General features: G+C 59.8%; 53 protein-coding genes and 1 pseudogene (1 of these 54 only partly in view). 21 read left to right on the top strand and 33 right to left on the bottom strand.

Annotated features, from left to right (window positions below):
* Positions 1-325: hypothetical protein (locus P0D73_RS31590; RefSeq protein ID WP_408434454.1), on the top strand; the 325-nt coding region annotated here is incomplete at its 5' end.
* Here the strand turns inward: P0D73_RS31590 and P0D73_RS31585 are convergent.
* The 3 genes from P0D73_RS31585 to P0D73_RS31575 all read right to left on the bottom strand — a co-directional run bounded on the left by P0D73_RS31585 (position 315) and on the right by P0D73_RS31575 (position 2,071).
* The gene (locus P0D73_RS31585; RefSeq protein ID WP_408256082.1) at positions 315-776 is read right to left on the bottom strand and encodes an outer membrane lipoprotein; all 462 of its coding nucleotides are present in this window, start codon (positions 774-776) and stop codon (positions 315-317) included. The genes P0D73_RS31590 and P0D73_RS31585 overlap by 11 nt on opposite strands.
* A gap of 512 nt (positions 777-1,288) precedes the next feature.
* Entirely contained in the window at positions 1,289-1,819 is a 531-nt protein-coding gene (locus tag P0D73_RS31580) for a hypothetical protein (RefSeq protein ID WP_408256083.1), read from the bottom strand.
* Between the two features lie 102 nt (positions 1,820-1,921).
* Positions 1,922-2,071, bottom strand: coding sequence for a hypothetical protein (locus P0D73_RS31575; RefSeq protein ID WP_165190355.1), 150 nt, complete (start codon positions 2,069-2,071; stop codon positions 1,922-1,924).
* Positions 2,072-2,591: 520 nt separating this feature from the next.
* Between P0D73_RS31575 and P0D73_RS31570 the strand changes: the two genes are divergently transcribed.
* Entirely contained in the window at positions 2,592-3,083 is a 492-nt protein-coding gene (locus P0D73_RS31570) for a hypothetical protein (RefSeq protein WP_408256084.1), read from the top strand.
* Here the strand turns inward: P0D73_RS31570 and P0D73_RS31565 are convergent.
* The 12 genes from P0D73_RS31565 to P0D73_RS31510 form a co-directional block, all read right to left on the bottom strand.
* Positions 3,030-4,118, bottom strand: a complete 1,089-nt coding sequence (locus tag P0D73_RS31565) for a hypothetical protein (RefSeq protein ID WP_408434451.1) — start codon at positions 4,116-4,118, stop codon at positions 3,030-3,032. The two genes, P0D73_RS31570 and P0D73_RS31565, sit on opposite strands and share 54 nt — an antisense overlap.
* Before the next feature lie 103 nt (positions 4,119-4,221).
* Positions 4,222-4,407: a hypothetical protein gene (locus P0D73_RS31560; protein ID WP_408256086.1), complete on the bottom strand. Its 186-nt coding sequence runs from the start codon at positions 4,405-4,407 to the stop codon at positions 4,222-4,224.
* A 62-nt stretch (positions 4,408-4,469) separates the two neighbouring features.
* On the bottom strand, positions 4,470-4,940 hold the full coding sequence (locus tag P0D73_RS31555) for a hypothetical protein (protein WP_408256088.1): 471 nt from the start codon (positions 4,938-4,940) through the stop codon (positions 4,470-4,472).
* A gap of 92 nt (positions 4,941-5,032) precedes the next feature.
* Positions 5,033-5,845: a PRTRC system ThiF family protein gene (locus P0D73_RS31550; RefSeq protein WP_408256089.1), complete on the bottom strand. Its 813-nt coding sequence runs from the start codon at positions 5,843-5,845 to the stop codon at positions 5,033-5,035.
* Complete coding sequence (locus P0D73_RS31545; protein WP_408256091.1) at positions 5,842-6,477, bottom strand: PRTRC system protein A; 636 nt, start codon at positions 6,475-6,477, stop codon at positions 5,842-5,844. The genes P0D73_RS31550 and P0D73_RS31545 overlap by 4 nt, the downstream gene beginning before the upstream one ends.
* Positions 6,474-7,202 (bottom strand): PRTRC system protein B, encoded by a 729-nt coding sequence (locus P0D73_RS31540; protein ID WP_408256092.1) that lies wholly within the window; start codon positions 7,200-7,202, stop codon positions 6,474-6,476. Before P0D73_RS31540 ends, P0D73_RS31545 begins: the two co-directional genes overlap by 4 nt.
* 10 nt (positions 7,203-7,212) lie before the next feature.
* Positions 7,213-8,358, bottom strand: coding sequence for a PRTRC system protein F (locus P0D73_RS31535; RefSeq protein WP_408256093.1), 1,146 nt, complete (start codon positions 8,356-8,358; stop codon positions 7,213-7,215).
* Positions 8,359-8,454: 96 nt separating this feature from the next.
* Positions 8,455-8,673, bottom strand: a complete 219-nt coding sequence (locus P0D73_RS31530) for a PRTRC system protein C (RefSeq protein ID WP_408256095.1) — start codon at positions 8,671-8,673, stop codon at positions 8,455-8,457.
* A gap of 12 nt (positions 8,674-8,685) precedes the next feature.
* Positions 8,686-9,162, bottom strand: a complete 477-nt coding sequence (locus P0D73_RS31525) for a PRTRC system protein E (RefSeq protein ID WP_408256097.1) — start codon at positions 9,160-9,162, stop codon at positions 8,686-8,688.
* Between the two features lie 99 nt (positions 9,163-9,261).
* The gene (locus P0D73_RS31520; protein WP_408256098.1) at positions 9,262-10,932 is read right to left on the bottom strand and encodes a PRTRC system ParB family protein; all 1,671 of its coding nucleotides are present in this window, start codon (positions 10,930-10,932) and stop codon (positions 9,262-9,264) included.
* 291 nt (positions 10,933-11,223) lie between these two features.
* Positions 11,224-11,469: a hypothetical protein gene (locus P0D73_RS31515; RefSeq protein WP_408256099.1), complete on the bottom strand. Its 246-nt coding sequence runs from the start codon at positions 11,467-11,469 to the stop codon at positions 11,224-11,226.
* Positions 11,466-13,643 (bottom strand): SNF2-related protein, encoded by a 2,178-nt coding sequence (locus P0D73_RS31510; protein ID WP_408256161.1) that lies wholly within the window; start codon positions 13,641-13,643, stop codon positions 11,466-11,468. Before P0D73_RS31510 ends, P0D73_RS31515 begins: the two co-directional genes overlap by 4 nt.
* A 420-nt stretch (positions 13,644-14,063) precedes the next feature.
* Between P0D73_RS31510 and P0D73_RS31505 the strand changes: the two genes are divergently transcribed.
* Positions 14,064-14,618: a hypothetical protein gene (locus P0D73_RS31505; protein ID WP_408434448.1), complete on the top strand. Its 555-nt coding sequence runs from the start codon at positions 14,064-14,066 to the stop codon at positions 14,616-14,618.
* 50 nt (positions 14,619-14,668) lie between these two features.
* Here P0D73_RS31505 and P0D73_RS31500 read toward each other — a convergent pair whose 3' ends face one another.
* Both P0D73_RS31500 and P0D73_RS31495 read right to left on the bottom strand, forming a co-directional pair.
* Positions 14,669-14,890, bottom strand: a complete 222-nt coding sequence (locus tag P0D73_RS31500) for a hypothetical protein (RefSeq protein ID WP_408256101.1) — start codon at positions 14,888-14,890, stop codon at positions 14,669-14,671.
* 13 nt (positions 14,891-14,903) lie between these two features.
* Positions 14,904-16,028 carry a hypothetical protein gene (locus P0D73_RS31495; RefSeq protein ID WP_408256102.1) on the bottom strand — a complete coding sequence of 375 codons (1,125 nt, stop codon included), beginning with the start codon at positions 16,026-16,028 and terminating at the stop codon, positions 14,904-14,906.
* A 159-nt stretch (positions 16,029-16,187) separates the two neighbouring features.
* Between P0D73_RS31495 and P0D73_RS31490 the strand changes: the two genes are divergently transcribed.
* The 8 genes and pseudogenes from P0D73_RS31490 to P0D73_RS31455 all read left to right on the top strand — a co-directional run bounded on the left by P0D73_RS31490 (position 16,188) and on the right by P0D73_RS31455 (position 20,817).
* The gene (locus P0D73_RS31490) at positions 16,188-16,961 is read left to right on the top strand and encodes a hypothetical protein (protein WP_408434445.1); all 774 of its coding nucleotides are present in this window, start codon (positions 16,188-16,190) and stop codon (positions 16,959-16,961) included.
* Positions 16,961-17,254: a hypothetical protein gene (locus P0D73_RS31485; RefSeq protein WP_408434442.1), complete on the top strand. Its 294-nt coding sequence runs from the start codon at positions 16,961-16,963 to the stop codon at positions 17,252-17,254. The genes P0D73_RS31490 and P0D73_RS31485 overlap by 1 nt, the downstream gene beginning before the upstream one ends.
* A 3-nt stretch (positions 17,255-17,257) precedes the next feature.
* Positions 17,258-18,472: pseudogene (locus P0D73_RS31480) on the top strand (DUF1173 family protein).
* 55 nt (positions 18,473-18,527) lie between these two features.
* Positions 18,528-19,040 (top strand): hypothetical protein, encoded by a 513-nt coding sequence (locus P0D73_RS31475; protein ID WP_408434439.1) that lies wholly within the window; start codon positions 18,528-18,530, stop codon positions 19,038-19,040.
* 27 nt (positions 19,041-19,067) lie between these two features.
* Positions 19,068-19,385, top strand: a complete 318-nt coding sequence (locus P0D73_RS31470; protein WP_408256106.1) for a hypothetical protein — start codon at positions 19,068-19,070, stop codon at positions 19,383-19,385.
* Positions 19,386-19,439: 54 nt separating this feature from the next.
* Positions 19,440-19,832 carry a DUF7682 family zinc-binding protein gene (locus P0D73_RS31465; protein WP_408256108.1) on the top strand — a complete coding sequence of 131 codons (393 nt, stop codon included), beginning with the start codon at positions 19,440-19,442 and terminating at the stop codon, positions 19,830-19,832.
* Between the two features lie 95 nt (positions 19,833-19,927).
* The gene (locus P0D73_RS31460; protein WP_408256110.1) at positions 19,928-20,596 is read left to right on the top strand and encodes a hypothetical protein; all 669 of its coding nucleotides are present in this window, start codon (positions 19,928-19,930) and stop codon (positions 20,594-20,596) included.
* 77 nt (positions 20,597-20,673) lie between these two features.
* Complete coding sequence (locus P0D73_RS31455; protein WP_408256111.1) at positions 20,674-20,817, top strand: hypothetical protein; 144 nt, start codon at positions 20,674-20,676, stop codon at positions 20,815-20,817.
* Positions 20,818-21,104: 287 nt separating this feature from the next.
* Here the strand turns inward: P0D73_RS31455 and P0D73_RS31450 are convergent, their stop codons facing one another.
* Entirely contained in the window at positions 21,105-22,232 is a 1,128-nt protein-coding gene (locus tag P0D73_RS31450) for an integrase domain-containing protein (protein ID WP_408256113.1), read from the bottom strand.
* 1,251 nt (positions 22,233-23,483) lie between these two features.
* Here P0D73_RS31450 and P0D73_RS31445 point away from each other — a divergent pair.
* The 3 genes from P0D73_RS31445 to P0D73_RS31435 all read left to right on the top strand — a co-directional run bounded on the left by P0D73_RS31445 (position 23,484) and on the right by P0D73_RS31435 (position 25,358).
* The gene (locus tag P0D73_RS31445; protein WP_408256115.1) at positions 23,484-24,503 is read left to right on the top strand and encodes a PRTRC system protein D; all 1,020 of its coding nucleotides are present in this window, start codon (positions 23,484-23,486) and stop codon (positions 24,501-24,503) included.
* Positions 24,500-24,886 (top strand): hypothetical protein, encoded by a 387-nt coding sequence (locus P0D73_RS31440; RefSeq protein WP_408256116.1) that lies wholly within the window; start codon positions 24,500-24,502, stop codon positions 24,884-24,886. The genes P0D73_RS31445 and P0D73_RS31440 overlap by 4 nt, the downstream gene beginning before the upstream one ends.
* Before the next feature lie 232 nt (positions 24,887-25,118).
* The gene (locus P0D73_RS31435) at positions 25,119-25,358 is read left to right on the top strand and encodes a hypothetical protein (RefSeq protein WP_408256117.1); all 240 of its coding nucleotides are present in this window, start codon (positions 25,119-25,121) and stop codon (positions 25,356-25,358) included.
* Between the two features lie 74 nt (positions 25,359-25,432).
* Here P0D73_RS31435 and P0D73_RS31430 read toward each other — a convergent pair whose 3' ends face one another.
* The 5 genes from P0D73_RS31430 to P0D73_RS31410 all read right to left on the bottom strand — a co-directional run bounded on the left by P0D73_RS31430 (position 25,433) and on the right by P0D73_RS31410 (position 28,743).
* Positions 25,433-25,654, bottom strand: coding sequence for a hypothetical protein (locus P0D73_RS31430; RefSeq protein WP_408256119.1), 222 nt, complete (start codon positions 25,652-25,654; stop codon positions 25,433-25,435).
* A gap of 103 nt (positions 25,655-25,757) precedes the next feature.
* The gene (locus P0D73_RS31425) at positions 25,758-26,837 is read right to left on the bottom strand and encodes a primase-helicase zinc-binding domain-containing protein (protein ID WP_408256120.1); all 1,080 of its coding nucleotides are present in this window, start codon (positions 26,835-26,837) and stop codon (positions 25,758-25,760) included.
* Positions 26,838-27,101: 264 nt separating this feature from the next.
* The gene (locus P0D73_RS31420; RefSeq protein WP_408256121.1) at positions 27,102-27,878 is read right to left on the bottom strand and encodes a hypothetical protein; all 777 of its coding nucleotides are present in this window, start codon (positions 27,876-27,878) and stop codon (positions 27,102-27,104) included.
* An 11-nt stretch (positions 27,879-27,889) separates the two neighbouring features.
* A complete protein-coding gene (locus P0D73_RS31415) occupies positions 27,890-28,324 on the bottom strand; it encodes a hypothetical protein (RefSeq protein ID WP_408256123.1) in 435 nt (144 codons plus the stop codon).
* 107 nt (positions 28,325-28,431) lie between these two features.
* A complete protein-coding gene (locus P0D73_RS31410) occupies positions 28,432-28,743 on the bottom strand; it encodes a hypothetical protein (protein WP_408256124.1) in 312 nt (103 codons plus the stop codon).
* Between the two features lie 387 nt (positions 28,744-29,130).
* Between P0D73_RS31410 and P0D73_RS31405 the strand changes: the two genes are divergently transcribed.
* The 7 genes from P0D73_RS31405 (at position 29,131) to P0D73_RS31375 (ending at position 34,984) form a co-directional block, all read left to right on the top strand.
* Positions 29,131-29,805: a nuclease-related domain-containing protein gene (locus P0D73_RS31405; protein ID WP_408256125.1), complete on the top strand. Its 675-nt coding sequence runs from the start codon at positions 29,131-29,133 to the stop codon at positions 29,803-29,805.
* Positions 29,806-30,029: 224 nt separating this feature from the next.
* Positions 30,030-30,563 (top strand): hypothetical protein, encoded by a 534-nt coding sequence (locus P0D73_RS31400; protein WP_408256126.1) that lies wholly within the window; start codon positions 30,030-30,032, stop codon positions 30,561-30,563.
* 94 nt (positions 30,564-30,657) lie between these two features.
* Entirely contained in the window at positions 30,658-31,989 is a 1,332-nt protein-coding gene (locus P0D73_RS31395) for a hypothetical protein (RefSeq protein WP_408256128.1), read from the top strand.
* Positions 31,990-32,056: 67 nt separating this feature from the next.
* A complete protein-coding gene (locus P0D73_RS31390; protein WP_408256129.1) occupies positions 32,057-33,241 on the top strand; it encodes a hypothetical protein in 1,185 nt (394 codons plus the stop codon).
* Between the two features lie 13 nt (positions 33,242-33,254).
* The gene (locus P0D73_RS31385; RefSeq protein WP_408256130.1) at positions 33,255-33,425 is read left to right on the top strand and encodes a hypothetical protein; all 171 of its coding nucleotides are present in this window, start codon (positions 33,255-33,257) and stop codon (positions 33,423-33,425) included.
* Between the two features lies 1 nt (position 33,426).
* Complete coding sequence (locus P0D73_RS31380) at positions 33,427-33,795, top strand: hypothetical protein (RefSeq protein WP_408256131.1); 369 nt, start codon at positions 33,427-33,429, stop codon at positions 33,793-33,795.
* A gap of 202 nt (positions 33,796-33,997) precedes the next feature.
* Positions 33,998-34,984: a CAP domain-containing protein gene (locus P0D73_RS31375; protein WP_408256133.1), complete on the top strand. Its 987-nt coding sequence runs from the start codon at positions 33,998-34,000 to the stop codon at positions 34,982-34,984.
* Positions 34,985-35,915: 931 nt separating this feature from the next.
* Here P0D73_RS31375 and P0D73_RS31370 read toward each other — a convergent pair.
* The 10 genes in view from P0D73_RS31370 to P0D73_RS31325 are tightly spaced (at most 58 nt apart) and all read right to left on the bottom strand, a layout consistent with a single transcriptional unit that may run on beyond the window.
* Complete coding sequence (locus tag P0D73_RS31370) at positions 35,916-37,127, bottom strand: hypothetical protein (RefSeq protein ID WP_408256134.1); 1,212 nt, start codon at positions 37,125-37,127, stop codon at positions 35,916-35,918.
* 15 nt (positions 37,128-37,142) lie between these two features.
* Complete coding sequence (locus P0D73_RS31365) at positions 37,143-37,736, bottom strand: hypothetical protein (protein ID WP_408434436.1); 594 nt, start codon at positions 37,734-37,736, stop codon at positions 37,143-37,145.
* 58 nt (positions 37,737-37,794) lie between these two features.
* Positions 37,795-38,913, bottom strand: a complete 1,119-nt coding sequence (locus P0D73_RS31360; protein WP_408256136.1) for a type II secretion system F family protein — start codon at positions 38,911-38,913, stop codon at positions 37,795-37,797.
* Positions 38,914-38,927: 14 nt separating this feature from the next.
* A complete protein-coding gene (locus P0D73_RS31355; protein WP_408256138.1) occupies positions 38,928-41,309 on the bottom strand; it encodes an ATPase, T2SS/T4P/T4SS family in 2,382 nt (793 codons plus the stop codon).
* A gap of 2 nt (positions 41,310-41,311) precedes the next feature.
* Positions 41,312-41,923 (bottom strand): hypothetical protein, encoded by a 612-nt coding sequence (locus P0D73_RS31350; protein WP_408256140.1) that lies wholly within the window; start codon positions 41,921-41,923, stop codon positions 41,312-41,314.
* Positions 41,877-43,157, bottom strand: a complete 1,281-nt coding sequence (locus tag P0D73_RS31345) for a hypothetical protein (RefSeq protein ID WP_408434433.1) — start codon at positions 43,155-43,157, stop codon at positions 41,877-41,879. Before P0D73_RS31345 ends, P0D73_RS31350 begins: the two co-directional genes overlap by 47 nt.
* A 7-nt stretch (positions 43,158-43,164) precedes the next feature.
* Positions 43,165-44,769 carry a type II secretory pathway protein gene (locus tag P0D73_RS31340; protein ID WP_408256143.1) on the bottom strand — a complete coding sequence of 535 codons (1,605 nt, stop codon included), beginning with the start codon at positions 44,767-44,769 and terminating at the stop codon, positions 43,165-43,167.
* A 3-nt stretch (positions 44,770-44,772) separates the two neighbouring features.
* Positions 44,773-45,396 (bottom strand): toxin co-regulated pilus biosynthesis Q family protein, encoded by a 624-nt coding sequence (locus P0D73_RS31335; protein WP_408434430.1) that lies wholly within the window; start codon positions 45,394-45,396, stop codon positions 44,773-44,775.
* Between the two features lie 5 nt (positions 45,397-45,401).
* Entirely contained in the window at positions 45,402-45,827 is a 426-nt protein-coding gene (locus P0D73_RS31330) for a lytic transglycosylase domain-containing protein (RefSeq protein ID WP_408256144.1), read from the bottom strand.
* Positions 45,824-45,836, bottom strand: the 3' end of a protein-coding gene (locus tag P0D73_RS31325; protein ID WP_408256145.1) for a TrbG/VirB9 family P-type conjugative transfer protein. The gene runs 1,238 nt beyond the window's last position; the window shows 13 of its 1,251 coding nt (coding positions 1,239-1,251); the start codon falls outside the window, past its right edge; it ends in the stop codon at positions 45,824-45,826. Before P0D73_RS31325 ends, P0D73_RS31330 begins: the two co-directional genes overlap by 4 nt.

The raw sequence follows: 45,836 nt of genomic DNA, 5'->3' as shown, positions 1-45,836 counted from the left end.
CAACCGGCTTTTGGCAAGGCCGGTCCAGCACGTCGACAAACAGTGTCTCGGTGCGCAGCGAAACACGCCCCGGAAGATTCCGACGCGACGGTTCGACAACGATTTCATGGGAGCGAAGACGCAGATCTTGCGCTACACGTCGCAGAACGCGCGTGGCCTGCTGCTGGAGAGCAGCGGTTGCGCCGGCGCCAGCGGATCGGCGATCCGCGTAGAACAGCTTGGGAAATTTCATGATGAACCTCGAATAGACGAGGCGACCCCCTTGCGGGGTGTTGCCCCGCAAGGGAAGCGCGCCGGTCAAAGCGCGCAGAAAATCAGTGGGTGATCCGGTAACCGGACCCGCTGGAAACCAAATAAACGTGTTCGCCTGGTGCGAACTGCTGGTCGTCAACCTGCGTCACCACAACGGTTTGCCCGTTGGCGCGACGCAGAAAGACTTCGACGCCGCTGTGACGCGACATCGCAGCGCTGACATGCTGCGAGATGAATCCTGCAGCAGCGCCTGAGAGCGCACCCGAGATGTAACGACCGCGCCCGTTCCCGATGATCTGGGAGCCGAGAAACGCGCTCGCCGCAGAGCTCACGATCGAAGTCAGGCCGGAGGAATCCGAACTCGACTTGATCGTGACCTGACGGACCCGGACGATAGTTGCCTGTTCCATCTGTCCGATGTGCTGGACGTCGTATCGCTGATACGTATTCGGCGAGCCGAAATCCGCACTGGCGCAAGCGGTGAGAAGCGAAAGCAGGGCGATGCTGATCAGAAGTTTGAACATGGTTGCCTCAACGAAAGAAATGGACAACCACCGGTCAGGGAGGTTGCCCTGACGGGGAAAGAAATCTAGGAGCGAGACAGGGCGTCCCATGGGGGGGCATCTGTCCCGAACAGGTTGTATGTGCCGCTTACGCAGCGCGTCGATCTGCAGGCTCGCTCGTGTGGACTGTTACCCACTTACCGTTCACCAGAACGTCGCGCATGAGCGTGCCGTTCAAAACATAGGTATGGGTGCTGCCCACTCGTGGCGAGCAGGGACGAACCGACAGCGTTACCGCTTCGGTGCGGACATGAAGATTTCGAACAGTGGACATGGCGTTCCTCGTTGAAAAGAATGACGAGAAACGCCCTGTAGGGACGTTCCCCACAGGGTTAAAAAAAAATGGTTGCGTTGTCTCAACGACAAAAAAGGGACAACCATCCGTCAGGGAGGTTGCCCTGACGGGAAGAAGAAATGTCTTGCTGGGAGAGAACGGCGCGCCACTGGTGCACGCCAAGGTAATGAAAAACGCTTTAATGGTGGGCGGGGACGGCCCTGACCACGTTCGTGTAACCCGTCGCACCGACCGACGCTTCCGGATTCCAGATCGCAACAATCTGGCTATCTGACATCCAGTAGACCTGTTCGTTAGTTCCGGCGATGCGTCCATTTGCGCGGACGGCATCGGGAAATTCATTGCGCAGATCAGTCAGAAACATGTCGTAGGTGTACGCCGTCTTCGCCTGGGTAAAGCCGTGGCTGTAGACGAGATCAAGCAGCTCGCGCGACTTGCTATACGCCTCAGCCTGCGAGACGCCCGCAACAACGCGAGTCAGGTAATGCAGATCGACACGCCCGCTTTGCACGAGGTGTTTGTCCGCTTCGATTGTGAAATCCTGGTCCCAGATGACGATGGCCGAACCGTCGCTCCAGACGGAGCTGATTCGCCCGCCATACAACTTCACAGGCAGGACTTCGACGTCTTGAGCGACAACCCGCTGGTTAGCGGAGAAGCCCCACTTCGAATCAACCATGACGACTTCGTTGGAAGAGACTGCAGCCATGAGAAAGCTCCTGAAATAAGGGAGCCTCTCCCAGTGGGAAGGAGGCTCCCCACGGGATGAAATATGAAGCCGACCGGCATCAGCCGGTACTGGCACTACGGATTACAACGAAAACGGAACGTTGCTAACCGATGCGATCGCGGTAGCAAGAGCTACGACGCCAACCAGAAACGTAAGCATCTTCCAGGCTTCCGCGTCCTGCCGGGTGTACCAGGCGAGGCTGCTGAAAGCATGTTTGAGCGTAGAGGACATGGACAACTCCTGAAAAAATTCGGGAGCTACCCTGATGGGAGGCTCCCATCGGGAAAAAAGGAAAAGGCTGACGCGAACGTCAGCCTTTCGATAATCCATTCAACGAGTGAATGGCTGGAGAGAAAAATTGGACGGACCTGGAAAGGAACGTCTGGAGGTCGATGCGCAGTAGCGCGGGGAATGAAGCCAGTCTAAAGGCCCGTGCGGTCTTGCTACACCCGCAATGCTTCGGTTTTCCGCCCGTCTCTCGCCGACGATGCCCGCGTGACGGACAAAAAAAGCCAGCCTTCGAAGGCTGGCTAAGAAAGTTCGTCCTTCCGAGGGTGGCCGTTCGAACTTGAGAGGACTTCATTGTATCGGCCGGTCCGAACGCCAATCTCCCGAAAAGATGCCTGTTTAAGGGCCGATTCGCCCTCACCGGGGGTCTTGACCGGCCGCGCCTTGACTTCGCGCTGCGACTGCGAAGATTAATACCGCTCATCCTTCTCCTCCGTTCTGAACCAACCAAAGAGGTATATCCATGCGCAATGATGCAACCACATCACTCATCGCCCTATGCATTCTGGCCGGTTCTAGGCTTTTTTCTCTGGCTCTCGCGCAGCCTCGGCGCAAGCTTTTCATCGGTATGCACCGCGGCCATGCCAATCGTTTTCTGCGCTGTCATAGCGCTTCTCGCGTGTCGAGCACCGGCCAGACAGCCAGCCAACTGATCACGAAAAACCCTGCAAGCAGTCGTCGTCACGGCCGCCGGCGGCAATGCTTTCTTTCATCCGATCAGCGACCCGTTCATCAACAGCGGCTGGGTGAAATGGGGCGTCGAAATCGTGTTTGTTGCGCTGCTTGCACTCGCGATCTACCTGCGTCGTCGCCGCCGTTATTGGTAAAGATCGGGGCGCCCATGCTGGGCGCACAAAAAAAACGCCGCCCCTTTTTGGGTGCGGCGCTTGTCGTCAGAAAATCAGCCCAGTTCGAGAATCAGCTGGGCGAGATCAGTGCACGGCGTTTCGTGTGATGCTACTTTCACCGGCGCGTTGTCCGGTATCGCCCACATCACCTGCTGGTCGCGCAGATTGCACAGCTTGTACATCGCCGAGCCGCGTGGTTCAGCCGGAACGTCACCGAACCGGAAGCTGAACTGCGCAGGCGCCTGCCCCTGAATATCCGACAGGCCGAGAAGGACAGCGAGCTCGTCAGCAATGCGCGCGCAATAGTCCTCAAGGCCATCAGGCAACCGGGTGACGCTGATGACCGTGTCGTCGGGCAACCGGCCGGCACCTGTCAGTAGCTCGCGATAGGCCGGAATCCCCATCTTCGCAAAACCGGGCGCTTCCATCTCCAGCTGATAGGCGGCTTCGGTGATGAAGCTACCGATCGCCGAATACTGCCAGCCAGCATTCACCCACGGTTTCCCGTCGAACGACACAAGCCGGTTTTCATCGTCGATCTTGTAGCATCGGACCGCCGGCATCCGCTCAAGCGCGGACGGATTGCGAGACGGCAGATGCAGGTCTGCGTCGACCAGCACGCTCCCGCAGTCATGCTCCTGGAGCACTCGCCACGCGCTCAGCGCGCCGCTTTCCCCGTAAATGGATTCGAGCAGTGCGGCATCCCGATGCAGCGAGACTTCTGCCTTTCCGCCGACCACTTCGTCCAACCGTTCTGCGAACCCCGCAGCTGTCAGGCTGCTGCGAACATCATCCAGCGATGCCTCGGGAATCGCCGCCCGGAACGACTGCGAAACGTCTAGCCGGATTACCTGGTCAGGAAGCCGGAAGGGCTTGGCCAGCAATGACCTCCAGGTGGTCACGTAGTTTTCTGGCTTAATGTACCCGGCGCGGCTTTGCAGCATCCCGCCTTCGCACGACGACGCGTGCCTGAACACCCTTCGCATGACGTCGGCATATCGCCCAAACGCTATCGCAGACCAGTTGTCGATGTGCGGATAGCAATTTTTCTCATATGTCCGCTCAAACAACGCGAACATCCATTCGCCATCCGCCGCCTGAAAAGCCCCGGCCTTCTTGCCAGTCAATACAGTTGCACCCATTTTGAAGCTCCGATAAGTAGATGCGGAGCAGCCCCCAACGGGCTGACCCGCTGAGGGAAAAAGGAAAAATGCCACCACGGAGGGCGGCAGCAAAAGAGCGTGATTACGACCGCGGAGAAGCGGCCTTGCGGCCCGCACTCAGCGGCGCTTCGGCACGCATACGCTCGCGCAGGAAAAAGAACACTTCCGTACGCCCTTCACTTTCTTCGTTCATGTTTTCGATGAACCACCACAGCGCATATTCAAGCGGTTGCGCGTCGAGATACGCGATGGTTTCAGCAGTCGTCATGGCGCTGGACTCTCATAGATAGAAATAGGCCACCTTACGGGTGGCCCTGAAACGGTCTGGATTTACGACCGTGTACGCGAAGGCATCTCGGCAAACGCGACCAAGCCATTCACACTCAGGAAAATCCCCGCGTACATCGCGAACATCAGCAGGCCAGCGAGCCAGCCTCGACCGCCGAAGCCCGCCAGCGCTCCGCAAAGGAAACAGACCTTCGCCGCAGCACCAGCCGTCAGCCAGCCTGCGAGGCGCCGGCCGCGCGAAGCAACGGCATCGAGAAACGCGCTGCGACGCCGTTCAGTCGCAATTGACGCCGCGAACAACAACGCAGCGACTGCGAGCACCAGCAGCAGCCGGGTCCCGACTTCAGGGCTGGCGAGCTCCTTGTGATGCAGGACGGCCTGCGCGAATGACTGAAAGACCGGCACCGCCGCGTAGTGGTTGGCCGCATAGGAAAGAGCGGCTCCAGCGACTGCGGACTGCGCACAGCGAATGAACATCTTGCCGACCGGGGTCGACGGTTTTCGTTGGGTCATTGAGACTCCATTAGTTAGAGAAGGGGAATTCGATGCCCCGCCGAAGCGGGGTCATCACAGACGTATAGCGTCGCGCCGCGAACGGGCGCGAGTCAGACGGAGACCTTGGCCTTTGGGGGCTTTCTGGTCTTTTTCACAGGCGGTTTTGGCGCATCGTAGCCAAAGCGCGACCATGCCGCCGGGTCGATGGGTATCGGATTCGTTCGTCCCGTTGCGAGGTTCACGAATACGCCCGAGAAGTTGAGACCACCGTTGCGAAACAGTGACCACAACAGGTTGAACGCCTGCACCGAGATCGCCTGGTTGATGACCAGCGACTGCTTGCGCAGTGCATCGGCCATCGAGCAGGACGGCGCATCGTCGCCCTTGTCATTCTTCGGATTCAGCAGGTCGGGGAACAGGTCGCCCACATGAGGCAACCTGTCATTCCGCGCCTTGCCGAACTCGCCGAGAATCACCTGGCCACGATCCGTCTCGTTGCCGCAGTCGAGGTAATAGCGCACCTTGCCACGCTTCGCAGCCTGCGCGATCGCATGACGTGCACGCCGTGAATCGACGCAGCCGATGACCATGTCCCCGTACAGATTCAGCTTCGAATCGACGCGGCGTGGCTCGGCTTTCCAGTTCGTTCCCATCAGCAGGTTCAGGCGGTTCACCAGCAACGTCGCCTTGTACTGGCCGACGTCGTTCGGATAGAAGCCCTGCCTGCCGACGTTGAACTCGCTGACCGTATCGTCGTCGTAGACCACGCATTCGATCCCGCCCGGATGACCGAGCTCGATCATTGCGTGATGCAGTCGGGCAAGTGAGGGAAGCAAGGCGCTGCCGGTACCGCCCGCCCCAACGACCACCACCTTCCACGGCCCGCTGAGCATGTGTGCCGGCGTCGTATGCAAAAGCGTCATACGACCTCCGCAGCCAACGCGGCCTGCCAGCGCTCCGGTACGTCGCGCTGAACCTCGAAGCGGCCCTTCGCGCACAACCGCAACGCGACGGACGGCACCTGATGGCAATGACCCAGCACCAGCGCCAGCTTCACATCGTGCTGATCGTCCCGATCATCGGTCGATGAGAAGTACGCCCTGCCACGACCGTGGGAATGGCAATCGACCACCAGCCATTCGTCGGCATGCAGCTGCGGACGCTCGTAATGGAGATGAGCCGGACTGTGCGACAACGAAGGAAGCGGCACCAGCCGGAAAGCGCCAGTCGACGCGTTCCACGTGATCCACGCTCCAACCTCGTTGGGCAACCCCGCACGCGCCATGCGCGCAAACCCGGCAATCAGATCCGCCGGCACCGCGCCGCAGAGGACTTCCGTCGCGTCAGCCGCCTCGCCATACGGCACGGGCGTCTGCCAGCTGAAGGAGCCGAGACGCCGCACCAGCCGTATCCACGGACGGTGGATTTCCAGAAACACGCCACTGGATGCAATCAGCAGCCGCTCGCCCGGTGCGGACATCGGGACAACCGGCTCGCGGGTTGGGACCATAACGGACGGGAACGAGCCCTGAAGCACCTGATCGACTGGATTCATTCCTGACCTCCAATCTTTCCAGCGACGAGCTTGCCCGCCGTTGCGCCTTTCATCGGAACCAGCGCATCGAGCGGAAACGCCTCGAAGCTGCCGTCCAGCATGTCTTTCCAGAACGCGTAGAAGCCGTTTTTGTACTCAACACGCTTGCCGCCGTGGTTCGGGTGCGTGAAGGCAGAGGTGAAAAAGCCCTCCTCCCACCCAGCGATGGCCGCGACCTCAATGCGACGCGGGACGTTAGCCGACCCAATGCAGATCTTGCCTTTGTCCCACGTATTGAAGTACGGAGGCTCGAAAAGCGGCGTGGCCGGATCGGGTCTGCTATCACCATTCAGCGCAAATACGCTGAAGCCATTGGTGCTGGCCTGGAAGACCAGTCCCGGATGAGGCACAACTGCACTGCGCTCACCCAGCTCCTCGCACTTGAAAAATACCCGTCGAGGAGCCGGCGGGCACCACCACGTCACCGCGGCCGACGTCACGCCGAGCACTGAGGCTGGGAGGAAATCGGCCTTGGGCGCGGCGTTGCAATCCAGCTGCAAAAGCGCCTCCATCAGGGCCTTGCGATCCAGCGGCCGGCCTGCACCGATGATCGGGCGACCGGTCTTGCGCTCTGCAGCGACAGGATGTGCCGTTGCATAGTGCGAGCCGTTAGGACCGGTATAGAGCAACAGGGCCGATGACAGCGTCACATCGTGACCCGTCTGGCCAATCGAAACATCATTCATTGGAAAACTCCTAGTTAGGGTCCACCACCAGCGCCATCAGGCGATCGAGGTGATGAAGCATGCGTAACCCGAGGCTCCATTGCGCGTACTGCTCGCGGATGCCCCGTCGTGTGTCGGAAAAGGAAATAAAACGGCTGTACTCGGACGCCTCACCTGCCGAGAACGCGTTGTTCATGTGGTCGTCGAGTAACTCGCCAGTCCGCTCGTTGTGGGAAAGGACAAACGTGCAACCTGAGTAGAGAGGCTGTGCGTCGTAGCCGTCAGCCAGACAGTCAGCCTTGCCCGCCTTACGCAACAGCTGCTTCAGTGCCAGAAGGTGGTCGCAGACCCGCGCGACCATTCCCGGTGAAGCCGTGCGCAGTTGCCGCAACTCGTTGTCTGATAGAACCGACGACCGGACCCGGCGCCCTTCAACCTTGTCCGGATCGCGAATCTCGTCGGGACAGAGCAGCGGTCGCAGTTCGGACGGGAGATATCGTTCGATTACGTCGTCATCCCCGCCGTAGAAGTCCTTCAGCCACTCGAGCACGTCTTCATCTGTCGCGGCCTCGTCACCCTCCCAGTGCAGGCAGGAGGCCTCGCACAGAAACCAGCCGGGGGTGCGAACCAGAACCGTCTTTCCCGAAACGCGATCGACGATATTGAAGATCGTGTGCAGCAGAAGCGGATGGGCGTGGCGCAGCGGTTCTGCGAAAGCGCCCACCTCGTGCACCCACTCGTCGCTACATCTCACACCTAAGTGCAACGGCGTGCGCGGCTTGAAGTCATCGTGGTCATACTGATGGTGAATAACGTCGTTGACGGCGTTGGTGTCGCAAAGCTCCAGTCGAAATGACAGGAAGCGAAGCGGCGCTGGCAACTGCCGGCGTACCCACGCAAAGAAAGCCTGCTGGAAGGCGTCGACCGGGCTGACCGGCGCCTCCACGTCGGCCGCGAGAAGCGGGCCGTGCCGGAACTGCTCGAGCACAATCGCATCGAGCGACGCGTCGTCGCGCCACTTGACCGATGCACGCGCAGGCACTTCTTCAGCAACGTCAGGCAATGTCAGAACACAATTGGCAGGTCGATGTTGGGCAACGGCAGCGACTGGCGGTTGCCAGGACGCACCGACGCCCCCATCGACCGCTCTATCAGCGAATGAAGGATCGAACAGCATTGGCGAACCTCGTCGTCATATAAAAAAACCGCCCTTCCGGGCGGTTCCTGGTTGAACCCGTTGGCCGGGTCGGCAAGAGCTTTCAGGAGAGTCTGCTTACGCATACGAACCTTTGGCGCCCGCCGCGCGGACAAACTTGTAGGTCGCGATATCGCCCGCGATCTCGGGCCCATCGACGGACGCAGTCGTCAGCTCGGGATACTGCGCCGAGTAGAGATCGCGAACGTCTTCGGGCGAGAAAGCCGGGCCGGGATCGGTGAATGCAACGCCGTTGTACGAGAACTGGCGAACGAGTGCGGTAATCGAAATCGACATGACCGGGCCTCCTTAAAAGAGCGAAGCGAGGTCGGTGCCGCTCGAAACCGGCTCAGCAGGCGTCGAAGCGGCTGCATTGCCTTCGTCTCCAGCAGCCGTGGCATCCGACTCCGACGACTCACTGTCGTCGTCATCGGCATCCCCGTCTGGTGACGCTTTCGCGGAGGCGGGCGAACTTCTGCCAGCCGTGCCCGACAGGGCCTTGGTCGCTTTCGTGACCTGGGCCTTCTGGGCCTCACCGAGGATCGCCGTTGTCGCCGCGACCTGTTCGGCCAGCGACGCATGAGCGCCGGTGTACGTCGCCAGATGCTCTGCAAAACCAGCATCCAGTTCTGCAGCCGTCGCGGTCATGACGAGCGGTTGACGCAACGCCGTGTCTTTCGCCTCGCCTTCCGGCATGACGACCACGACCATCGCATCGCCTTTCGTCTTCAGAGCCAGCTTCAGCCCACCGCACGACTTCAACAGCGCTTCAAGTTCAACGAACATAAAAACTCCACAAATAAAAATGGACCGCCCGTGGGCAGTCCAGAAGAGAGATGAAGCAGGCAGGAAATGCCCGCTTCGGTCGATGCGCCAGAGAGCGCGTTAAAACTTCAGAACCTTGGGAATCTTTCCGGTGTAGTCGAAGCCCTTGACGTTGAGCAGCGCCTCGATGACTTCCGCCTTCGATTTGCCGAACACCTTCCTGAACTCGTCGCCGAGCGCCGCACGAATGCCCAGCTCGTCGGCCACCACCATCATTTCCGACTTCGTGATCAGTTCCAGAAACTCTTTGCAGAGCTTCCAGTGCTGAATGAGGTCGAGTCGATGATGGCGACACAGACTCGTCACATGGTGAACGTCCAGACCCTGGATCGCAGCGACCGTGACACCGGTGACAGCAAGCGCGAGCTTGGCGTCATCAGCGGCCGCCACAGACGTCGCAGCTTTGGCCACGTCCGACACGGCGATCTTTTCTTCGGTCAGCTTTTCCCAGATGCCCTTCATGGTCGAATCATCGACGCAGCGGGCCTGTCCGGCGAGCGCGATCGAGACGAGGTATCGCTGGGCCAGCAAAGGATTCTGACCAACCTCGCGACGCAGGGCTTTACGCCACAGCGCCACGCGATACGTCTTGATGCGGTCGGATTCAGCAACCACCATCGCCGGCGGATTGCTCGTCGTCGACGGCGCCGTACCATTTGCTTTCGATGCAGCCTTTGCCGCGCCGGTGCCATCAGTCTTTGCTTCGGACTTCGGCTCGGCAGCAGCTTTCTCAACCTGCAGGCGTTTGGCGACCATCTTCATGTTGCAGACGGTGTCAAAACACTGGCCTTTGTAGACATTGCCGACAGAATCAGGCAAAGCGCTCACGGCTGCGCCATAGTTCTGGCACGCGTGGCACGCCTTCGCCTGCTCCTCACCGACGCCCTTGGGCCCTTCAACAGCAAGCTGGATCCGGGTGTGGTTGTCGCCCGCGCGGACGATGCGCACGACGGGAAAGTCATCGCGAAGATTCGCGGCGACCGCCTCAAGCTGTTTCTCCGTCTTTTCGTTGAAACAGGTTCGGTTGGTACAGTTGCCGGTGGCAATGGACTCGCCGAACATTTCGCCCTGGGTGGACGAATTGTGAGGACAGTTCGCGCAGTCGGTCTTGTCAAAGATTGCTGCCGACAACGAACAGGCGACCTGTTCAATCGTCTTCTTCACTTCGGCGACCGACTTGCTTTCCTTGATGATGACGGGTAGCAGCTTGTCCTGCGTTTCCTTGGGAAGCGCGGCCAGCAACTCGGCGTGGCCCAGGAGAATCTGCTGCGTGGTGAGCGCTTCGAGCACGTTGGCACTGCAGTTCATCAGTGCAAGCCGCTTGTCGAGCGTGGCACGCGACCATCCGAAGATGCGCGCGACCTCGTCCCGATCGCCCTTGCTCAGCCCCACCTGCTCGGCTGCAGCAATCGCTTCCTCGGCAGGCGACATATCCGCGCGCTGGATGTTCTCGATGATCGCCAGCTGTTTGGCCTCGACCTCATCGATATCCTTGACGACGACGGGTATTTCGTAATCTTCGCCATGCGCCGCCATCGCCGCCTTGTATCTGCGGCCACCAGCGACGAGAGCGAATCCACCGTCGGCAAGCGTTCGAACAACGACAGGTTGAATGACGCCCTTTTCCCGTACGGAGGCCGTCAACTCTTCCATCTTCGCCGCATCGAAATACTTGCGGGGATTGGTCGTGACGGTGATCTGCTTGAGGGAAAGAGTAGGTTGTTGTTGCATTGTGGGTCTCCAGAGAGGGAACCCAGCCCCGCCGGGAGTGAGTTCCCGATGGGTTGAACAACAATAGACCGGTCGAAGCCGGCGAGTCGATGCGTCAGGGACGCGGGTGATAACGCAAAGATACCGCCGTGCCCGCAGCTACCCGGCGCGCAAAGCTCGCGTAAACGCTGTGCCTTTCGCGGTGAGCGACAGCGCAGATCGCTTCCCACGGACGAAAAAAACCCGGCGTGAAGCCGGGTTTGTTCAACGGTTATCGAGCGCGACACCTGTCAAGGCGCCGCTCCCGTTTCATCAATGCGTCGCTGTTCCAGTGACCTTCAGCGGCCGGGACAGCAGCGTCGTTACCGCGCCTGCAAGTGTCCACTCGCCAAACTCATGCTCGTGGCTCGCATGCACGAGGCGGTCAAGACACAGCACCTCGACACCATCGGTTTCCACCTTGCCGAGAATGTTGGCCTGCAGCGCGCGATTGGATCCCTCGCGCTTGACCGTCACGACACCGTCGCCCACCAGCACCGACACCTTCGATTCCTTCATGCAGCCTCCTTCAACAGTTTGCGCATGTCGCCGCTCTTGCGATCGGCAACCAATGCAAGGTCTTCAACAAAGCGATCCAGCAGCGAATCCATGTGCAGGAACGTTTCGTCGTCAAGCTCGGGCGTCGCCCAGTCCAGTCCCGCCTGGGTTGCATCACGTTTGTGCGCAACCATCTGGTCCTGATACTCGTCGATGCTGCCCGGGAGATGGAAATACAGCACCTTCAAGGTTCCCTTGCGGTTCCAGCGCAGCGCGCGCCGCATCGCCTGATACTCGATGCGCCACGTCCACGACCGGTCGTAGAACAGGATGTAGTCGGCGTTCGGCAGGTTGTAGCCCGCACGCCCCGACGCCTTCGTTGCGAGAAGTCCAGTCGCCAGCCCCGTCAGGAACCGCTTGTCCTTGTCGGACACACGGCGCTTGATCGGAATCTCGCCATGAAACGGCACCGACTGCACACCATGCGATTCGAGCTCCCGCGCAAGAAGATCGAGCACGCCCGGGTTTTCCGCAAACACGATGGCCTGCTTTCCCTCGGCGGCAATCTCCCGCATGCGTGAGATCACCGCGCGCTGCTTGCTCGTCAGGCCGCCAATGCGATCGACGCCTTCCATCCCGTACTGCGGAAAGTTGGCGGCAAAATGCACCGCACGAATGCGCGCAAGGATCGTGATGAGGTTGCAGGCCTTCCGGTCATCGCGTGATGAGCGATACCAGTCCGCGAACTCATCGGCCGCTCTCAGGTACGTGGCCAGATGCCCACGGTCCCAGTCCACGGTCTCAACCTCAAATTCAGGCGGGTCGATCTGGATGTACTTCGCGACTTCTGGCTCTGCCACCAGCCTCCGCTTGATATGCGGCGCAAGCATCGCGCGGTAGCCGTGCAGGTTCCCGATCTTAGGCACCTCGCGTTTCGCCCCTTCCTGCAGGCTCTCCGCGAACTGCCATGTGACCCATTCGAGAACCACAAAGTCATCCTGGAACCGGTCGACACCGCGCATCGCATACTCGACGGTGTTGATCCAGTTTTCCTCCAGATAACCGAGCCGGTAACCGTAAGGCTGGGCCGCCGTACCGTCACCACCCGAAAACGCGATCAGCCCGAAAGCGTCACGCGGATAGTTAGGGATCGGCGAGCCGGTCAGCACATATCGGCGTCGCGCTGAAAGCTGCCAGAGCGCGCGGCTCTGGTCGCTCGTCGGATTGGCCAGCCGCTCCCCTTCGTCGGCAACCAGCAGACCAATGCGCCGCCGCAGGCGGTGTGCGTACGTCACGCGCTTCGACGCGCCCCTGTCTACGGGCATGCGCAGCCGCTCGTAGGAGATCAGGTTGAACCGTCGCAGGTCGCTCAGGTCCGCCGCACTACCGATGACTTTCACATCATCCGCATTGATCGGCAGCATCGCGATCTCCTTCATCATCTCGTCAATCAGCCGCGACTCGACAACGATGAGTCCATGTCTGACCTTCGACACAAGAATGAGCGCGAGCGCGAGGCGCGACTTGCCGCAACCCTGCTCCCACGCGATCACGCAGCCGGACGGCTTCATGAGCGTTTCGACAAGATCCTCCGTCTGGAACTCCCAGTTCAGCCAGCGCTCGACGCCTAACGCCCTGACTCTCGCGTGAAGCGCCGCGGCCTGCTGCGGAAATCTCGCGGCCAGCCCTTCATGCACCACTTCCCAGCCTTCGGCGACGTTATCGACCGCAAACCGCGCGTTCAACTCGTCGACCGAGAGATGGTAGGTTGCGCCCTTTATGACATACCGGTATCGGCCATCGTCCTCGCGCGCGAAGCTAACAGCCTCGCCCGCCAGCACGAGAGGGCTCGCCCAGCGCGTCAGGTCAACCTTGTGGGTTTCCCGTGCCTTGCCGGTGACATTGTCTGAAGATCCGGCGCCAGTGGTCCATGCGACATGCCTGAGCGGGGTCGCCTGACGCACACTGCGTCTTGCGCGGCGTTCCAGGTGATCGAGGAAACCGGGCGCGAAGCTCGGCTCGCCCCCAGCGCGACGGATACGGTCGAGCAGCTTGCCAAGCGCCGCGCGCGGATCGTCCTGCATCAGGTACGTCTCAAGATCGAGCAGTCCCTGGCCCGCGTAACGGAAGCCGCGTGGCAGCCGGTGGCCGTCGCGCGAGTAGATGCGATCAACGAAGACACTGTTGAGCACCATCGCCTCGTTAAAGCCGCAGGCGAAGCCCAGACGGATGCGCCTGCCGTCATGCGAGATGACGACCGACTTCTCGCCCGTCACAGCACGGGCGATGGCAGGCACGCTGTCATCAAGCTTCTGGAAGCGTAGCCGCGGTTCTCCAAAACTCCGGTCCTCGTAGTGCAAACCGAGGTCCGGCGCCGGCAATGCGAGGTTTTCGACTTTCGTTCTGACCAAGTCCGACGGCCTCGATCGGTAACGGTCAAAGACGACGACAGCCGTCCGCACGTTCGCGCCTTCCGACCTGAACGCGTCAGAAGGAAGCTCGAAGAGACCCGCCGCGCGACGCCGCGCCGAATCACCCAGTCCGCCCGCCACGACTGCTTCCGCTGTCGTGATCGGCAGCAACGCGATGACGATATTTGCCGCGTCGAGCGCCTGATGCACCGCGTATTCATGACTCAGCGCGCTGGTGTTGGCGCCGTATCTGCCCCACGTCGTGCATTCGAACGGCTTGAGGTGCGGCGACTCGAGATGCACCGAAAACGGTGGGTTGATGATGGCGATGTCGAAGTTCGTCGGCTGGATGTCTTCCATGCCGGCGTGCCTGAACTCACAGTCAAAACCCGCTTCTTCGAACACCTTCTGACACTGCGTGATTACGTCCGCATGCACGTCGACGCCATACGCCGCATACCGCTCGGGGTCAGCGTGCTGAAAAAGCCGTCCGGAGCCGACCGAGTTATCCAGCAGACGGATCCGTCGATTCAACTTCCAGCCACTGATGAAACTCCACATGAACGCGGCGATCGCATCGGGCGTGAAGAACTGCCCGAGGTGTTGACGTCGCGCGGCGGCAAGTTCGCCGTGATGAGCGACGGGTGCAGCCTGCGAGCCGAGGCTGATGAGCGAGCGCAATGGCTCATACCAGTCGGGCTCGAACGAAAACAGATCTCTCTGCATAATTGCTTCCATAAAAAGAAAAGGCCCGCGTGAAAGCGGGCCAAAAGAAAGAACGCCGGTCGTGCTCACCGGCGGGAGGAGAACTACACTTGATAAAACCGGCGTACGGCTCGCCGGCGGGCGGCAAACGGCTGACCGCCCGTTACATGCAGCGGAGCCTGCATCACGATGTGGCGCAAGGCAGCGGCACGCAGGGCGGGCGAATAACGGTCACTCGCCCGGACAATCGCCACAAGGGCGTCGTGCGAAAGCGCATAGGTCTGCGCGACGAGACGGGAAAAACGGAAGATGCGTCGACGGAACATGGCTGCTCCCACATCAGTACCGGTCGCGCGAAGCGAGATGTTCGGCACCGAACTCGCTGATGAACAACGACAGGGCGTCGCCCACCTGATGCGAGAACTTGAACTGCCACTTCTCGTTGTACATCACGACGTCCAGTCCGTTGAAAGAGACTTTCTCCCGCGTTTCGAAGTGGTAATCCAACAGTCGCCCATGATTGAGTTCGACTGACAGGACATCGAACCCGGCCTGCCCCGCAAAAGCGGAAAGCCCGCGCATGATCCCCGCAGCAGTCTCCTGGGACTGATAGGTCGCCTTGCGGGCACTCGACCGATAGACCGGCTCGCTCCAGATGCGCGCTTCCAGCACGATCGCACTGGATGTGCGCTTGATCTCGGAATCGAGGCGAATGTTGAACCCGTTGATGATGAGCTTCGCTGCCTGAATCAGGCCGATCCGCTTACCCGCGTCGCCGCTGTAGGTGCGTTCCAGGTGCGCCCAGAACGCGTCGAAGTCAGGACATTTCCCCGCCTGGAGCGCGCCACTAATATCGATTGATGCGTTAGCGAGTTCCTTGCCGTCTTCAATCTCAAGCCGCCCACCCGGTGGCGAAAAGCGTCGTACAGCCTCTCTGACCAGCACGTGCGAGAGTCGATTGCAGAAGTCGCTGAGTTCGCGGTCCGTCTTGTATCCGGACCTCGACTCCGCAGCGCGGTAGCAGTACTGGCCATCGCCCGGAAACAGCGCGGTCTCCGCTGCGCTTACTTCGAGATAAGCAGAAGCTGCTTTCGACTGCGCGTCCTTGAACTGTTGAACAAGTGCTGTGTACATGGTGTATCCCTCGATGGAATGACGGGACACCCACGCCAGAGCGGGATGGTTCCCGTCTGGGTTGAATGAGCGGCCGGAAAGACGGCCGTCAGATAAATTGCGCGGATGCGCAGGTAGGTCGATGCGCGTACGCGCGGGTGATGCGTAAACAATACCTGTGCGCAAAACGGGCGGCGAACGGTAATGGCGGCTTTTTGAACCCGTCTCTTCGGGCAGGCTTGCCCGACTTATTAACAATTTCTGTTGGTAACGCTGTGGATAAGCCGTCGCCGCACTCCGCAATACAGCACTGTCCGGCATGACAATGACATCCCGAAACCACAAGTACATTTACCTGCGAAACGATCGTTGAGGGTGCCAGTTGTAACGCGTTACGGATCTAAACCCGGAATGATCGCGGTTTTGCTATCTCTTTCCGGGCATCGCTTTACGCCATGCTTTCACTTCGCCGGAAATGGACAAGGCGAATGATCCGGTTTTCCGGCTCCTTTGTGCCGCCTTGAGGAAGGCATTTGCCGGAAAATTGGCGAGAGTGCTGCGCTCGCTGCACCCTCAACATCGGTGATCATGAAAATCAGTCAACGCGCCACGCTGTCCATCCTCGCCATCGCCGTGCTTACGTCGACGGCGATGATCGGCCTTGCTGGGGTCCAGTTGCAACCTCAACGCGCAGCGGTCAGCGTCGTCATCGACACCGCAATCGTGTCCGAACTGACCGGCGTATCAGATGCGGTGAGAGATATGCCGCCTGAGCTTCGCTCGGGCGTTCTGGCCCGTCACGAAGTTCGGTCAGCGGAAGCGCTCGACCAGTCGTTGGCAGCTCAGCGCGCCAATCTCGCAACAGCCGAACAGCAGCGCGCTGTCGAGATCGCGACGCATGACCGGCGCACAGCGTGGCTGATTGCGCTCGCCCTGTTCAACACATTCGCAACCGCGGTTGGTGCGATCTCCCTTCTCGACGCATACAGCGAAACGGAAGCCCGCGCGGCCCCGACCGTAATGCAGCAGGCGACGGAACAACTACTGCCCGCCACGGGCTATTGCATCGAGACCCGAGCGCTCGCGCTGTCTAATGGTTATTTTCCCGGCCTTGTGCTCGAACGCACGTTCATACGGAAGCATGTGGTTGAGGGCGTCACTTTCCTCGAATTCCAGAACGCGACCGGCGCACGCCAGATCATCGACGTCGCTACCATTGAGCGCATTGTTCCGCTTGGCCGGGTGGCAAGGCTCGGCGACGCTCTCCGTCCGGCTGCAGCCTAATGATGATCACCATCGTCTTCGAATTCCTCGATACCACGCGCGGTCAAGGAGCGGGCGGCGCTACCGCGCTGGGCCTCCCGGATCACTGGATGGACGCGCTGATCGGCGACGGATATGTCGAGCACCGCGAATACATCGCACCGGGAATACTGCGTCGGATCGTGGCACGCTTCCCGACCCAGCATCACCTCGACCAGTTCGCGAGCAGCGTCCGTCAGGTGAGCAAGCTGCTCGGGACACACGCTTTTCGCGGGAATGTTGGCAGCCCTCGGCCGGATTTCTTCGGGAACTGACAGATGACGAACGTCCGGTTCGATGGTCTGGTGACGTCTCTTGAAGAGGTGCAGGACAATCCTGCTCGCTTCGCCACGCGGCTTGAACGGGCAAAGCGCTCCCCCGGCTACGCCGAGTGCCTTTGTCAGAGCGCCGGCGACGGAAAACCCCTTCGACTGGTCGTTCGCCGTTACGGCGCGCTCTTCCACCTCGCGCGGTGGCCGGACGAAGGCATCCATCACCAGCGGGACGTCTGTTCGTTCTTCGCCGAACCCGCCGCATCGGGCAACGTTTCCGGCATCGAGCAGGAATCTATCCGCACGACGCCGACGGGGCTTAACGCGAGACTAGCCGTATCACTGACGGTACGAACGGTGGGAGCCGTGAAAAGCGATAGTCCGGCAGGCGACAGCAAGCTCACAGCATCGCGCCGCTCGGCGCCGCTCCTCGGGTTTCTGCAACGGGTATGGCAGGAGGCAGGCCTAAACCTCTGGTCAGGCGGAGCGCAGCGCAACTGGGGCACCTGCAGCGCGCAGATCCTCGCGGTGCTCGGCGAAGGGAAGATGAACGGCAAGCCGGTTCAGGACGTCGTTCACGTCATGCGGCGCTATGAGGAAAGTGGACTGGCGACCATCAAGGCAGAGTTCGAGGCTTTCCTGGGCCGGATCAGGACAACGCCTACAGAGTCGCACCGCGGCGTCGTGATCGCAGAAATCAAGGCCATCGATCCCTAAAAGTACAGTTTTATCCTTCGCCTGCGGCAGACATTTGAAACGTTCTATGCCTCGAAGCCGCTCGTTGAAAGCGCTGCCCGCTCTTACCGGCATGCGTGGTCAATGATCGGCAAACCGGAAGCGCGAGTCGTCGCTGTCCTCGTTGTTGAACGCACGAAGGACGGCAATCTGCGCGCTGTCGATCTCGCCCTTCAGCTTTGCAGCCGCGCGTTTATACCCTGCGACTCGAGCTACGAGGTGGATATGGCGAACCGTCTTGTGGAAGAGCGCCGGCGTTTCGACAAACCGCTACGCCGGGACGACGGCGACGACATGCTGCCCGACTTCCGCCTCACGGACACAGCGCGGCCTATCGCGATTGAGGTCTACGGCATGGAATCAAACGAGGCCTACCGCGCCCGGAAGCTGGCGAAGCAGGCGCTCTACGCTTCGCGCAATCAGCCATGCGTCGAATGGGTTCCTCCGTCGCCGCTCGGCTCGGTCGCGTTGCCGCCGCCAACTTGACTTGGCGCCGATGCATATAGGGTGACGCTGATAAAGCCCGAACAGGACCGACAACATGGAATCCAACTCATTCTTCCTTCAGCGCGCAGTGGCGCGCGGTGCTGACTGGCATGTCAGCTATCCGGCACTCTGCATGGCCAGCTCGACCGACCCCGTCGACGAGCGGCGCAAACAGATTGTCGTCGCGGCCGCAGACGACAACTCCGTGCGGATGGCCTTCTTCAGCTCTCTCGGCGCGATTCTTGACTTCCAGGCGTCTTGGTCAGAAATGGACGTGGCCACGCGCGGCTGGTTGAACTTCACCACGCGCTGGAACCGGTGGTGGCTGCCGGACGTGGCTGCGCTTGCCAGCATCGAGCGGCACGCCAACGCGCCAACCGACGTGCGATTTGCCGCCGGCCGCAGCAGCGCACGCATCGCGCCCGGTGTCGCGCCATCTGACACGGACGCCTTCCGTCGTTACCTTGACACGATTGAGCAGCACTACCGGCGCGACGAGAGCATTTCCCGCACGCTGTTCTTACCCGACGCTGCGTTCCATATACAGTCGCGGTCCCCTGCCCCATAAATCACAAACTTTACCGGCCGGAAGCGCATGAGCAGTGTCATCCCTTTCGCGCGCATGCGCGTCTCTACAGATGATCGTACGCACCGCCCCAGCGAGTGCGACCATCACAATATCCGGCTCGACCCGCGTGGCGGAATCGTTACGTGCCGGGATTGCTCTGTCGCGCTTACGCCCTTCTGGGCGCTCACGATGCTTGCCGACCAATACAGCGTTGCACTGGCTCACATAGAGCGGCTTGAAGAAAGGCTCGCGCGGGCGGACTCGCGCATCCTTGATCTGTCATCCGAACTGGATGGCAGAAAGAATGTGAAAGAGCCGCCGAAACCCTCTCCTACCTTCCCTTGACTGCCAGGCCCTTCATGGTTGAATGGGTGCATCAGCTATCTCAAGGTCATCACCATGAAACGCAACTTCCCCTGCGGACACTCGGGCAAAGGCAAGTTCTGCCATACCTGCGCCGCCATCACAAAAGTCAAAGAGGCCGAGATGCTCGCGCGCCAGAAAAAGCGACTCGCACAGGCAGAACTGGCCGCAGCCGACCAGATCGACCTTTCGTGCGTGGCCCACTTACCGTCCCTTCAAAGGGAGGCTCGACTGATTCTTTCAAAGGTGCGGGACGGCACTCATCCATGCGCGCTCAAGGGCAAACCAATCCGGTCCTCGAATGGGCAGCTTCTCTCAGTGCCGGTTGGATACGCCTACCGGCTAATGTTCGACTGTGAGACGTTGCGCCCTGTCCGCCTGCTTTCTCACGAGGCGTACAACCACGCCGCTGACGGCCTGAACGCCTGACTTGCCGCAATTGGTGTTTTTTCGTGTCGTTTTGGGCAGTAAGGCTGGTCAGTCAACATTACAATAAACACATACACTGACCACTGAGAAGTGCCATGACTGATGAACTTTTCCCCTGCGCTCACTGTGGCGGCAACTGGGCGTTCGGCTGGTCCCAACGAGTGATCGGGGGCCGCATCAGGCCTTCGACGGACTTCCTGCAGATCAACTCCAGCACTGCCCCCGTGATGAACGATATGGAGGCGCGCTCCCTCTCGGAACCTCCAACTGAGAGGCTGTGTTGCATCCTGTGCGACGACTGCGGCATGCAGACGCCGTGGATTCCCATCGGCAACGACAAACATGCTGCGCTCAATGAAGCCGGGAAAATCTGGAACAAGCGCATCAACCGCCCCGATGCGACCGAGGGTGACCTGCTTGACCTGATACGCAAAGAGATCTCGCCGATCGACGCGCCGTACGTTCTCGATTTGCTTGCGCGCACAACGGAAGACTGGGAGAAACGCGGCCCTATCTTCTCGATGCTCGCTCAGAAGATCGTCGACGGGAAAATAACGACCCGCGACTTCTGGCCAATAGACCCGGTGCTCGAGGACGCGGCTCGATACCGCACCTTGCAGCAGATGGCTCGCTTCGTCTACATCGATGGTATTGCGTCGGTTCAGTTTCCGCGCATTCCGGCGACAGGAGGTGACGAGGAGTGTTCGTTCGAGACGCGTGTCTCCGCCGCCGTTGACGATCTGCCTGATCGCAGTCGCTGGTGACTTGACTTGGCGCCAGCCGCGTCATACTGGACTCAACTCGCGACACATCGGTGAGCGAACAACCCTCCGGAGAAACCATGTCCCCCATTGAATATATTCGCGCGGCGTACCGCCATCGCGAAAAGCTAATGCCTCAACTGCTCACGCTTCTCGCGCTCGGCGTGATCCTCACCTACCACGCGTTGACCAGCCCAATGCTTCGCTGGCTGTTGCAATCATAAGGGTCTTCTAGTCCAGTTGACCGTGGACACGTATAACAGCGTTAAAGAATGCGGGCCCGTCGATTTTCTTTAACGCGATGATTTTGCAAATGTTTTCTCTGGCCCGGAAACACATCGTTTATAGACCAGCGCAATAAACGACGTGTTACGTGTCCAACCTCGGCAAGAATGGCGACCTTGTGCCGTCCCTGCTTGTGCTCAACTCTGCGCCGCGGCCTGCTGTTTCGTAGGCTGCGCGCCCCTACGGGTCGGTGTCCCGCAGAGTCTCGGACCGACCGCCGCGCCCTTCATTTCTCCAACAGCCTGTACAACGCTTGACGCGAGATACCCATCGCTGCTGCGGCGCGTGATTTCACTCCGCCCGCAGTTGTGATGGCCTCCAGTGCCATTTCCCTTGTCAGCGAACGCGTCTTCTTCGCAGCCAACGCAGCATGCGTTGAGAGATAGGCGTTTGCTTTAGTCGCGCGACTATGACCTGCCGCCTCGACAACGCGCTGCATCGCCGCCTTGTGTGCCGCACGATCCACGCGCTCTGATGGCATCTTGATGGGCGCTGCAACGCCAGTAATCCGTTCGTACATTTCCTGCAGGTACTGGTGACGCAGACCGTGGCTGGTCACTCCAATTCCCGATTCGGTGACGCCGTGTTTGGCCAGCACCTTGTAATAGCGCCACTTCCACTGCTGTTTGGTCATGCCATGCGGGATGGTCGAGCCGGTAAAAGGATTGGCCAACGCGGCAGCTTCTTCCAGTACCGAAAATTTGAAGTCGATCGGCACCGCCCGGTCACGACCGCCTTTTGTCCCGCGGGTTACGCTCAAAAGGCCATCGTTGCGCACGGCCTCGGCGGGGCGCAGAAGGAAGCTCTCTTCCACGCGCAGCCCAAACGCCGCCTGAAGCTTAAGCTGCACTGCGACGCGCGGATCTGTTTTTGCAATCTCCTCGATCTTCGCTGAGGCGTCGACGTCGTTTCCTACCCAGGACTTATCTTCGAGCGCCACATATGAGCGCACGAGATTATTCGCTTCTCTGTCCGCATAATCAGACAGGGTTCCGATGAGGTTCTTCTTTCCCATCCAGTCAGCGAGCGCTCGTAGATAAGTCAACTTGTTCTCAATCGTGCCACCGCTGAGGCCGGACTTGATCCACAGGTCTACAAGGAACTTCACGTGCTTCTGCTTCAGCGCATACGGCGATTGGAGCGCATAGCCGTTTTTCCGAAGCTCTTCAAAAGATCGACAGATCTGCTGCGTCCGATACATCTGCGTTTTGATGGACAGAGGCTTGGCGCTAATTCGCGTGCGACTGTGCACCTTCTCGACATTCTCCAGAAAGAGGTTTTCGAGTACCCCTTTAAAGTCGGGCGGCAACCGATAATCGCGCAGCACTGCGCGCACATTCAAAATAGCTGACATCCTTACAACCCCATGAATAGCACGGTCAAAGCGCTATCAGCGCCTTGCCTAAACGCCGCGACCGAACATTTTCCTGATCTTTTTCGGTGCGCTGCGCGCGAGACGCTGGGAGCCTATCCCCGCATCAACCTGTCGCGCTGCGCGTTGCGTTCCCCCGCCGGGTACAACCTTCCTGTCCTTTAGCGATTCCATCGGTTCAGCCCCGCACGTGGAAGAGACGTGCATCGACTGTCCATCTGCTGCCTGCTGCGAGGCACCACGCTCGCGCGCAATGCCTGCCTGCGATATCTGCTTTCCCTGCCATCACCGAACCGGACCTGCCTTTGCAGGGTCCATCGTCGTTGATCGGGTCGGCTGTCTCGCAGGTCGGGCCACAGCGCTTTTCGCTCCGCGATCCCGACTCCGCCGACTGCTCTAGCTGCCGAACCGGCCTGTGACACGTTTTCACGCGCCCGTGTGCGCCGTCTCTCGACTCGCACGACTGTGGCCAACCGTCCGGCAAACCGTTTGCGCTGTTTTTTCTCCGGCCGCGCCCGCCGTTCGTCTTCCGTACAGGGAAGTGTTCGCTGTAATAGCGATCACATGCCCCCACCCCCAAGTCCGTGCAGTCCGCCGCTGTGTGTCGGGCTTCATGCAACGGTCCCAGCTTCGTGTGCTGAAAGGGTGCGTCCAATGCTGACTCAAGCGTGAGTTACGTCCGGTTTCGGAAGTGTCCGGTGTCCGGCAACTCAGCTCAAATCGCAAAATCGGGCAAAACCGCCCGCAAACCCAATGGATATCGCTCGTCCGGTTGCCTCAAATCGCCCCGGATTGCTTTTGATTTACTTCAGAAAAAGGCCGCATCAGATTGCGGCCGTGGACAGGAAGGGTTTTCGCCAGGCAAAGCGATCCCTTCAATGATGAAACGTGGAGGTCGATGCGCTGATCGCGCGGTGGGTAAAGTCGAGAATAACCGGTCGAGCGGCGCGCTCAATTCCTAAAGCTCCCTAAATCATGCGAGCTTTGGCTTCCTTGACTTTGCTTCCCAGCCGATACAGTTAGACCGTCACTCGTGGCCTTGGGCCAAGTTCGGGCCAAGTTTGGCCCAAGGCAGCAAGCAACCCATCAGGGCAACAGGCATTGGCCCAAGTTCGGGCCAAGCTTGGGCCAAGACAGGAAAAAGTTGTTAGGACAATCAACGTTTGGCCCCTGTTTGGCCCTATTTGGCCCAAGCGCACAGTGAGCAACGGTAAATAACTCTGGAGAGAGCCAATGAAAGTTTCAGTATTCGCAGTGGACGTCGGTTACGGCAATACCAAAAGCGCATTCCGTATGGGTTCAGACATCGCCACGCAAATGTTCCCGTCGCTGGCGCCCATCGCGATCAGCGACGCAGTGTCGGGCTTCGGACAAGGCGTGCTGAACGCGCGCAAGGTTGCGCCCATCGAAGTGGATGGCGCAACGTATGAGATTGGTCCTGGCGTGGAACTGTCGTCGGCTTACGGCAACGCGGGCCGGACGTTGTCGGAAGATTTTTGTCTCACCGCCAACTATGCGGCGCTGCTTGGCGGATCCCTCCATTTTGCCGGCGTGACCGAGGTCGAACGCATGGTGCTTGGGTTACCTGTTCACAGCATCACCAAGTACTCCGCGCATCTTCGCGACGCGTTCACAGGAACTCTCAACTTCGGTCATGGTGAGATCAAGGTCGGTTCGGTCAAGGTCGTGCCGCAACCGCTTGGATCGCTTGTCTCCTTCTCTGAATATGGGGGTAGCCGCTTTGATCGCGAGAATGCCCACCTGGTCATTGATGTCGGTTACTTCACGACGGACTGGGTGGTCGCTCACGGCTTTACGATGAACGACCGCCGCAGCGGCGGTGCTCCGGGCGGGGCGTCACATGTCTATAAAAGCATTGCGTCTCTGATCGCAAAAAAGCAAGGCGAACCGGTCGACGACATTGAGCGGATCGACAAGTGTCTGCGCGAAAGGAAACCGCTGCTGTTCTACGGCCACGACATTGACCTTGCCCCGTATCTTGAACAGTCCCAGGCTGTCATTATTTCAACGGTCAAGGACATGCAGAATCGCGTTGGTCGGACCGCTGATCTGCGCTCGATCGTGCTGACGGGAGGCGGAGCCGCTCTCTACGAACCGGCAATACGAGACGCTTTCCCGCGGGTACAGCTCGACGTGCTGGAAGCCCCGTGCTATGCCAACGCCAAGGGGTTCCTGATCGTCGGCGAGGCAACGCTTGCCCGCGAACGCAAGGCGCTCGGAGCCGCTGCATGACTGGCAAGGCGCTGGTCAAAGTCACGCTCAACGAAGCGACAGACCCAGATCTCTTCGCCTACATCAAACAGTTCGACAACGAGCGCATGCGCGCCGGCGCCCTCAGGGCGTTGGCACGAGCGGCGCTCAACGGAGGAGGACCAAGACGCGTCGAACCCACCCTGCTTGATTCGCCGTCCGCGCAGATGACCGACGCGCCGACGCCCCGGCGCTTCCCCGACGCAACAGATATGGTAGAAAGCGATCCCGCACCTACACTTTCTACCGGAGCCCCGCCGGCGGCCGCAGTGCAGCCAGCACAGCGGCCCGCTGCCGATGCGTCGGTCGCCGGCGTCCGGCGATTCGACACGGACGCTATCGCCGACCAGTTTGCGGGGTTCTAGTTGCGGCCGGTGGCCTTGACTTCGCGCCGCATTTGCGAAGATAGGTCATCGGCCTGCATGACGGGTCTTACCAGTGGGGTGGAAACAATGGATCTCTTGCACGTACTGACTAACGCGGACTGGACCCGGGCCGCGCGCTTCTGGCTCCTGGTGGCAGTTGCTGTTGCTCTGTGGGAATCGGCATATCACCTGCGCCGTGCGGTACTTTCGTGGCTTCGCAAGGACCGGGACCATGCTTGAGAAATTCTGGGCGCTCAATCCGCTCGCGAGGCGCGCAGTCATCGCAGCCGCGCTGTTCGGAGTGATGTTCATCGACCTTCTTTTTCCGACATGCGATTTCACGGTCTGGGTGTTCTTTACCGTTGGCAGCGCATTCCTTTGGACGGTCGGTATCCTTCGCCCATTCCTGATCATGATGTATTACCTTCTGCGCACGGTCATCCGCGTCAAGACCCGTCCGTGGTGGTGGTAGCCAACGGGAGTCCACTTCGAGCAGGCGAAAAAAAACCCGGCCACAATGGCCGGGTTTGTCGTTATGGGGCTGAGTTAATGCAATAAAGCAATACCGCGAGCTCGACCTTGAAGGCGGACGCAGTAAAACCACGCGTCGTCCAACTCGACACCTCTCTTCGCTGTCGTTGTCAGGCCAGTACTCCTGCGGTCGATCACGTCGTAAGCCTGCGCTTCCGACTTGCCAACTGGTGCGGAACCGTTCTCGACGCCCGACGTAGCGACAATCTCAAACCGGCCAACAATCATCCTGAACATGCTTCTCTCCATGGGGAAGGCCCGGACGGATTGCGGCCCCGGCGGGGACGAATCCCCACCGGGCGGTTAAGAAAAACTACTGAGCGGGCCAGGCCGCCGTTAATCAGACATACATTGCCTCGCGCGTCCCGCCGCTCCGGACAGCCGCAGTAAGAACGCGGGGCTTGTTACATAACGTCAACCATTCGTCCGCAAAGTCCGTCCCGCGGACTTTCGGGCGATGAACAATTGCGGTGTAGCCGTCGGCGCGGAGACGTCTGGCAAGCGCCAGCGCATCAGCCATCCCGGGCGACTTTCGCGTTTTCGGATCGACCGCATCGAAATCAGCAAAGATATGCACGACACGAATTCCAAGGCCATCAGGAACAACGAAGTCGGAAAGCAGCACGCGGTTAAGGCAGTACCAGACCGGCACACCGAAAAGCATGTGCGCGCCAAGCACCGATTCGAGGCCTTCCCCCACGCCGATCTCGCCGTTGACCGGCTCCATCAGCCGGACTGCGCCGCCATTCAGTTTGTGCAACGTCACGTCGTTCATCTTTGAAGGGAGTACTTCCCCGTCGTTAGTGATGATCGTCGCCTTTGCGGGCTTCGAACGATCAAGGAACGTCCGGTGAAGTGTGCCCAGGCGTCCGTCCGGTAGCGTGAATCTTGCGAGAACACCCGGCCACTTGCCGATCACCTTTTTTTCATGCCGGCACTCAAGCATTGCCAACCGGAGTGCCGGTGACGGAGAAAGGTCAAGGCCGGGCACGCGCGCGCGCAGATATCTCGAAATGAGATCGCCGCGCCCGTGCGCCACCGCCCTGTCCCACATCGACTCGAGTCTCTTTCGCGCCCACGCCGGATCGGCCTTGCGACCTGGCGAAGGCGCCGAGGAGCCCGGCGTGTCACGCGCCGGCAACGGGACGCCGCCGGCGAGTTCGAGCATCAGCTCGCGAAAGGTGATACCGACTGCTTTGCAGATAAGCTCGAAGCCGTCTCCGGCCTTCATGCTTCCTTCATTGCACTTGCGGCACACCCAGTCGCCGCGGCCGCGCTTGTTGTCATAAGTAAAGCGGTCGTTACCGCCGCAGATGGGACAAGGCGACCCTTTGCCGGTCAATGAGGCTGCGGGTACTCCGTACTTCTGGAGCAACGCTACCCACTGTTCGGGGGACAGCTTCAGGTCCTTAACATTCATATGTCACTCCATTAGTGGTGTGGTTGAGGTCGATGCCTTTACAGGCGGTGAAACCGTTGCTCAGAAAAGCCGTGCGTTACGCGCAAGGCGCGTGGAACGGCTTTTCTCAGCAAGGACGGCGCTGCCGGTTGGGATTACGGGAAGGTGCGAGATGGGAACTCACCCTTCGCGCCCGGCCCCCATCAGGAGGGCCAAGGCGGCGAAAGGTGAGCCGTTACGGGAACAAAGGTGAGGAGGTTCGGGATGAGAGGTGCTGAATGCCCATCACTTCTTCTTGATAGACCACAGCCACTTGTCCCACAGGACTTGAGCGCCTGATGCATCAAGAATCGGCTCCCCGCGCGAATTGACTGCGGGAACCTTCGTCTTGCCAAGACGCCGAACTTCGACGCGATCGCCAATGCGGCAATGCGTCTCCGCGATTGCGTCGCGCAGGCCTTCGCCCTGCAGCACGCGGGTCTGTCCATGGTGCTCCAGCGTCAGGCAGAACGACTCATAGGTTTTGCCGGGACGCTTGCCATCCGGGAACTCGCGCTCACCCCACTCCGTCACGACGCCGTAGTGCGAACGTTCCGTGCGATGTGCGACCGGCGCTTTCGTGGGTGATGCCAACGCTGGCGCAGCATTCTCGATCACGACCGGTGAGGTAGCTGGCTTGACTTGCCCGCCGCTGCGAGGGCGTTCTGCCCGTTCAACGTGACGGTCCGCGGTAACTGGCGAACCCGCTGCCATGATCGCAGCAGCGATCGCGTCCTTTAGCGGACCCGGATGTTCACCGACGACGGACCAGTGAGGCTCGAGTGACGGTACGAGCTTCATGCCGACCGGCGTATCGCGCAGCTGATGATCGAAGGCCGGGCGAAACTGGACGACAACATCGCCCTCATCGCGAAACAGGCGAGCCTCGCCAGCGATCACGACCTGACGCTCGTTGGCGCCCCCTTGCCCCACGACTACGGGTGCGGGAGTTGCTGGCGGCGAAACGGTCTCGCCAGTGCCGAAGATGCTACTCAGGACTTTGCCGAATGTCGTTGTTGTCATCTTCGGCTCTCCTACAGCAACGAGCCGAAGCAGCAGCGACGAACGTCTTCCATGTCGCGCTTCAGCAGCGGGTTGCTGACGATGACGTCCTGAAGGATCTCGGGGTCGACGCCGTTCACGAGACAGACGTACCGGTACGGCAGAGCGCCGTCCCAGAACTCCATCACCCAGCCGAGCGTTGCCCGGTAATCGTCGAGTTCAAGCTTTTTGCGGTTGCGAAGCCTGTCGCTCAGGAGCGTGCAGCAATCCATCAGCGACTCAGGCATGTTGTCGCCACGACGACTGTCAGTGGCGAGGTCGACGAGAGCGTCGACCATTTTCTCGCGCACCGCTTCGCTCCAGAACTGCGGATCGGGAAGCGGGTCAGGCTTGAGAGGTTGACTGGCAAGAATTGGCAATTCCTTGCCGAACATATCCAGTTGCCATGCCGCGATTTCGGTTTCCATGGGTTATCTCCGGTAAACGGAACCCATGCCCGCAACGGGTTGGGTCCCGTTGGGGTGAAGTTGCAAAGACGCCCCGGAGGGCATCTTTGCGATCAGTGGCGGGCCGACTATTCGCCGGTGCCGGTTTTTAGCGGAACAACGACAGGCGACTTTGCGTACTGTCGTTTGATAGGTGTCACAGCTGCCGTCGGGACTGCTTCGGCTTTAGGCTGGGCGGTCGTGGGCGTTGCTGCTGCGGTATCGCTCGTCTCTTTCTCGTCTTTCAAGGCATCGCGAATCGCAGATCTAATCCACTTGATAGCGAGCAAGCCGACAAAAAGTGCAGCGAAAAATGAATGTGCTGCTAACCAAAGCGCAAAGCACACGGCAAGAAACGACATGGGCGAACGGGTCGCTTTCATCAGGAACTGCTTCGGCATTTTTCTCTCCAGAAAAATTAACGCACTAGGGGATGTCCAGGCCGGACGCTCTGGACCGTTTCGATGCTCAGGTGAGCAGGGAAATCAGGCGCGCGGAGAGACGCTTTCCTCACGGCTCGGTTAAGACGTGACAAAAGCAGCTATCGGCGGAGGCAAACAGGGGAACGGAGATTGACCGCAGGCGCAGCAGGGCCAACAACTCGGGTCGATGCGTCAAAGACGCGGGGATAGGAGTGACTTTACGGATCGCTACGCGACACGGCGACGTTAAAGCTTAAGAAAACAGGTGTGCTTTCGCCTTTGCAATACGAATTCGACGTCTTTCGCTTCCTTGACTTTGAAACAGCCGTGTCAAGCTGACCTCATCAACAACGCGTGAGGCAGCAAATGTTCTTCGAAATTTTTCTGGGCGTCGCCGCATGGCAAATCCTTAGCCGCAAGAAACGCTCATCTATTGGCAACCTGTTCCGGCAGAAGCCAAAAGACCGCAGCGTAGCGCTCGGCGAGGCAGGCGAAGCGAAAGCGCAGGTCACGCTGCGCGACCACCTGATCGCACTCTGCGGCGCTGACTATCACCTCTTCAACGGGCCAATCATCGTCGAGCACGCGCCCGGAACTGACTTCCCGACCGCCGAGATCGATCACCTCGCCATCACCCCCTTCGGTGTTTTCGTGTTTGAGACGAAAAACTGGTCGGGATATATCAGTCCTGCTGCGACCCCCGGCTTCCTGACGAGGACAGATCGCGACGGCAACGCACAGGACCGTCGTTCGCCACTGGAGCAGAACCGCACAAAAGTCGCGTTCTTCCGCAGTCGCCTTCCCGCGCTGTGGCCAGTTGCGGGCGCCGGACTTCTCGTGTCCGACGATGCGCAGTTGAGCCCCGCGCTGCACTCCGACCTTCTTTCTCTCGCCGACCTCCCCCACTGGCTGCGCGCGCGACGTGACAGCTACGGCGCGATGCCGCCGGTCGACGTGCCGCGAGCAACCGCCGGAGTCGCTTTACTTATCGACACAACGCGCGCCGCGATGGAGGAGCACGTGGCCCGCGTCGCAAAGTAATTTTTACTCATGTCGTCAAAGCAATGGTGTAAATCCTCGAACATGTGACTAAATGTTTCAGGAATGTGACCGATATCCAATCTTAAGCTTTTTTAAGAGCACGCAATGAAGGCGGTCCCTCCCGGGGAAAGGCAGTGTGAATTCGGTGCCTTTCTCCAGTTAAGGGTTACTTTGCGGCGTTACTCTCTCTTACAAGTTAGGCACTATTCAAACGGGTTCACGGCATGAGTCTGGAAAATGACGACGAGTACAAGCATCTTTATCAACTGCTCAACGCGTGCGAGGCTGACCGCCTATCACGGCCCACGCGTGCAGAAGAAGTAGTTCGTCTTGGCAAATCTCTTCACGAAATGACCAAGATCGGCACTGAGCACTACCTGAGCACCTGTGGCGATACGGGTGCCAATAGAAAAAAGGCGGCGTCCCTTTGTTACCGCTTTTTCCAGGTCGAGCTGGGCATTTCACAGGCCAGTGCGCGGGCTTACATCCGTTGCTTCCAAAAATTCGGCGAAAACGCAGAAGCAATGCGGGCTTTCTCGTATCGCGCACTCAATGCTCTTGCCGGGAAAGACGTCTCTGACGAGATCATCTCCGCGATGGTGCGCGCCAAGCTAGAGAACCCCGAGATGACACGCGAAGAGCTTGTGGCGCTCTTGAAGTCGATGCAGAGCGACTGCAACCAAGGCGGTAAATCACAGGCGCCTCGTCAGTCGTCCGCAGGCATTCGGCCCGATGACCGTCCCAACGCAAGCCATTGAGTAACAGCGCGATTTCCGCGCTGTCCGAGATTGAGCAGCTGCTCACACATCACGACGACTAGGGTGGTCGTTTCATTAACCTCTGGAGAGAAGAATGCAAAATGGCAAGACGTCCAGTACCGAATTGAGGCTGTCCAAGCGAGCGCCGGTCCCCGGACTGCTTTCGGGAAGCACATCACGCGTGGGCAACACGGATCCCGACGCGGCTGCGGCCTCGTTTGATCCGATAAACGAGTTCCTGTTCAGTGTTGAAGACCCGACCGCAGTAACGCGAGAAAACATCGCTGCTGCAGCCCGTGAGATCTTTGGCTCCTGGAAGGAAGACGCCGACTTCATCGCCAAGCTCGTAGAGCACATGGTGTCGGTTTCTGAGTCGCGGTCGAAGGTTGTGCAGGAACTCATCATCCTTGGCGGCCATCTTCAGCAGATGATGAAGTTGTGCATCACGCGCCAGACCGCGAAGGTCGGTGATACGCTCCCCGCGCGTCGAAAAGCGGCGCAACTCTGCTTTGTATTTTTCCAAAAGTCGATGGGTATCACACAGCCTAGCGCCCGCGGCTACATCCGTTGCCATCAGAAGTTCGCCGACAATGCGGAGGCGATCCGAGTGTTCAGCTACGGAGAGCTTAATCTACTGGCAGCGCAAGACGTCACGGAAGAGCAGATCAACACGATCATGCTGAAGAAGCAGGAAGCCGAAGCGCTTCCAAACAGCAAGAAGTGGACGAGGGAAGACGTTGACGCGTTGTTGCGAGAGCTTCAGATCAAGGATGAGAAGGTTGAAGACGCCGAGCGAGAACTCGAAAAGATCCACGAAATCCTTGAGGATCACAAGACGCAACTGGATGTCACTGAGCGCGAAAGCCAGCACCTCAGGGAACAGCTCGCGACCTATGAGCGTCACCTCGCCGAGAAGGAAAATAGCATCTCCAACCTTCGTACCGCACTGACCGAACGGACATCCGGGTACCCGGCGATGGAACAGGAATTGGCGGCCAAAAATAAGAAGGTAGCCGAGCTTTCTGCGCAAGTCGATGCAGCCCTGAACGCTCCTGCGAAGGTGGAAAAGGTCGAAGTTCCTGTCGAGGTGCTGCCTGCGGGTTACAAAACTGCCAAGCAAGCGGTAATGGACGCGTACGAAGAGTTTGAAGACGTAAAAGGCAAAACCCAGGCCCTGCTAAACCAACAAGCAGACATAGAGGCGGAAATCAATCGCCAGCAAGCCGAACTCAACGCCGGTAAGGCTGTGCACAGTTCTCTTGAAGAGCTAACCGCCGCCTGGGAGGACGTCAGCGGCAAGATGAGCTCGTTCCAACTGGCCGTGCTGGCGTCCACGGATCCGAAGCAGTACAACGGCGCGCTTGAGGCGCTTGCCGCCCAACTGCGCAAATATGTAGCTGAGATTGAAGCGGCGTTGCAGCGGTAACGGGCAAACGCGATGCAGATGGCGCCTTAGACCGTGCGCCGCGATCAACACAAAAATCAGAATCGGAATGTCTAATAATAAATCACTCAGCACAGAAGCACGCAACGTACTGCTCACGCCGTGGTTGGCAGAAAAAATCCAACGCACGAACTTTTCGCTCACAGACTTCATGTTCCTGGCACTCGCAGGACATAGTGAGCTGGAAGGCATCTTTGGCGTTTCACACGCCAATATGGACACCTTCCGACAGAATGCCGCCCAGAAAGCAACGCTCATGAACCTACCGTTCGTCGCGCTTTCTCCGGTCCTAGAAGATCCGCGCGACTGGGAAACGTTTGTCGACGGCGCGATGGACTCTCAGAACGTCGAGAGGCTAGCCAGAGAGATGCCGCGAGTCGATCAGATCACCAGCCGCGACATCTATCACTACAATCAGGCGTACGTCCAGCTACTGAAGGACGTCTTGCACATGAACGTCGCAGCGATACCGCTACTGGGCATCTCCAAAGAGCTTGCGACCTACCTGAAAGCGCTGCCGATGGCGCGACTCGACAACGCGATCGGCGCAATCAAGTTTCCGCTGTTCCGGTGGCGTTTCAATGACGCCAACTTCTGGATGGAATTCGGCGCTGGCTGGCTCACGGAAGAGACCGTCGCCCACTATCTGATGAGCACGTCGCCGGTTAGCACGGCGTCCCTGCCGTACCAACACGCATGGACGGACCTGCGGCTTGAGCGGAGCGACAAGGAGGTTTTCGCCCACATGATGATGGCCCAGGGCTGCCGCGCGTCGACCGCTACAAACCTGTTCACTCTTCGTCAGGGCCAAGGGCGCGCGATCTACCGGCAAATCCACGGCGTCAGTTCGCCTTGCGGGTGCAACCCGACTTCCCTCACCTGGTACGTCGAGCAGTCGGTTCATCGGCTCCAGGCAACGACATACGTGTGGCTGTACCGGAGCGCTTTGGACAACGGCGGGAACATTCCAGAAGCGCTTATCGCAGCGAACGACATCATGGCCAAGACGTTCGGCAAAAGCCTCGTGATGACGGCCGATCGCGGCAACCACCTGACAAGGGCGATGGCGCTCGACTCGCGCCTGACGATGGCTGCGTGCCGGGGTTGCGGTACCGACTACATCCTGTCCAACGGCGAGGGGAAGATCGAGCTGGCGAAGGACTTTAGCTGCCCCGGCTGCAACTATCTTCTCTCGCCAAAGAGTCAGGTTAGCAAACGCAAGCAATCACACTAAGGGAAGTCGCGCCATGCATGAGGATTTTTCGGTTCAGATCGGGTTCGTAGTCTTTTCTCACGATGGCCGGGTCCAGTTCGGCTGGCGTGACATTGAGACTGGCGAGTTCCACTCAGAAGCCGACGGCCAATCCATCTCCGGTGTTATTGGCGCGGTGGAGTTCTCCTCGGACGTGATGCACTGACATGCAGGACTTCGCTTATCTCTTTGGTGACAGCGTAGCGGCTTGGCTCCGAGGCCGAGGCGACGCACGGTTCCAGCACTATGAGCGCCATTACAGGACGGAGCGTCAGGCGACGCCTGAGACGTTCGACCTCGAAAAATCCAACGAACAGTATGCGAAGCGATGCGCGCGTTCTGGCGGCCGGATTTTGCGTGTGCTCGACAGTAAGGCGTTCAAGCATCTGGTGCTCTTCCTCGCGCTTGTCTGGGGAGGGTCGCTGATGCTCTCGACAGTCGGCAAACAGCAGCCAGCGATCGCCGGCACTCTGCTCGCCGCGCTTTTTATTGCAATACGCATAAACCGTCGAAAGAACCGCTCCGGACGGCGGTAGCAAACGGTTGCGCCCACACAACGGCACTCTCGCCGTAATCGCTTACCGCTCTTTACAATGCCTGCGCACGCGAAAATTGCGGTAAGCATTCAAGCTTTCCGAAAGTTGCGGCCGACGCTGCCTTGACTTTGGATTGCGCTCGATAAGATGAAAGTAAGCAGATCGCGGGGGCGACTGCACTAACGACTAAGGGCCACAAAACATGATGACCAAAAGCACGTTCACACTGACTTCGGCTGCGGTAGCGGCTGCCATTCTTCTCGCTGCGTGCGGCGGCGGCGGTGGCGGGAGCGCAGCGAGCCCGGCCAGCGCTCCCAGTTCGGCCAGTTCCCCGGTAACGGGTACACAAGCCACTCCGCAGTACGCGGCCAATAGCGCGCAACTCGCAATGTTCAATCAGGTGAACACCTACCGCCAGGAATGCGGTTTCCCAGCAGTTCAGCAGAACACCATTCTTGACCAGGCTGCTACTGCGCATGCGACGTGGGAAGGGCTGAACAATCAGGTTGCGGACAATGAAACGGCTGGTCAACAAGGTTTTACTGGCGTGAGCTATGTTGATCGTGCCGTTCATTTCGGATTTCCGTCTGGCGCAATTGGTGGTGGCGTGAGCGCGGCTTACTACACCACATCGGCGCTCTCTGAAACGCAGTATGGTCAAACCTTGGTCAACGAGTGGATTTCGACCGTGTACCACTCTCAGATTTTGTTGACCCCGGTTGCTACGATGGGTGTTGGCGAATATGAAACTGCGCTCAATGGTTTTCCGGTGGCATGGGGCTCGTTGAGCCTTCTGAATACGTCGATGCAACAGCTAACCACAAGCGGGCCACTGACCTTCCCGTGCCAAGGCACGACCGGCGTTCCGTACAAGGCTGTTTCGGAATCACCGACGCCGCCTAACACTTCGGGACCGTGGGGCACGCCTGTCGTTGTAATGGGCAACGCTACCGATACAATCGTGCTGCAATCCGGCACGATGACGGACCCGTCTGGCAACGTCATCACCCTGCAACTGCTTGATTCGGCCAACGACCCGAACAAGCTGACGCAACCGTATGCAGCAGTAGCTTATCCGGCGACGCCTTTGGCTCCCAACACCACGTACACCGTATCCGTGACCGGCACGGTGAACGGCGCTACTTTCACCAAGCCGTTCACGTTCACGACAGGTAATATCGTCGGCTAACGCTACCGTGCAAAAAAAGGCTCCCTGCGAGCCTTGATCGAACCCGCCAGTTCCCGCTGGCGGTTTTTTTGAAAATCGTTTCTGACACGCTCCAATAGAAAAGGGGTGCAGCCTGTGCGGGCTGCACCCCTTTTTCTGCGGCCAACCTGTCAGCGAGGTCGGCCTTCAACCGCTGCTAAAAAAGCGCCCTCGTCCGCTCTTTTCAGTTTAATTTCCCCCCCCGGCGCACCCCGGCGCACTAGCATTTCCCGTGAGTTGCCCCATAACGCTCCCGTCCGTTGGACTGACCGGGCAGTACATGATGTATGTGTTGTAGGTATCGCCGCAGGTGGTAGTCTGCGTAGGCCCGATGGCACCATACTCGTAGTTGTAGTAAGTGCCAGAACCGTACGATCCGTCGAATTTTGTATAGTACCCGTTGAAGGGGCCCTGTTTGCCATAACCGGCAGTCAATGTGTAGCCCTGTGACTGTGCCTGGCTGGCGCACGTTACCGCAGGTGCGGCATTGCAACTATATGTCCACCCGCTTCCGCTCCATGTGGGGCCGCTTGCAAAGCCGTACTGACAGGTAGACGGAACCGGTGGAGGCGGCGGCTGGCATGACAGACCGACCCACGATGAGCCATTCCATGACGGGCCAGACACTTCCTGCCATCCGGTCGGACACTGCGGGGGCGCTTGATAATTACACTGCGGCGACGAGAAATGCGAGCCCTGCCATTGCGCGGACGCCAAAGTGGTCCACCCTGGGCCCGTCGAACAGCTTGGTGGCGTCTGGTATCCTGCAGCGATTTTTCCGTTGCACGTCGCATCGTAGTAACCCGGCGAGCAGACAACGGGGTTTGCCATCGCGATATGCGCGACAAGCACTGCGCAGACTGCCGCCCCACGCGGTGACGGCAGAAACACTTTCCTGTTCATATTCTTTTCTCTAGTAAGAGCAGTAAGTACCCGCGGCCCCACTGCCCGGTATGCTGCCGCCGCCGCCATCGGTGATCCTGATATTCCAGTAGCTGCCATAGTCGTAGGCGTTGAAGTTCACCGTTGCGCTTGTGTTCACGTACCAGCCCTGCGGCGATAGCTCAACGATCGGAGTGCCTCCTGACGGACAAGTCGGCTTGCCCACGTTCGATCCGTCGCCGACCAGGTAGTAGCCCATCCGTAACAGGCGGCCGCCAGTCGGAAGCCAAAGACCATACTGACAGGTAAGTTGCTGTCCCGATCCATCGCTATTGCTGGCGGTCAGGCCGTTCGGTGCGCAGGCCGCACGGGGCACAGCTATGTTTCCCGCCTGCAAGGTTGTCGTGGACGTGACCGAGTTACCTTTTATGGCCCCTGTAGCCGTCATGGTGGCGGCCGTGACAGCGCCTGTGGCTGTCATGGTGGCGGCCGTCACCGCCCCCGTCGCCGCTACACTCGCTGCGGCCACCGCCCCACTCGCCTCTAGCGTCTGCGTTTTGATGTCGTTGACGTTCTTCAGACTGACGTTGTTGACATCCTGATCGCCCGTCCACGTCAGGCTACCGTCTCGGCGGATATAGACGGAGCTGCCGTCCGTCTGCGGACCGTTTGTCGCCATGATCGACGCGGCTTTGGAACCTAGCGGGTTTGCCGCGGTGAACGCCCCATTGATGCCCACGATCTGGGCCGGACTTTGCGCACTGGAGTAGCCGAACTGACTCGTGCCCGCGAGTTTCGAACCCGCCTGAGCAATCTGCGCAGCACCGGCAACGTCAGCCTTTCCGCCCTTGAGCAGTTGCGTCGTCGGGTACATCGTGAAGGATACGCGGCAATTTCCAGCGCTCTGCGTGCAACCAGTCGGCACCATCGTCATCGTGGTTGCGTAAGCACCACCCCAATACGGACCGCTCTTGTGGGTCTGTTTAAGGTTGCCTGCCGTCACCAGCTGCGCAATCGTCGGGGGCGTGATCGAAGGATTGTTGCCTGATGCGGTGTACTGCGTCAGGATCGTGCCAAAGTTGTCCGAGATCCAGCCCTGGAAGGCCGTGACGAGCGTTGCCTCGTTCTGCCCTTCCAGTGCCAGCATAGTCGCGCGGTCATGTTCGATGTCCAGCTTGATGCCCTGCACCGTGAGGATTGCCGATCCCAGCAGGACGAACATCATTTCGAGCAAGCTGCCCATTGTCCGGCCGTCCCGTTACGTGCGCGACGTATAAAGCTGGAGAGTCGCGTAAGCGCCAGCGGACGAACAGGCTGTACCAGCGGTGGCGCTGTTAAAGGTCGTCGTTGGCCCGGCAAGAGTCGAACCGTTGGCGCCGACCTGTGAAAAGGTGTTGGCCAACGCAGCGACGCTCATCGAACAGACCGCGACAGGCACCTGGTAACTGAGGATCAACGAGTCGTTCGCGGTGCTGAGCGTGCCCACGCTTACCGTCACCGGCTGATTGAAGATTCCCTTGAGCGAGGACTTGTCGCTGGCCAGGCGCGTACCAGCCGAATCAAACGCGCGGTTCGTGGCAAGCGTGGTCAGCGTCTCAGTGGAAAAGTCTGCATCGTTTTGCGTGGCGTTGAGGATGCCCGTATGGAACATCTGCGCTTCGCTGGTAAATTCCTGCGACTTGATAAGCGTGTAGACGTATGCACCCCCTTTGATCACAGCGATAGCCAGGAGCGCGGCGCCGGCCATGTATGCGCCAGCCTCGATCAGCGACAGTTCGCCGGACTGCTTTTTGCGTCGTCCCATCCGCAGAAGGTTCAGACGACGGACAGACGAAATTTTGCTTTGTTGCATGATGTTCTCCCGAAGGTCACGCCCTGTCAGGGCGGCTAGATAAAGATGCGTTGAGCGACTACTGGGCGCCGGCGACCGGGATGCCACCCGTCATGTTCACTGCACCCGTCACGACGTATGAGCCGACGCCGATCGTCAGGAAAAGCACAACGGCGAAAGCGAGCAGCACGTAATGCGTCAGTTTCGCGTTGCGCTTGACGGCCTCCACGACGCGCTCCAGGGACTCCCGCCCCAGCGACTTGATCGCCGCCTCAAACTGGTCGCGGCCCGACGCATCGGTGATCGTGTCAACGATCATTTCCGAGAAAATGCCCGTGTCAAGGGCGCGCATCGGCTGGTCGGGACGCTGCGTCAGGCGTTTGCTCATCGTCATGAGGTGCCACCGCAGCCACGGGTCGGCGGTGTGCGCCACGCGGTTGATTGCTGCGCGCAATGTGAGGTTCGAATCGAACAAGCCGGCAAGCGAAACGATCAGCAGGGCAGCGCGCATGTCCCGCCGGTTGCGCCACATCAGCGGGAAGCTGTCAAACTTCGCTCGCACACGTCCCACCCAGCGCTTGAGGCTATAGAAATACGTGACGATTGCCCCGAGGATCAGCGACGTCGAGACCCACCAGTATTCGTACGCAAACGTGTCGATGTGATATAGCAGCCGACCGGCGTCCGGCCACTGTTCGAGCGGCCGGATCTCGATGACCTGCGGATAGATCATCCCCCCGAACATCATGCAGAAGCCGTACAGATAGACGAGCAGGAAGGTTGGATACGCAACCTGCATCGCCGTCTGCGATGAAAGGGTGCGCTTGGCGAATGCGGCCATCTCCGCCAGTTCAAAGCCGCGCACCACCGCATCTTTCTGCGTCGATTCATCGGCAATATCGAAGAGCGTGTATTCGTCGCCCGGGATGAACGGCCTGATTGCGGCGGAAAATGAGTCGCCCTTCACCAGCCGCTCACGCACCTTTGCAAACACTCTCCATTCGATACGATTGCGCTTGCGGTTGCGGTTCTCGTACGTCTCGAGCCGTTCACGCAGCGTTTCAACGTCACGCAGCCCCTTCTTTTCAATGTCGAGGCGCGTTTCCTTATAAAACGTCTCGCGCACGCTCTGGAAGCGCCAGCGTGCGAACCGCATCTGCGTCGCTTCGGGAAGCAGAGCAACCAACGAACTGAACATGACTCATCAACCTCTTAGAGTTTTCCGTCCGCGCCGGGAAGGACCCGGTACTGCGCGAACGACTGCATGGAACGGTTGATAAATTGTGGGTCTATTTCGCCGCGTGAAGCCTTGAAAAGAGCGTGTTCATACACCGTCTTTCCAGTCATGTCCTCGTTGTCGAATCCTGTTTGCCTCTCCCCGCGCCAAACCTTCCGGGCGCCCGCCCAGTCGCGAGCCGCAATACGTTCGCGGAACTCCTCGGTCGGCCGGTACAACTCCGCAACGAGAGTCGGCCGCTTCGTGCCGCCCGCGACCTTGCCGTCACGTGAAAACAGCCCATCGAGGCGACAGTGCTGGCAACCCGCCTGATTGCGGCATGCCATGCGCGATGTGTCGAGGCCAAACTTCCCGCGCAGAACAGCGAGGTCAGACTGGTGCATCACGTCATCAGCAGGCAGCTTGCAGTGCGGACAGAGTGTCGGGATCAGCTTCTGGTTGCCGACGGCGTTCACGAAGCCTTCCGCAGCCAGTTCATCAATCGGCAGCATCAGACGGCCGCCTGCCATGCGCATAAATGCAGAAATAATGTCGCCAGCGTGCAGCGAGAAGCGCACCGGGTGCCCGGTCAGCGCCAGTTCAGACACAAGCCCCATCACCACGCGATCTCGCACTTCCGAGATCGTCACATCGTCCGGATCCATCCGCATGAGCGTGCGGATCACTTCCGCGTACTTCCGGTTTGCTTCGTCGTCGGACTCATCCGGACGCCGGATGATTGAGATCTCGGACAGCCACGGAAGCGGATATTCGGACGGCTCACTGACGGCAAACTGCTTCTTCAGTTCGCGATCGGGCAGCATGTACGACAGCGCGCGCAGCAGCGTTGTCTTGCCAGAGCCGGTTTCGCCGGTCAGAACCGTGATGCCCCCGCTCACATAGTTGAGCGTGTCGATCAGCGCCAGCTGGCTCGGTGCGAGGCCCATCTGGTGCGGCATGAGCACGGAATAATTCTTAAAGTTTCCGTCGAGAAGACGGAGAGCGACATCATAGCCGCCGACCGTCGGAGCAGATTGCCAGCGCAGGTTGATGGTGTCGCGTCCTACAACGAGCGGGATCATCGCGGACTGCGGCGCGCTCGGCTGGAAAGAGTTACCCGAGTTGGTGTTTTTCTGCACCAGGTCAGAGTACGCGGCAGACAGCGCACGGCGAACGATGTTCTTGGGCAGCCGGCGATAGGTGTATTTGTCGCCGTTGACGCGGAATCGTACTTCCACCTCACCGCGAAAGTCTCTCGGCTCGATAGCGATATCGCTCGCCCCATATGCATGCGCGGCTTCAATGATGTCGCGGAAGTTGCCGATAGCACGCGACGCCTCGCGCTCGACGTTTCCCGATACCTCGCGCTGCTTCGCTTCGTAGATGGCCGCGATCACTTCCTCGGTCGCGATCATCTCTTCCTGCACCAGCAGATCGCGTGCGGCAAGGTCCTTCACGAACGTAGTAAATTGCGCCCGCTCGCTGAACCGCGCGGTTGCGGCGACGATCGCAATCCCAGGCTGGATTTCGACGGCCACAAATTCTTTACGTGCTGCAGCCGATAACCTGAGCGTCGCATCGCTATCTGTGCCCGTGACGATCCGCTTGAAATCCGGGAGCGCATCAGCAGAGACCAGGACCGGTCTGCCGTTCGTCTCGCCGGTCGGCTCCTGATCCGCATCGTCTTCGACGTCAGGAATCGGCCGCGCCGGCGCCGTCGCGCGCGCACTCTCTTTCACCGGCTTCGGCGGATCGGCCGGTACGGTGGGTGATGGGACAGCCTGATGCCGCGCCGCGCCTTCACTTTCCGGCTGATGTTGCGGTTGCGCCGCAGTGTGAGGCATCGATGCAAAACTCTCTTCCGCGGGTGGGGAAGCGGACTCTTCGGTCCCGCGCTGCGCAGCGAGCAGTGCATCGAGTTCGCGCAGCGCCTTTTCCCCTTCCGCATAGGCGTCGCCGAGTGTGTCGGCGATGCCAGCGCCGGTAGTGACAGTAGACAGTTGTTGCTCACCGAGTGCGGAGCGAGCGCTCTCTGCAGACGTTTGGGACTGGCTCGCGGCGGCCTCGGCAGCCGCGGGAGCTGGGGCTTCAGCTACCGCATGCAACTTAGCCGGGGCCGCTTTGCCCGCATCGAACTCTGTGAAGGACTCGACGTCCTCGACATCGTCGCCCGAAAGTTTGCGCCCTAGAAACGACACGGTCGGATTGATTGCGCGCGTCGGCTCTCTGAAAGTCGGCTCCTGACCGGGATCACTTACCGTACGGGATGCGGCCTGCCCTGCTTCGACAAACGCCGTTGGCCTGACGCCACGGAACCGTTTCAGAAATCCGCCACTCGACGGAGCGTCGTCTGTCTCAACACCTGAAAAGATGCCCATGCTTAATGCGCTCCCGGGAGAGTGCTGACATTTGTAACGGCCGGTAGCGGACCGCCGAGATCGGTAATGGCCTGGATAACAGGGCTATCACCCAACGGCACGGCGCCCGCTGGCGCAGAGATCACGTCGGACCAGGTTCGCTTGCCTTCTGCCACCGTGACGCGGTAGCCGTCGACGTGGGTAACTGTCCATCCGTTCAGCAGCTTCTCGCCGCGACCGGCTGTATAGACGCCCCCCTGATACTCGTAGAGCACATGCGCACCCGATGCGTCGCTATAAGCGCCAACAAACGACACCGGTATCGCCCGCTTCGCCGGCGTGTCCGAGCGCTTCGGCTTCGCCACGACGGTTGCGGTCGCCGCAGGAGCGGCAGGCGCACCCATGATCGGCGCGCTCAGTACAACGCCTCCTGCGGGCGGCTGCACGCCCTCGGTCTTGCGCATTGAGTTGACGAGGTTCTGTCGCGCCAGACCGTCGATGTCATCGAGCGTCAGGTGCTTCTCATCGGCGTGTGCAAGGCCAACGGCAAAGAGCACAAAAAGCGATGCCGCCGCGACGCGGCCGGACTTATTGGAGAACATAATATTTACCCTTCGCGGTGAAGTGAACGCCACTGCCATCGTCCTTAAGCTCAAGCTCCAGTGAATCAAGCGCCATGTTTTCCGGGAGCTTCTCGAGCAAACGGCTCTGCCACATATAGCCTTCGATGGTCCAGTCGCCTGCCTGCAGAATCGGCCCACTGATCTCTCCGGCGTTCGGCTGACGCGCCAGCAGTCGCTGTAGCGGACGCAGTGTGACGACATAGCCGTGACTCATGAGCTGGTCGGGCTTCGTCGAAAGGCGTTGAGGGTCGGTCTGAAGCTGTTTGATCAGTGCCTGTGCAGTCGGCCACCGCTTCTCTCCGGCAAGCGCGAGCTTCTCCACATGCGGCACCGCAGGCCCTTTAACCTGCAATTGCAAGCCGTTCGGATCGAACACGACCGGCCGCATTTCCGCAGGAGCGCGCGCGTCGAACTCTTTGTACGTGCCGCCTTCACGCTTCATCGTGATGAAGCAGAAGCCGGTGGCTCCGCACGACGCTTTCTGGAACTGCCAACCCGCAAGGTTCGTTTCCTGCTTTGCAAACGTATCAATGAGCGCAGGGGCAAGGGCGGAAGCGAGCGGCACAGCGCCGTTGAAGGTTCGTGCCACAGCGGCCTGGTAGTCCTGCATGTAGGTCGGCGGCGGTGCCGGCGGCGGTGGCGGCGGATCGATGTAGGTAAGTGCGTCGTTGCCCACGTACAGCAGTGCGGCCGCGATGACAGCCAGCGGAATGATTTTCGGGACTTTGACAGGAAGCTTCTTGACCAGCCCGGTGCTCTTGCCCCGCAGCAGTTCGGCGGGCGTGAAAGGCTCGTCAAGGTCTGTCAGGTCAGGGCCATAGCCGATGGTTACAAGACGCGCCCTGTCCTTCGCGCACTCGCTCTCAATCGCATCGCGACGGTCCTCGAGCGCGTTCAGCGCGACCGTCTGGTCGATGCGGACGGCGCCTCGCACAACGAGAATGACGTGCACACGCTGGCCGTCCTGCACCAGCACGAGCACCGCGGGCTTCGTGCGTACGCGATCGAGACCGGCCACGCGTGCGGCCGCCGAATAGAGCTTCAGCCCTTTGCGTTCGGCAGGCTCCGGCGCACAAAACCCCGCAACGGTCTCTTCCCTGCCCTTGATCTCTACGTAATGAGTCGCGTCCAGTTCATCGGCGTAGCGACGGCGCTCGGCTGCCGCTCCTTTGGTCGCATAGGCCCGCCAGTCCAGTCCGAAGACGAGGCGTGCCTTTTTCTCGTTGGGAATTGTCTCGAAGTGCATGCGCCGCTCACATCGACGGAACGACGGAAGCCGTCAGCATGATTACCTGAAACGTCTTTCCTTTGTTCCATGCGCCGCTCGCGCCCAGAATGCCTGCGTTGCTTGAGCCGTCGTAGTTGTTCGTCACCGCGCCGTACATGACGACGGTCTGTCCATCCGACAGCGCGATTGTCTGGTCATCCTTGCTGCCGACGATATCCGGCAGCTGGATCTGCTGTGCCGATGCGCCGGAGCCTGTACCAATTGTCGTGAAAGGACCGTTGAGCTTCGAGTTATCGCTCCAGTACGACAAAATGATCTGGTTGTGGTCGTTCACCGACGGCAGAATATTGACGAAATCACCGACCGTAACGGAGCCCGGCGTCAGCCCCGGCACGCCCGCCGTCCCGCTGATCGAGCCGGTCGACGGCGTCGTCATAGCGAGATAGCCCTTTGTTTCAAACGAGCCGATCGACATTGGCAGGCCGTTCAGGGTCATCTTGGTCTGCGTGTTATCCGAAACCGTTTTGCCGTAGGTATTGATCGCGTTGATGACAGCGTTCGTGCCGGTCAGCGGCGCATTTGGCTTCAGGATCGAAAGACCGACGGAGCCAGCCGCGGTTGCGAGCGACGTCGGCGAGACGACGCTGATTGCGTACTTCGACAGACCATCCGAGATGCGGTTGAAGACGATGTCCGCGCTCGCGCCGGCCTGCGATCCGTTGTTAAGCGCAATCTGCAGCGTACGCACGCGAATCGACACCTGACGCGTCGAAATGGCGTTCTCGCGAGTCAGCACGTCGTTCATGCGATCGACGGCTTCCTTTGTATCGCGCACCATCACAAGACGGCTCTGCGGATTGACCGTGACCTTGCCCATCGGCGTCTTGAGGCTTTCCAGCTCCTTCGTGATAAGCGCAATCTGGTCGAACGTGCCGTCGCGTCCTGTTGATGTCACCGCAGCGAACGATCCGGTATTCGCGCTTGTCGTGCCGGTTCCCGTCGACTGGTTGCCCGTCGAGGTGTCGGTGCCCTTTGACATCGACGACTTGATGTTTACGGCGCCCGGAATGGCGGCAATCTGGAATGTGCGGGTGACAAAACGGGAGATATTGATTGTCGCGCCATCGAAGTTCCAGGCAAGCCCGAGGTCTTCCGTCACGCTGTGGAGATACTGGCCGATGCGGGCGTTGCCCGGTTGCCGGTAAATCGGCTCAACGTTGGTCGGCGTGCTTTGCGCCTGCATGCCTGCCTTGCCGCTTGTCACAGGATCAACGAGTGCGTCGCGCGGAATGAACACGTCGGGGCTCAGGTGGACGGGATAGCCGGATGCATCGGAGAGCAGCGTCGCAATCTTCGTGATCGGCAGGTTCGCGGGAAGCGTGACTGTCTTGTCGCGGAACACGGCAGGCAACGTCGCCTCATAGGCCACCGGCACCAGGCGATCGCCAAGGAATGCGGTCGGAACGTGCTCAACCAGTGGCATTGAGTCGCCCATGCCAGCCATCGCACGCGTCGCATCGTGCGTCGCGGCGTCGTACGCGTGGTTCACGTCAGACTGTGACACGACGCAGCCGGATAGCAGCGTTGCAACGAAAAGAGATACAGCAGCCTGAAAACGGTTTGCGCGCATGGCTTAGTCCTGGCAGTTGGCCGCGCGGGCAACCACGCGAATGACGTTGTTTGAGTGCTCACAGATCCGCGTCGGTGTGCGCATGTGGTTCGTTGCACGCATGACCTGCGTCAGAACCGAATCGAAGTCGCCACTGAAGCTCGCGTTGAATTCGAGCGGCAGGTCATCGTCGATCTTCCAGGCGAGTTGCCAGCCCTGCTGCTGCAGCCAGCGGTCGAGCGCGTTGCGCAGATTTATGTCCTGCGGCGTGATCGCGAGCGTCAGAGAACTGGGCGCTGCTGGCGCGCCCGCGTCCGGCAGGACGACTGGCGTCACGGCGGTCGATGCGACCGGCGCAAGTGATGTCACACCTCCGGCAACGCCTACTGGCGTCGGGGCATGACTCATCGATGGCGCGGCAGGCGTCGGCGACACCATTGCCAGCGCGGCGACAGGCGCGGCTGCTGGCGGTGCAGCGGGCGCGGACGGTGCCGAAGTGGCGAGCATTTTCCAGCCGTCGCCGGCGGGCGGTGAAAGATGTGACTGCGAGAACGAAGCGTTGGCGATACCCGTCAGCGTAATAAGGGCGAATATCTGCGCGATGCGTGACGCGCGGCGACGGGTGGGCATGATGATCATTGGCTTCATGAGAGTCAGTGGGCCGCGCGCACGACGCGCCGATAAATTTGATTCGCGTACACCAGTTGTTTATTGCTGGAGACGGCGTTGTACGCACCAACCGCCTTCCAGGTCGGGCCGAACTGTTTGATGTTCGACGCCAGAATCCATGTGCCGACGTATCCGTTGACGCATGCATTAAACAGCGACTCCCGCGTGACGCCGTAGCGTCTGAGCTTCGGGAGCCACGACGAATTGATTTGCATCAGGCCAATGTCTTCAGAACCATCCGTGTTGCGGTTCACCGCGTTGGCGCGCATGCCGGATTCCTGTTGTGCGATCGCACGCACCAGCACCACATTGACGTGATGGAACTGCGCGGCGTCATCGAGACAGTCAGCGAACGCGGGCTGCACGCCTAGTAATGCGGTACCGAGGGCGGCGATGATTCCCGTCTTCATGACTTCGGC

The organism is Paraburkholderia sp. RL18-101-BIB-B (genome assembly GCF_046026985.1).
Classification (GTDB): Bacteria; Pseudomonadota; Gammaproteobacteria; order Burkholderiales; family Burkholderiaceae; genus Paraburkholderia.
Note: the sequence above shows the minus strand (reverse complement) of the source record. Positions and strands in the feature narration are given on the sequence as shown.

Excerpts from the sequence above, each read along its gene's own strand:
- P0D73_RS31385 (WP_408256130.1), top strand. The coding sequence starts at position 33,255 with ATGCATGAGGATTTTTCGGTTCAGATCGGGTTCGTAGTCTTTTCTCAC.
- P0D73_RS31445 (WP_408256115.1), top strand. The coding sequence starts at position 23,484 with ATGAAAGTTTCAGTATTCGCAGTGGACGTCGGTTACGGCAATACCAAA.
- P0D73_RS31390 (WP_408256129.1), top strand. The coding sequence starts at position 32,057 with ATGTCTAATAATAAATCACTCAGCACAGAAGCACGCAACGTACTGCTC.
- P0D73_RS31365 (WP_408434436.1), bottom strand. The coding sequence starts at position 37,736 with ATGCAACAAAGCAAAATTTCGTCTGTCCGTCGTCTGAACCTTCTGCGG.
- P0D73_RS31425 (WP_408256120.1), bottom strand. The coding sequence starts at position 26,837 with ATGAATGTTAAGGACCTGAAGCTGTCCCCCGAACAGTGGGTAGCGTTG.
- P0D73_RS31560 (WP_408256086.1), bottom strand. The coding sequence starts at position 4,407 with ATGACGACTGCTGAAACCATCGCGTATCTCGACGCGCAACCGCTTGAA.
- P0D73_RS31475 (WP_408434439.1), top strand. The coding sequence starts at position 18,528 with ATGGAATCCAACTCATTCTTCCTTCAGCGCGCAGTGGCGCGCGGTGCT.
- P0D73_RS31435 (WP_408256117.1), top strand. The coding sequence starts at position 25,119 with ATGCTTGAGAAATTCTGGGCGCTCAATCCGCTCGCGAGGCGCGCAGTC.
- P0D73_RS31500 (WP_408256101.1), bottom strand. The coding sequence starts at position 14,890 with ATGTTCCGTCGACGCATCTTCCGTTTTTCCCGTCTCGTCGCGCAGACC.
- P0D73_RS31415 (WP_408256123.1), bottom strand. The coding sequence starts at position 28,324 with ATGGAAACCGAAATCGCGGCATGGCAACTGGATATGTTCGGCAAGGAA.
- P0D73_RS31520 (WP_408256098.1), bottom strand. The coding sequence starts at position 10,932 with ATGCAACAACAACCTACTCTTTCCCTCAAGCAGATCACCGTCACGACC.
- P0D73_RS31575 (WP_165190355.1), bottom strand. The coding sequence starts at position 2,071 with ATGTCCTCTACGCTCAAACATGCTTTCAGCAGCCTCGCCTGGTACACC.
- P0D73_RS31470 (WP_408256106.1), top strand. The coding sequence starts at position 19,068 with ATGAGCAGTGTCATCCCTTTCGCGCGCATGCGCGTCTCTACAGATGAT.
- P0D73_RS31395 (WP_408256128.1), top strand. The coding sequence starts at position 30,658 with ATGCAAAATGGCAAGACGTCCAGTACCGAATTGAGGCTGTCCAAGCGA.
- P0D73_RS31360 (WP_408256136.1), bottom strand. The coding sequence starts at position 38,913 with ATGTTCAGTTCGTTGGTTGCTCTGCTTCCCGAAGCGACGCAGATGCGG.
- P0D73_RS31550 (WP_408256089.1), bottom strand. The coding sequence starts at position 5,845 with ATGACGCTTTTGCATACGACGCCGGCACACATGCTCAGCGGGCCGTGG.
- P0D73_RS31530 (WP_408256095.1), bottom strand. The coding sequence starts at position 8,673 with ATGTCGATTTCGATTACCGCACTCGTTCGCCAGTTCTCGTACAACGGC.
- P0D73_RS31525 (WP_408256097.1), bottom strand. The coding sequence starts at position 9,162 with ATGTTCGTTGAACTTGAAGCGCTGTTGAAGTCGTGCGGTGGGCTGAAG.
- P0D73_RS31540 (WP_408256092.1), bottom strand. The coding sequence starts at position 7,202 with ATGAATGATGTTTCGATTGGCCAGACGGGTCACGATGTGACGCTGTCA.
- P0D73_RS31555 (WP_408256088.1), bottom strand. The coding sequence starts at position 4,940 with ATGACCCAACGAAAACCGTCGACCCCGGTCGGCAAGATGTTCATTCGC.
- P0D73_RS31345 (WP_408434433.1), bottom strand. The coding sequence starts at position 43,157 with ATGCACTTCGAGACAATTCCCAACGAGAAAAAGGCACGCCTCGTCTTC.
- P0D73_RS31330 (WP_408256144.1), bottom strand. The coding sequence starts at position 45,827 with ATGAAGACGGGAATCATCGCCGCCCTCGGTACCGCATTACTAGGCGTG.
- P0D73_RS31370 (WP_408256134.1), bottom strand. The coding sequence starts at position 37,127 with ATGGGCAGCTTGCTCGAAATGATGTTCGTCCTGCTGGGATCGGCAATC.
- P0D73_RS31580 (WP_408256083.1), bottom strand. The coding sequence starts at position 1,819 with ATGGCTGCAGTCTCTTCCAACGAAGTCGTCATGGTTGATTCGAAGTGG.
- P0D73_RS31380 (WP_408256131.1), top strand. The coding sequence starts at position 33,427 with ATGCAGGACTTCGCTTATCTCTTTGGTGACAGCGTAGCGGCTTGGCTC.
- P0D73_RS31410 (WP_408256124.1), bottom strand. The coding sequence starts at position 28,743 with ATGCCGAAGCAGTTCCTGATGAAAGCGACCCGTTCGCCCATGTCGTTT.
- P0D73_RS31420 (WP_408256121.1), bottom strand. The coding sequence starts at position 27,878 with ATGACAACAACGACATTCGGCAAAGTCCTGAGTAGCATCTTCGGCACT.
- P0D73_RS31565 (WP_408434451.1), bottom strand. The coding sequence starts at position 4,118 with ATGGGTGCAACTGTATTGACTGGCAAGAAGGCCGGGGCTTTTCAGGCG.
- P0D73_RS31510 (WP_408256161.1), bottom strand. The coding sequence starts at position 13,643 with ATGGTGCTCAACAGTGTCTTCGTTGATCGCATCTACTCGCGCGACGGC.
- P0D73_RS31460 (WP_408256110.1), top strand. The coding sequence starts at position 19,928 with ATGACTGATGAACTTTTCCCCTGCGCTCACTGTGGCGGCAACTGGGCG.
- P0D73_RS31430 (WP_408256119.1), bottom strand. The coding sequence starts at position 25,654 with ATGTTCAGGATGATTGTTGGCCGGTTTGAGATTGTCGCTACGTCGGGC.
- P0D73_RS31450 (WP_408256113.1), bottom strand. The coding sequence starts at position 22,232 with ATGTCAGCTATTTTGAATGTGCGCGCAGTGCTGCGCGATTATCGGTTG.
- P0D73_RS31340 (WP_408256143.1), bottom strand. The coding sequence starts at position 44,769 with ATGCGCGCAAACCGTTTTCAGGCTGCTGTATCTCTTTTCGTTGCAACG.
- P0D73_RS31485 (WP_408434442.1), top strand. The coding sequence starts at position 16,961 with ATGATGATCACCATCGTCTTCGAATTCCTCGATACCACGCGCGGTCAA.
- P0D73_RS31535 (WP_408256093.1), bottom strand. The coding sequence starts at position 8,358 with ATGCTGTTCGATCCTTCATTCGCTGATAGAGCGGTCGATGGGGGCGTC.
- P0D73_RS31545 (WP_408256091.1), bottom strand. The coding sequence starts at position 6,477 with ATGAATCCAGTCGATCAGGTGCTTCAGGGCTCGTTCCCGTCCGTTATG.
- P0D73_RS31570 (WP_408256084.1), top strand. The coding sequence starts at position 2,592 with ATGCGCAATGATGCAACCACATCACTCATCGCCCTATGCATTCTGGCC.
- P0D73_RS31465 (WP_408256108.1), top strand. The coding sequence starts at position 19,440 with ATGAAACGCAACTTCCCCTGCGGACACTCGGGCAAAGGCAAGTTCTGC.
- P0D73_RS31515 (WP_408256099.1), bottom strand. The coding sequence starts at position 11,469 with ATGAAGGAATCGAAGGTGTCGGTGCTGGTGGGCGACGGTGTCGTGACG.
- P0D73_RS31400 (WP_408256126.1), top strand. The coding sequence starts at position 30,030 with ATGAGTCTGGAAAATGACGACGAGTACAAGCATCTTTATCAACTGCTC.
- P0D73_RS31455 (WP_408256111.1), top strand. The coding sequence starts at position 20,674 with ATGTCCCCCATTGAATATATTCGCGCGGCGTACCGCCATCGCGAAAAG.
- P0D73_RS31355 (WP_408256138.1), bottom strand. The coding sequence starts at position 41,309 with ATGGGCATCTTTTCAGGTGTTGAGACAGACGACGCTCCGTCGAGTGGC.
- P0D73_RS31335 (WP_408434430.1), bottom strand. The coding sequence starts at position 45,396 with ATGAAGCCAATGATCATCATGCCCACCCGTCGCCGCGCGTCACGCATC.
- P0D73_RS31505 (WP_408434448.1), top strand. The coding sequence starts at position 14,064 with ATGCACCGCGTATTCATGACTCAGCGCGCTGGTGTTGGCGCCGTATCT.
- P0D73_RS31375 (WP_408256133.1), top strand. The coding sequence starts at position 33,998 with ATGATGACCAAAAGCACGTTCACACTGACTTCGGCTGCGGTAGCGGCT.
- P0D73_RS31440 (WP_408256116.1), top strand. The coding sequence starts at position 24,500 with ATGACTGGCAAGGCGCTGGTCAAAGTCACGCTCAACGAAGCGACAGAC.
- P0D73_RS31405 (WP_408256125.1), top strand. The coding sequence starts at position 29,131 with ATGTTCTTCGAAATTTTTCTGGGCGTCGCCGCATGGCAAATCCTTAGC.
- P0D73_RS31585 (WP_408256082.1), bottom strand. The coding sequence starts at position 776 with ATGTTCAAACTTCTGATCAGCATCGCCCTGCTTTCGCTTCTCACCGCT.
- P0D73_RS31495 (WP_408256102.1), bottom strand. The coding sequence starts at position 16,028 with ATGTACTTGTGGTTTCGGGATGTCATTGTCATGCCGGACAGTGCTGTA.